The 57,671-nt window shown below is 46.5% G+C and carries 56 protein-coding genes (2 of these 56 running past the window's edge); 12 read left to right on the forward strand and 44 right to left on the reverse strand.

The window, feature by feature from the left end; translation table 11 throughout:
- The 11 genes from fabF to ACG3M1_RS16415 all read right to left on the reverse strand — a co-directional run.
- Nucleotides 1–584: the 5' end (the start) of a beta-ketoacyl-ACP synthase II gene (gene fabF, locus ACG3M1_RS16365; RefSeq protein WP_008817868.1), read on the reverse strand. The gene continues 655 nt to the left of window position 1, outside the view; only the first 584 of its 1,239 coding nucleotides appear in the window; it begins with the start codon at nucleotides 582–584; its stop codon lies beyond the left edge, outside the window.
- A complete protein-coding gene (fabG, locus tag ACG3M1_RS16370; RefSeq protein ID WP_008817869.1) occupies nucleotides 585–1,316 on the reverse strand; it encodes a 3-oxoacyl-[acyl-carrier-protein] reductase in 732 nt (243 codons plus the stop codon).
- Nucleotides 1,317–1,320: 4 nt separating this feature from the next.
- The gene (gene fabD, locus ACG3M1_RS16375; RefSeq protein ID WP_008817870.1) at nucleotides 1,321–2,271 is read right to left on the reverse strand and encodes an ACP S-malonyltransferase; all 951 of its coding nucleotides are present in this window, start codon (nucleotides 2,269–2,271) and stop codon (nucleotides 1,321–1,323) included.
- Between the two features lie 72 nt (nucleotides 2,272–2,343).
- Nucleotides 2,344–3,399: an NAD(P)H-dependent flavin oxidoreductase gene (locus ACG3M1_RS16380; protein WP_008817871.1), complete on the reverse strand. Its 1,056-nt coding sequence runs from the start codon at nucleotides 3,397–3,399 to the stop codon at nucleotides 2,344–2,346.
- Nucleotides 3,392–4,342, reverse strand: coding sequence for a nitronate monooxygenase (locus ACG3M1_RS16385; protein ID WP_008817872.1), 951 nt, complete (start codon nucleotides 4,340–4,342; stop codon nucleotides 3,392–3,394). The genes ACG3M1_RS16380 and ACG3M1_RS16385 overlap by 8 nt, the downstream gene beginning before the upstream one ends.
- A 10-nt stretch (nucleotides 4,343–4,352) precedes the next feature.
- Entirely contained in the window at nucleotides 4,353–5,327 is a 975-nt protein-coding gene (locus ACG3M1_RS16390; protein WP_008817873.1) for a beta-ketoacyl-ACP synthase III, read from the reverse strand.
- Nucleotides 5,314–6,246: an acetyl-CoA carboxylase carboxyltransferase subunit alpha gene (locus tag ACG3M1_RS16395; RefSeq protein WP_395814325.1), complete on the reverse strand. Its 933-nt coding sequence runs from the start codon at nucleotides 6,244–6,246 to the stop codon at nucleotides 5,314–5,316. Before ACG3M1_RS16395 ends, ACG3M1_RS16390 begins: the two co-directional genes overlap by 14 nt.
- On the reverse strand, nucleotides 6,243–7,082 hold the full coding sequence (gene accD, locus ACG3M1_RS16400; RefSeq protein WP_395815458.1) for an acetyl-CoA carboxylase, carboxyltransferase subunit beta: 840 nt from the start codon (nucleotides 7,080–7,082) through the stop codon (nucleotides 6,243–6,245). Before accD ends, ACG3M1_RS16395 begins: the two co-directional genes overlap by 4 nt.
- Before the next feature lie 16 nt (nucleotides 7,083–7,098).
- Nucleotides 7,099–8,466, reverse strand: coding sequence for an acetyl-CoA carboxylase biotin carboxylase subunit (gene accC / locus ACG3M1_RS16405; RefSeq protein ID WP_395814328.1), 1,368 nt, complete (start codon nucleotides 8,464–8,466; stop codon nucleotides 7,099–7,101).
- Nucleotides 8,463–8,927, reverse strand: a complete 465-nt coding sequence (gene accB, locus ACG3M1_RS16410; RefSeq protein ID WP_100933650.1) for an acetyl-CoA carboxylase biotin carboxyl carrier protein — start codon at nucleotides 8,925–8,927, stop codon at nucleotides 8,463–8,465. The genes accC and accB overlap by 4 nt, the downstream gene beginning before the upstream one ends.
- Before the next feature lie 55 nt (nucleotides 8,928–8,982).
- Nucleotides 8,983–9,207 carry an acyl carrier protein gene (locus tag ACG3M1_RS16415; RefSeq protein ID WP_002609679.1) on the reverse strand — a complete coding sequence of 75 codons (225 nt, stop codon included), beginning with the start codon at nucleotides 9,205–9,207 and terminating at the stop codon, nucleotides 8,983–8,985.
- 517 nt (nucleotides 9,208–9,724) lie between these two features.
- On the opposite strand from ACG3M1_RS16415, the gene asrA reads away from it, so the two are divergent.
- The 5 genes from asrA to hflX all read left to right on the forward strand — a co-directional run bounded on the left by asrA (nucleotide 9,725) and on the right by hflX (nucleotide 14,641).
- On the forward strand, nucleotides 9,725–10,762 hold the full coding sequence (gene asrA / locus ACG3M1_RS16420; RefSeq protein ID WP_008817879.1) for an anaerobic sulfite reductase subunit AsrA: 1,038 nt from the start codon (nucleotides 9,725–9,727) through the stop codon (nucleotides 10,760–10,762).
- A 1-nt stretch (nucleotide 10,763) separates the two neighbouring features.
- The gene (gene asrB, locus ACG3M1_RS16425; protein ID WP_009588553.1) at nucleotides 10,764–11,564 is read left to right on the forward strand and encodes an anaerobic sulfite reductase subunit AsrB; all 801 of its coding nucleotides are present in this window, start codon (nucleotides 10,764–10,766) and stop codon (nucleotides 11,562–11,564) included.
- Between the two features lie 12 nt (nucleotides 11,565–11,576).
- The gene (asrC, locus tag ACG3M1_RS16430; protein ID WP_008817881.1) at nucleotides 11,577–12,581 is read left to right on the forward strand and encodes a sulfite reductase subunit C; all 1,005 of its coding nucleotides are present in this window, start codon (nucleotides 11,577–11,579) and stop codon (nucleotides 12,579–12,581) included.
- A gap of 180 nt (nucleotides 12,582–12,761) precedes the next feature.
- Nucleotides 12,762–13,130, forward strand: a complete 369-nt coding sequence (locus ACG3M1_RS16435) for a hypothetical protein (RefSeq protein ID WP_008817882.1) — start codon at nucleotides 12,762–12,764, stop codon at nucleotides 13,128–13,130.
- Between the two features lie 257 nt (nucleotides 13,131–13,387).
- Nucleotides 13,388–14,641, forward strand: coding sequence for a GTPase HflX (gene hflX / locus ACG3M1_RS16440; protein WP_008817883.1), 1,254 nt, complete (start codon nucleotides 13,388–13,390; stop codon nucleotides 14,639–14,641).
- A gap of 212 nt (nucleotides 14,642–14,853) precedes the next feature.
- Here hflX and ACG3M1_RS16445 read toward each other — a convergent pair whose 3' ends face one another.
- Nucleotides 14,854–16,071, reverse strand: a complete 1,218-nt coding sequence (locus ACG3M1_RS16445; RefSeq protein ID WP_008817884.1) for an iron-containing alcohol dehydrogenase — start codon at nucleotides 16,069–16,071, stop codon at nucleotides 14,854–14,856.
- A gap of 343 nt (nucleotides 16,072–16,414) precedes the next feature.
- Nucleotides 16,415–17,944 carry a bifunctional ADP-dependent NAD(P)H-hydrate dehydratase/NAD(P)H-hydrate epimerase gene (locus ACG3M1_RS16450; RefSeq protein ID WP_008817885.1) on the reverse strand — a complete coding sequence of 510 codons (1,530 nt, stop codon included), beginning with the start codon at nucleotides 17,942–17,944 and terminating at the stop codon, nucleotides 16,415–16,417.
- Nucleotides 17,945–18,144: 200 nt separating this feature from the next.
- On the opposite strand from ACG3M1_RS16450, the gene coaBC reads away from it, so the two are divergent.
- The gene (gene coaBC, locus ACG3M1_RS16455; protein ID WP_008817886.1) at nucleotides 18,145–19,347 is read left to right on the forward strand and encodes a bifunctional phosphopantothenoylcysteine decarboxylase/phosphopantothenate--cysteine ligase CoaBC; all 1,203 of its coding nucleotides are present in this window, start codon (nucleotides 18,145–18,147) and stop codon (nucleotides 19,345–19,347) included.
- Entirely contained in the window at nucleotides 19,347–20,126 is a 780-nt protein-coding gene (locus ACG3M1_RS16460) for a type III pantothenate kinase (protein WP_002609663.1), read from the forward strand. Before coaBC ends, ACG3M1_RS16460 begins: the two co-directional genes overlap by 1 nt.
- Before the next feature lie 264 nt (nucleotides 20,127–20,390).
- Here the strand turns inward: ACG3M1_RS16460 and ACG3M1_RS16465 are convergent, their stop codons facing one another.
- Nucleotides 20,391–20,852, reverse strand: coding sequence for a GNAT family N-acetyltransferase (locus ACG3M1_RS16465; protein WP_009270841.1), 462 nt, complete (start codon nucleotides 20,850–20,852; stop codon nucleotides 20,391–20,393).
- A 170-nt stretch (nucleotides 20,853–21,022) separates the two neighbouring features.
- Here ACG3M1_RS16465 and ACG3M1_RS16470 point away from each other — a divergent pair, with 170 nt between their 5' ends.
- Nucleotides 21,023–22,669 carry an AAA family ATPase gene (locus ACG3M1_RS16470; RefSeq protein ID WP_008817888.1) on the forward strand — a complete coding sequence of 549 codons (1,647 nt, stop codon included), beginning with the start codon at nucleotides 21,023–21,025 and terminating at the stop codon, nucleotides 22,667–22,669.
- A gap of 227 nt (nucleotides 22,670–22,896) precedes the next feature.
- Here the strand turns inward: ACG3M1_RS16470 and ACG3M1_RS16475 are convergent, their stop codons facing one another.
- From ACG3M1_RS16475 to ACG3M1_RS16495, 5 genes are all read right to left on the reverse strand, one after another.
- Nucleotides 22,897–24,057: a DNA glycosylase AlkZ-like family protein gene (locus ACG3M1_RS16475; protein ID WP_008817889.1), complete on the reverse strand. Its 1,161-nt coding sequence runs from the start codon at nucleotides 24,055–24,057 to the stop codon at nucleotides 22,897–22,899.
- Between the two features lie 35 nt (nucleotides 24,058–24,092).
- Entirely contained in the window at nucleotides 24,093–24,959 is an 867-nt protein-coding gene (locus ACG3M1_RS16480) for a YitT family protein (protein WP_002609657.1), read from the reverse strand.
- A gap of 74 nt (nucleotides 24,960–25,033) precedes the next feature.
- The gene (locus ACG3M1_RS16485; RefSeq protein ID WP_008817890.1) at nucleotides 25,034–25,669 is read right to left on the reverse strand and encodes a hypothetical protein; all 636 of its coding nucleotides are present in this window, start codon (nucleotides 25,667–25,669) and stop codon (nucleotides 25,034–25,036) included.
- Nucleotides 25,638–25,994 (reverse strand): LiaF transmembrane domain-containing protein, encoded by a 357-nt coding sequence (locus ACG3M1_RS16490; protein WP_002609654.1) that lies wholly within the window; start codon nucleotides 25,992–25,994, stop codon nucleotides 25,638–25,640. The genes ACG3M1_RS16485 and ACG3M1_RS16490 overlap by 32 nt, the downstream gene beginning before the upstream one ends.
- A complete protein-coding gene (locus ACG3M1_RS16495; protein ID WP_008817891.1) occupies nucleotides 25,991–26,644 on the reverse strand; it encodes a DUF4004 family protein in 654 nt (217 codons plus the stop codon). The genes ACG3M1_RS16490 and ACG3M1_RS16495 overlap by 4 nt, the downstream gene beginning before the upstream one ends.
- 218 nt (nucleotides 26,645–26,862) lie before the next feature.
- On the opposite strand from ACG3M1_RS16495, the gene ACG3M1_RS16500 reads away from it, so the two are divergent.
- Genes ACG3M1_RS16500 through ACG3M1_RS16510 form a run of 3 tightly spaced genes read left to right on the forward strand, consistent with a single transcriptional unit; the run spans nucleotide 26,863 to nucleotide 31,679 of the window.
- Nucleotides 26,863–27,444 carry a TetR/AcrR family transcriptional regulator gene (locus ACG3M1_RS16500; RefSeq protein WP_008817892.1) on the forward strand — a complete coding sequence of 194 codons (582 nt, stop codon included), beginning with the start codon at nucleotides 26,863–26,865 and terminating at the stop codon, nucleotides 27,442–27,444.
- Nucleotides 27,445–27,447: 3 nt separating this feature from the next.
- The gene (locus ACG3M1_RS16505; protein ID WP_008817893.1) at nucleotides 27,448–30,378 is read left to right on the forward strand and encodes an acyl-CoA dehydratase activase-related protein; all 2,931 of its coding nucleotides are present in this window, start codon (nucleotides 27,448–27,450) and stop codon (nucleotides 30,376–30,378) included.
- Nucleotides 30,379–30,380: 2 nt separating this feature from the next.
- Nucleotides 30,381–31,679, forward strand: a complete 1,299-nt coding sequence (locus ACG3M1_RS16510) for a 2-hydroxyacyl-CoA dehydratase (protein WP_002609645.1) — start codon at nucleotides 30,381–30,383, stop codon at nucleotides 31,677–31,679.
- Between the two features lie 309 nt (nucleotides 31,680–31,988).
- Here ACG3M1_RS16510 and ACG3M1_RS16515 read toward each other — a convergent pair whose 3' ends face one another.
- From ACG3M1_RS16515 to ACG3M1_RS16580, 14 genes are all read right to left on the reverse strand, one after another.
- Entirely contained in the window at nucleotides 31,989–32,174 is a 186-nt protein-coding gene (locus tag ACG3M1_RS16515; RefSeq protein ID WP_002609643.1) for a hypothetical protein, read from the reverse strand.
- Nucleotides 32,175–32,390: 216 nt separating this feature from the next.
- The gene (locus ACG3M1_RS16520; protein ID WP_008817894.1) at nucleotides 32,391–32,666 is read right to left on the reverse strand and encodes a hypothetical protein; all 276 of its coding nucleotides are present in this window, start codon (nucleotides 32,664–32,666) and stop codon (nucleotides 32,391–32,393) included.
- A complete protein-coding gene (locus ACG3M1_RS16525) occupies nucleotides 32,606–32,776 on the reverse strand; it encodes a helix-turn-helix transcriptional regulator (protein WP_224720912.1) in 171 nt (56 codons plus the stop codon). The genes ACG3M1_RS16520 and ACG3M1_RS16525 overlap by 61 nt, the downstream gene beginning before the upstream one ends.
- Nucleotides 32,777–32,882: 106 nt before the next feature.
- Complete coding sequence (locus tag ACG3M1_RS16530) at nucleotides 32,883–33,551, reverse strand: uracil-DNA glycosylase (protein WP_009270844.1); 669 nt, start codon at nucleotides 33,549–33,551, stop codon at nucleotides 32,883–32,885.
- 184 nt (nucleotides 33,552–33,735) lie between these two features.
- Nucleotides 33,736–34,962 carry a GGDEF domain-containing phosphodiesterase gene (locus ACG3M1_RS16535; RefSeq protein WP_008817896.1) on the reverse strand — a complete coding sequence of 409 codons (1,227 nt, stop codon included), beginning with the start codon at nucleotides 34,960–34,962 and terminating at the stop codon, nucleotides 33,736–33,738.
- A gap of 26 nt (nucleotides 34,963–34,988) precedes the next feature.
- Nucleotides 34,989–35,453, reverse strand: coding sequence for a nuclear transport factor 2 family protein (locus ACG3M1_RS16540; RefSeq protein ID WP_008817897.1), 465 nt, complete (start codon nucleotides 35,451–35,453; stop codon nucleotides 34,989–34,991).
- Nucleotides 35,454–35,918: 465 nt separating this feature from the next.
- Nucleotides 35,919–36,839, reverse strand: coding sequence for an FUSC family protein (locus tag ACG3M1_RS16545; RefSeq protein WP_395815461.1), 921 nt, complete (start codon nucleotides 36,837–36,839; stop codon nucleotides 35,919–35,921).
- Nucleotides 36,731–37,837, reverse strand: a complete 1,107-nt coding sequence (locus ACG3M1_RS16550; RefSeq protein WP_227761361.1) for a hypothetical protein — start codon at nucleotides 37,835–37,837, stop codon at nucleotides 36,731–36,733. Before ACG3M1_RS16550 ends, ACG3M1_RS16545 begins: the two co-directional genes overlap by 109 nt.
- 345 nt (nucleotides 37,838–38,182) lie before the next feature.
- On the reverse strand, nucleotides 38,183–39,934 hold the full coding sequence (locus ACG3M1_RS16555; RefSeq protein WP_009270847.1) for an ABC-F family ATP-binding cassette domain-containing protein: 1,752 nt from the start codon (nucleotides 39,932–39,934) through the stop codon (nucleotides 38,183–38,185).
- 161 nt (nucleotides 39,935–40,095) lie between these two features.
- Complete coding sequence (locus ACG3M1_RS16560) at nucleotides 40,096–41,010, reverse strand: tyrosine-type recombinase/integrase (RefSeq protein WP_009270848.1); 915 nt, start codon at nucleotides 41,008–41,010, stop codon at nucleotides 40,096–40,098.
- Between the two features lie 452 nt (nucleotides 41,011–41,462).
- The gene (locus ACG3M1_RS16565; RefSeq protein ID WP_009270849.1) at nucleotides 41,463–42,791 is read right to left on the reverse strand and encodes an RsmF rRNA methyltransferase first C-terminal domain-containing protein; all 1,329 of its coding nucleotides are present in this window, start codon (nucleotides 42,789–42,791) and stop codon (nucleotides 41,463–41,465) included.
- A 30-nt stretch (nucleotides 42,792–42,821) separates the two neighbouring features.
- Nucleotides 42,822–45,263, reverse strand: coding sequence for a hypothetical protein (locus ACG3M1_RS16570; RefSeq protein ID WP_224721074.1), 2,442 nt, complete (start codon nucleotides 45,261–45,263; stop codon nucleotides 42,822–42,824).
- A 234-nt stretch (nucleotides 45,264–45,497) separates the two neighbouring features.
- Nucleotides 45,498–46,040 (reverse strand): NADH peroxidase, encoded by a 543-nt coding sequence (locus tag ACG3M1_RS16575; protein WP_009270851.1) that lies wholly within the window; start codon nucleotides 46,038–46,040, stop codon nucleotides 45,498–45,500.
- An 89-nt stretch (nucleotides 46,041–46,129) separates the two neighbouring features.
- Nucleotides 46,130–46,891 (reverse strand): YwaF family protein, encoded by a 762-nt coding sequence (locus ACG3M1_RS16580; RefSeq protein WP_242408173.1) that lies wholly within the window; start codon nucleotides 46,889–46,891, stop codon nucleotides 46,130–46,132.
- Nucleotides 46,892–46,996: 105 nt separating this feature from the next.
- On the opposite strand from ACG3M1_RS16580, the gene ACG3M1_RS16585 reads away from it, so the two are divergent.
- Nucleotides 46,997–47,275: a ParB N-terminal domain-containing protein gene (locus ACG3M1_RS16585; RefSeq protein WP_008817910.1), complete on the forward strand. Its 279-nt coding sequence runs from the start codon at nucleotides 46,997–46,999 to the stop codon at nucleotides 47,273–47,275.
- A 156-nt stretch (nucleotides 47,276–47,431) separates the two neighbouring features.
- Here ACG3M1_RS16585 and ACG3M1_RS16590 read toward each other — a convergent pair whose 3' ends face one another.
- From ACG3M1_RS16590 to zwf, 11 genes are all read right to left on the reverse strand, one after another.
- Nucleotides 47,432–47,980, reverse strand: coding sequence for a DUF1836 domain-containing protein (locus ACG3M1_RS16590; protein ID WP_002609619.1), 549 nt, complete (start codon nucleotides 47,978–47,980; stop codon nucleotides 47,432–47,434).
- Nucleotides 47,981–48,091: 111 nt separating this feature from the next.
- Entirely contained in the window at nucleotides 48,092–49,372 is a 1,281-nt protein-coding gene (locus ACG3M1_RS16595; RefSeq protein WP_009270853.1) for a hypothetical protein, read from the reverse strand.
- 1 nt (nucleotide 49,373) lies between these two features.
- Entirely contained in the window at nucleotides 49,374–50,120 is a 747-nt protein-coding gene (locus ACG3M1_RS16600; RefSeq protein ID WP_009270854.1) for a hypothetical protein, read from the reverse strand.
- 9 nt (nucleotides 50,121–50,129) lie between these two features.
- Complete coding sequence (locus ACG3M1_RS16605; RefSeq protein ID WP_009270855.1) at nucleotides 50,130–51,431, reverse strand: hypothetical protein; 1,302 nt, start codon at nucleotides 51,429–51,431, stop codon at nucleotides 50,130–50,132.
- Nucleotides 51,428–52,864, reverse strand: a complete 1,437-nt coding sequence (locus ACG3M1_RS16610; protein ID WP_395814333.1) for a hypothetical protein — start codon at nucleotides 52,862–52,864, stop codon at nucleotides 51,428–51,430. Before ACG3M1_RS16610 ends, ACG3M1_RS16605 begins: the two co-directional genes overlap by 4 nt.
- Nucleotides 52,861–54,288, reverse strand: a complete 1,428-nt coding sequence (locus ACG3M1_RS16615) for a hypothetical protein (RefSeq protein WP_395814336.1) — start codon at nucleotides 54,286–54,288, stop codon at nucleotides 52,861–52,863. The genes ACG3M1_RS16610 and ACG3M1_RS16615 overlap by 4 nt, the downstream gene beginning before the upstream one ends.
- 7 nt (nucleotides 54,289–54,295) lie before the next feature.
- Nucleotides 54,296–55,111, reverse strand: coding sequence for a hypothetical protein (locus tag ACG3M1_RS16620; RefSeq protein WP_008817916.1), 816 nt, complete (start codon nucleotides 55,109–55,111; stop codon nucleotides 54,296–54,298).
- Nucleotides 55,089–55,838, reverse strand: a complete 750-nt coding sequence (locus ACG3M1_RS16625) for an ATP-binding cassette domain-containing protein (RefSeq protein WP_008817917.1) — start codon at nucleotides 55,836–55,838, stop codon at nucleotides 55,089–55,091. The genes ACG3M1_RS16620 and ACG3M1_RS16625 overlap by 23 nt, the downstream gene beginning before the upstream one ends.
- Before the next feature lie 57 nt (nucleotides 55,839–55,895).
- Nucleotides 55,896–56,270 (reverse strand): GntR family transcriptional regulator, encoded by a 375-nt coding sequence (locus ACG3M1_RS16630; RefSeq protein WP_002609605.1) that lies wholly within the window; start codon nucleotides 56,268–56,270, stop codon nucleotides 55,896–55,898.
- 138 nt (nucleotides 56,271–56,408) lie between these two features.
- Complete coding sequence (rpiA, locus tag ACG3M1_RS16635; protein WP_008817918.1) at nucleotides 56,409–57,116, reverse strand: ribose-5-phosphate isomerase RpiA; 708 nt, start codon at nucleotides 57,114–57,116, stop codon at nucleotides 56,409–56,411.
- Nucleotides 57,067–57,671 carry the 3' portion of a glucose-6-phosphate dehydrogenase gene (gene zwf / locus ACG3M1_RS16640; RefSeq protein WP_008817919.1) on the reverse strand. 799 nt of this gene lie beyond the right edge of the window, so only the last 605 of its 1,404 coding nucleotides appear in the window; the start codon falls outside the window, past its right edge; the stop codon is at nucleotides 57,067–57,069. Before zwf ends, rpiA begins: the two co-directional genes overlap by 50 nt.

A 57,671-nucleotide genomic window follows, 5' to 3' on the forward strand; every position in this document is an offset into this window, starting at 1 on the left:
GTTACTGCCGCTTCACTTCCCCCCGCAGCCATCACATCCTCATAGCCGTCACGAATGCGGTGGAAGGCTTCTCCAATGGCGTTGGTTGCCGCCGCACAGGCAGTCACCACACTGGATACATTGCCGTGTGCATCCATATCAATGGCAGCACTTCCCGCTGCCAGATTGATCAGGGACATGGGAATGAAATACGGAGAGATACGGCTTGGTCCACGGCTTTCAATCGTCTGGGACGCGCCCTCAATTGTGGAAATACCACCGATTCCCGAACCGATGATCACTCCGAAGCGATCGCGGTTGAATTCCGTATCCTGCAGACCGCTGTTTTCATATGCCTGCTTTGCGGCTATTCGTGTAAATTGTGTAAAGCGGTCATTGAATTTCAGATCACGCTTTGTGAAATACTGCTCCATATCCAGATTTCTGACTTCACCGGCCAGCTTGGCACGGAAGTCACCCGCATCAAAATGCGTAATCCTATCAATACCGCAGCGGGAGTGCTGAACACTGTCCCAGACCTGCTCCACATCATTTCCAATCGGGGATACAACGCCCATCCCTGTTATGACAACTCTTCTCTTCATTTACATCACCATCCCGCCGTCTACGGCAATAACCTGCCCTGTGATATAGGTACTGTCCTCACTGCACAGAAACTTCACCACGTTGGCAACATCCTGAACTGCTCCGAATTTTTTCATCGGTATGGAGGCAAGCGCACTTTCCTTAACACTGTCTGCCAGCTTGTCCGTCATCGCAGTAGCGATAAAGCCCGGCGCAACGGCATTCACACGGATACCTCTTGACGCAAGCTCCTTAGCACAGCTTTTCGTCAATGCAATCACGCCGCCCTTACTCGCTGCATAATTGGCCTGCCCCATGTTTCCGCATAATCCGACAACACTTGCCATATTGACAATTGCTCCGGATTTCTGTTTCATCATGATCCTTGCGACATGACGGATACAGTTGTAGGTTCCCTTCAGATTGACGCGGATAACATCATCAAAATCCGCATCGCTCATACGCAGCAGCAGATTATCCTTTGTAATACCGGCATTGTTTACCACGACATCCAGATGTCCGTATTCCTTTACGATTTCCTCCAGCATGGCCTTTACCTGCTCTCCATTGGAGATATCGCACTGTATCATTTTGTGATGACCTTCAGGATCACACTGTGCCAGAACCGCACGGGCTCCCTCTTCACTGTGTGCATAATTGATGATCACGTTGTATTCCTTTGACAGGGTAATCGCAATGGCTTCCCCGATTCCGCGGGATGCCCCGCTGATAAATGCAGTTTTTCTTTCCATAGCCTTATCCTTTCATATAATCCAGCGTTTCCGCAAGACTTGCCGCATCTTCCACATGCAGTATGTTCACATCCATGCCCTTTGCACATTTCTTTACAAAGCCGCTGACCGCCTTGCCGGGACCTACCTCGATAAAGGTATCGACACCGTCTGCCAGCATATTCCTTATGGTATCCTCCAGCAGTACGCTGTGTGAAATCTGTTCACTTAACAAATCGATGAGTGGACGGTCCGCAATACGCGCGGTAAGATTATGCAATACCGGGATGCGCGGTGTCTTCAGCTCATAAGCGGACAGCACCTGATGCAGCTGTTTTCCGGCCTCCTGCAATAAGGAGGAATGAAAGGCACCGGAAACCTGTAAGGGGATCACTCTTCGTGCGCCTGCCTCCAGACATTTTTTTCCACATGCCTCAACCGCTGCTTTTTCACCTGTGATGACGATCTGTCCCGGACAGTTGTAATTGGCGATTTCACATACACCGATATCCTGTACCGCTTCACAGGCGTTCAAAATCGCTTCTTTATCCAGCATCAATACCGCAGCCATCGCACTCGTTCCTGATGGAAGTGCATTGGCCATCAGCTTTCCGCGTTCCCGCAAAATTTCTGCGCCTGCCTGTACTGAAAAGCAGTCCGCATAGCACAGAGCACTGTATTCTCCTAGACTCAGTCCGGCAGTCACATCTGCATGTATGCCGTTTTCTTGTAATACAGCCGCTGCCGCCATTGCGTGGGCAAAAATTGCCACCTGTGTATATTGTGTATCGTCCAGCTGCTCCTTTGATCCTTCAAAGCAAAGCGTTTTCACATCAAAATCCGTTGCTATGCTGTCGAAGACCGCCTTTGCACTGTCGTAGTTTTCATATAAATCCTTTCCCATGCCGGGATACTGTGCTCCCTGACCGGAAAACAGAAATGCTGTTTTCATGCCTGACTCCATTTCCCCGCGCATCCTGCGCAGTTCCTACTTATTGTAACTGATACTTTACGTTTTTAAGCTCCTGCATTTACGTAAGCTGATACATTATGCACACAGCTCCGCCATGAGATCATGCACACTCACGATGTCCGTAACACGCCATGCATTGGCTCCTGCGAATACCAGACCGTTTTCCACATCGCCCTCTACCGAATGCACGAGTGCATCACTGATACAATACGGTGTGGAGGCAGGAACACACGGCTTCATGCAGCCGATGCAGTGCTTTGGGGCAATTCTGCCCTTTAACGCATTGCGCATGAACGCTGTCATCACAGCACGGCCCGGAAGTCCTGCCGGACTCGCCACCAGCGTAATATCCTCTTTCCTGGCGTTTACGATTTTCTGCTTGAATGCCAGATCCGCATCGCATTCCGTCGTTGCGATAAAACGGGTTGCCATCTGGACACCGCTTGCACCGATATTCAGCAATGCCGCAATATCCTCACGGGTATACACACCACCCGCCGCAAATACCGGAATGCTTGTCTGGTATAGTTCCTCATATGCCTGTATTTCCTGCAGTACCTCACAGACCAGCTCGGAAAGCTCCTTCACTTTGCCGGACAGCAGCTCTTCCTTCTTAAAGCCCAGATGTCCGCCCGCCAGACTTCCCTCCACAACGATGAAATCCGGACAGCGATGATAATGACGATCCCAGCTTTTCAAAATCAGACGCGCGGCACGACCACTGGATACAATCGGTGCCAGAGCCACCTGATCGCTGCCTTCCACAGACGGCAAATTCATCGGCATACCTGCACCGGAAATGATAACATCCACGCCTGCCCCAATGGCAGCCTTCACATAGTCCTCATAATGATGGGATGCGACCATCACATTGACACCCAAAAGACCTCTGCCCCCGCTGATTGCTCTGGCTTTGGCTGCTTCCTCATATACTGCTTCAATGTTGCAGGCAAGGGGGTCCTTCCAGAAATTTTCTTTGCGATATCCCGGATGTGCCGCAGAAATCACACCCATGCCGCCTTCCTTCATGACAGCACCGGCAAGATTTCCCAGCGAAACACCAACTCCCATGCCGCCCTGAATAATCGGCTTTTCCAGATACTTTGAACCAATGGGAATGCGTTTACTCATAGCACAGTTCCTTTACCGCCTGCTGCAGCGTTACCGCCTCTTCTTCACTTTCGTGAATCAAAGAGTCGAGAATTTCCTGTAACGGACGGATATCCTTACACATACCGGCAACCTGCCCCATCATAACAGAGCCATGACTCATATCACCTTCATGAACGGCTCTTCGCAGACCGCCCAGTGTCAGCTTTTCCATTTCTTCCTTATCAGCTCCGCTTTGTTCCAGCTTCAGATATTGCAGTGCCATCTGATTTTTCAGAATACGAACCGGTGTTCCCGTACTTCTGCCGGTGACAACAGAATCCATATCCTTCGCCTTCATAACAGCCCTTTTATAATTTTCATGGATCGGACATTCCTCTGCAAGCAGCAGACAGGTACCGACCTGCACACCTACAGCGCCCAGACACAGTGCTGCATTCAGCTGCCGGCCGCTTGCGATTCCTCCGGCTGCCAGAACCGGAATGGACACAGCATCCACAACCTGCGGTACCAGTGACATGGTCGTTGTTTCTCCCACATGACCGCCGGATTCTCCACCCTCGGCAATGACGGCATCCACTCCGGACTTTTCCAGGCGGCGTGCCAGTGCCACACTTGCCACAACCGGAATCACCTTACAGCCGCTTTCCTTTAAAGCCGGAATATACGGTCCCGGATTGCCGGCACCTGTGGTAACCACCGCAACCTGCTCCTCGCAGATCACCTGCATGATGGCCTGCGTATGCGGATTCATCAGCATGACATTGACGCCGAACGGCTTATCCGTTAACTGCTTACAGGTACGGATTGCCTCCCGTGTCTGGTGCTCATCCATGGCGCCAGTTGCGATAATGCCAAGTGCGCCGCAGTTGGATACGGCTGCCGCAAATTCCGGCGTCGCGATATTTGCCATCGCTCCCTGGAAAATCGGATATTTGATTCCTAACAATTCATTTATTAACATACAGCTCTCCTTACAGTTCGATATAGCAGCCGGCCCAGGTAAAGCCTGCACCAAATCCGCTCAGAACGATTTTCATACCCGGCTGCAGCAAGCCCTTCTCACTCATTTCTCCCAGAGCGAGCGGAATGCTTGCGGCCGAGGTGTTTCCATATTCCTCTATATTGATATACACATGCTCTTTGTCGATGTGCATGCGTTTGCATACGTTGTTGATGATTCTCACATTTGCCTGATGCGGTACGATCCAGTCGATATCCTCGATGCGTTCCCCTGCCTGTTTCAGTACATCCTCAATGGCCTCCTGCATGGCTTTCACCGCAAAGCGAAAGGTCGCATTTCCTTCCATGCAGACCACGGAGGGCTGATAGGGCTGTTCTGAGAACAAGGGTCTTGGTTTGGGGGCATCACTGTGAATCACACCGGCGGCATCTCCCATACTCCCTGCAAAATGCAGCATACGCTTATTCGTATCCTCCTGCTTCACGATGGCAGCTCCGGCTCCATCCGCAAAAATGATACAGGTGGAGCGATCGTTCCAGTCCAGCTGCTTGGAAATGACCTCGGCACCGATGATAAGGGCACACGTCACCTGTCCTGCCGCAAGCATGGCATGGGCACTCTGCAATGCGTACAGAAAGCCGCTGCATGCCGCATTCAGATCAAACGCCATCATATGCTGTTTGTTCAGACCCAGCTTTTCCTGAATCAGACACGCCGTGGAAGGGGTTGTCTGATCCGGTGTGAAGGTTGCTGTGATGATCAGGTCAATCTCTTTAGGATCAATGCCGGATTTGTCGATTGCCATACGGGCCGCACGTGCACCAAGATCACTCGTATTCTCTTCTTCCGAAATATATCTGGCACGGATTCCCGTTCTGCTGGATATCCATTCGTCATTCGTATCGACAAAGGTGCTCAGATCCTCATTGGTAACGCGGCGTTTTGCCAGCGCATAGCCCAGTCCCTTGATGCTACAGCTCTTCATAATTTGCCCCCATCACTCGATATTTTTCATACCGCTTTGCCAGCAGTACCTTTTCCTTTTTCTTGCACAAATCATCCAGAACATTTTCCAGCTGCTCCCGCAGATGCTCGACTACATAGTCAAAGCAGATATGCGCGCCGCCCTTTGGTTCCGCGATAATCGTATCAATGATACCCTTGCGCTTTAAATCCGCTGCCGTAAGCTCCATCACACCGGCCGCCTCTGCCGCTCTGGATTCATCCTTCCACAGAATGCTCGCAAAGCCCTCCGGGGAGAGAATGGAATAGATGGCATGCTCCAGCATCATGATGTGATCCGCAACCGAAAAGGCAAGTGCACCACCGCTGCCGCCTTCACTTAATACGATGGCAAGCACCGGGGTACGGATTTCTGAGAACACTGCCAGACACTGCGCAATGGCTTCCGCCTGTCCGCGCTCCTCGGCACCCTTTCCCGGGTACGCACCCGCAGTATCGACCAGCGTAATGATGGGACGGTGAAACTTCTCCGCCTGCTTTGCCAGTCGGATTGCCTTGCGATAGCCCTCCGGATGCAGCATTCCGAAGTTGCGCTGCATGTTTTCCTCCAGCGTCTTTCCCTTGCTCTGGGCAAGAACGGTTACACTTCTTCCTTGAAAGGTCGCAATGCCGCCCTGACAGGCCGCATCATCTCCATAGCAGCGATCACCATGCAGCTCCATGAAATCCGGAAACAGTGCCCGGATATAGTCTGCAGCCTTTGGACGCTTGGGATGGCGTGCCAGATAAACGGTATCCCAGGCATCCAGCTGCAGCATTGCTTCCTCTCGTAAATGATCGATCTGTAAACGCAGCTCATCGGCGTGAGGATCCATGGCATCCAGCTTTGCCAGCTCGGCTTCCAGAACTGCAATGCTGCTTTCTGCTTCCTTTATGCTCATGATGCTCTCCTTTCGTGCAGCTTCAGGATACGCCGCAAGGTATCCCTGCTGTCCTTTCGCTCCACAATCGCATCCACAAAGCCTTTTTCCAGCAGAAACTCCGCCTTCTGAAAGTTGGCCGGCAGCTCCTCCTTGACCGTGGAGGCGATAACACGTTTTCCCGCAAAGCCGATCAGGCAGTCCGGTTCACTTAGAATGATATCCCCCAGCATGGCGAAGCTTGCGCTTACCCCGCCGGTTGTCGGATGTGTCAGATAGGATATATACAGCAGCCCTGCATCACTGTGCTTCGCAAGTGCCGCACTTGTTTTTGCCATCTGGACAAGAGAGAGGATTCCCTCCTGCATACGCGCTCCGCCGCTTGTCGTAAAAATCAGCAGCGGCAGCTTTTTCTTCGTCGCATATTCGATGCAGCGGGTAATCTTCTCTCCGACGATCTGTCCCATACTGCCCATAAAGAAATTGCTGTCCATCACGGTGATCGCACACGGAAAGCCGCCAATGCTCGCTGCACCGCAGACAACCGCTTCCTGCAGACCTGTTTTCTTCTGCAGGCGGGAAAGCTTCTCCTCATAGCCCGGAAAAGCAAGCTGCTCCTTTTTCAGAAAGAGCCTTCGATCCAGCTCGGTAAAGCTGTTTTCATCCACGATCTGGCGCAGGCGTTCCCGTGCGGTCAGCTTCATGTGATGTCCGCAATGGGGACATACATACAGATTGTGCATAAGATCCTCAAACAGGATACTCTCCTTGCATTGCGGACAGCTTTTATACAGATTATCCGGAGCCTCCAGCGGTTCTCTTACCGGCAGAGTACGGCGTTTTTTAAACAGGTCCAGACGGTTCTTACGTACCTTAAATAATTGTTCCATCCTCTTTCAGCTCCTTTATAAATGATTCCATAAAGCCGGTATCGTAGCGGCCGCCGACAAATGTCGGATGATGCAGTAACAGATACTGAAATTCGATATTGGTTTCCACACCCTCGATCAACAGCTCCTCCAGTGCGGAGCGCATCCGCTTGATGCATTCCAGACGGGTATCCGCATAGGTGATGATTTTGGCAATCATGGAATCATAGTATGGCGGTATGTTATAATCGTTGTATACCGCACTCTCAATGCGCACACGGCGTCCCAGCGGAAAGTTGATAAAGCTCACCTGTCCCGGACTGGGCGCAAAATTATATTTGATATTCTCCGCATTGATACGGCATTCGATGGCATGACCACGGCAGACGATATCCTCCTGCCTATAGGCAAGCTTATGACCATCCGCAATGCGAATCTGCTGCTTGATCAGGTCGATGCCGCATATTTCCTCGGAAATGGTATGCTCCACCTGGATCCGTGTATTCATTTCCATGAAATAGTATTCTCCACGGGCATCCAGCAGAAACTCGATCGTTCCCACACTGTCATAGCCGACACTTTCTGCGGCACGCACGGCATCACGAAGCAGATGTTCACGTACATCTTCCTTTAATATATGGCAGGGCGCCTCCTCCAGCAGCTTCTGGTTGCGTCGCTGACAGGAGCAGTCACGCTCATACAGATGTACGACATTCCCGTGCTTATCCGCCATCAGCTGCACCTCGACGTGCTTCGGCTCAACGATGAATTTTTCCATATAGACGGCGTCATCCCCAAAATTTGCACGGGCCTCCGCTTTCGCCGTATCAAAGGCATCCGCAAGCTCCTCGGCACAATCCGCACGGCGCATTCCGCGTCCGCCTCCTCCGCTGCTTGCCTTGATCAGCACCGGATATCCGATTTTCTCTGCCATGGCTGCGGCATCCTGTACGGTTTCCAACAGATCCTTACTGCCGGGAATGACCGGTACCCCGGCCTCCATCATGCAGCGGCGGGCATTGTTCTTATCTCCCATCTGCTCAATCACATCCGGATTGGGACCGACGAAAATCAGACCACACTGCAGCACCAGTCGGGCGAACTTCGCATTCTCACTCAGAAAGCCAAAGCCCGGATGAATCGCATCACAGGCTGTCATACAGGCTGCGCTTAGGATATTCTTCATATTCAGATAGCTGTCATTGGCTCTTGGACCGCCGATGCATACGGCATAATCCGCAAGCTGAACATGCAGCGCCTCTTTATCGGCAGTGGAATACACCGCAACTGTTTCAATATTCATTTCCTTGCAGGTACGGATGATTCTAATCGCGATTTCTCCACGGTTCGCAATGAGAAGTCGGCGGATCATGCGGCCTCACCGATGCGGATCAGCTCCTGATCAAATTCCACCATCGCTTCATTGGTTATCAGAATCTCCTGTACGATACCATCCATTGGGGAGGGAATTTCATTCATGACCTTCATGGCTTCGATGATACACAGGACATCCCCCTTTTTCACCTGCTGACCGATTTCCACAAACGGCGTTCCTCCCTGGGAGCGGGCATTGTAATAGGTGCCGACAAGCGGCGCCTTCACCCAGGTCCCCGCTGCCTTCTTCACTTCCACTGCAGGAAGCGGTGCAGTCTGTGGTGCTGCTGTCACAGGGGGAAGCGGCTCCGTTTTCACCGGTTCCATATGCACAGCCCTGCTGTCCGCAGCTGCCCCCTTCTCCATTTTTATTTTCATGTCATCCACTTCCAGCTCCATTTTGTGAAGTCCGCTTTCCTCGAAAACGCGGATGATGTCTTGGATCTTATCTGTATTCATGTACTTACCTCCTACGGATTTTAAAAAAGCCAAGGTATCTTGGCTTTTCTCTTGTTTACGCTTTGCTTTCCAGCAGGCTTACGATATCTGCTACGGTAACCAGCTTTGCCAGCTCTTCATCCTCAATGCGTACATCAAATTCTGTTTCCAGCTCCAGAGAAAGCTCCACGGCTGCCAGGGAATCAATTCCCAGATCATCCTTCAGGTTTGCTTCCATTTTAATCATATCTTCGTCGACGTTGATGGCCTCCATCAGTACTTCTTTTACTTTTTCAAACATACTTGTTCCTCCTGTGCAAATTCACTTTGACTGCTACCAGAATAACACTACTGGTAAAGAATGTCAACTATTTTAGTTTTAGATACTAGATTTAAAAGTAAATAATAACCCTAGTATTGATTACTAGGACGATATAATTCGATAATTTTGACGATATGAATCCCAAATACGCAATATGCTTTGAAATTCAAATGGAATTATAGTACTTTGATTGTCAAAAGTAAATAGTTTGAACTTCAAATGTGTATTTTCACATATTTCCCCATAATTAAGAAGACGGTATCTGCCCTGCGCTGCATTTTCATGCACTTCTCCTGCACATACACGGAGAAAGCAGCACCATCCGTCCGACATTACCTGTATTTATAGAGATATTAGGATTGCTTATACATTTGTGAACATATTCACTTCGCCAGGGAAAGGGATTACAATATCTTTAGTACCGGTATGCATGACATGCTCTGTCCATGCATATGGTGGTTGTAAACATAGAGGAAGCACGTGAGGAGGACGACATATGTCATTTCAACTAACACTCGAGGAAGTGAATCAGGTATTCGACACACTTCGGCAAAGCTATCGGATTTATGCTCCCAAGCGACTGAAAAATGCGGGGCGCTACTGCAATACCGATCTCATCCGCTATCAGGAAATCCGCAGTATGGAGGAAATCGAATGGGAACAGCGCAGTGACTATTCCCCGAAGGAGGTTTTCTACCCGATCAACCAGACGCTCTTTCATTTCACAGAGCATTATTTTCTGGAAAGTCAGGCAGATGAAAAGGACCTGCTGATATTTGCACGAAGCTGTGATATTCACGGCATCAAGCGGCTGGATAAGATATTTCTGGAAAACGGGCCGCAGCCGGATTCCTATTATAAACGAATGCGGGACAAGGTGCATTTCATCCTGATGGAATGTCCGGAAAACGGCTGGGAATCCTGTGCCTGCTGTTCCATGGGAACAAATGTCACAGACGAATATGACCTTGCCATGCGTCCGCTGAAGGATGAGGGACGCGTACTGGTGGAATGTCGCAGCGAACAGCTTGCGCGTCTGTTTTCAGCATTTGAACATGCAGAATTTCAGCCGAAATTTGTCAGGGAAAACAAAACGACCATACAGGTGCCGGATATCCGTGAGGATATGGTAGACTCCATCCGTACACTGGATATGTGGAAGGACTATCAGAGCCGCTGTATCGGCTGCGGTGCCTGCAATTCTGTCTGCATCACCTGTTCCTGCTTCAACACGGTGGATACGCCCTATACGGAAAACGGAAAGAGCGGAGAACGCCGCCGGACATGGACCGGCTGTATGAACGATGATTTCACGACGGTAAACGGCGGTCATGCCTTCCGGGATGAGTATAAGGACCGTATGCGCTTTAAAACCATGCACAAGGTATATGATTTCAAAAAACGCTTTGCCACGGACTATCAGATGTGTGTAGGCTGCGGCCGCTGCGATGATATCTGTCCGTCCTATATATCCTTTACGCACATCATCCAGCGTCTTCATGACGAGGTAGAACACATGAAGGAGGAGAAATGATATGAACAACCCATGGCTGCCGCAGAAGCACCGCATCCTGAATATCATAGAGGAAACCGATCTGGAATCCACCTTTGTTGTCGAATTCAGGGATCCGCAGATTCGGCATGGACAGTTTTTCCAGCTTTCTCTGCCAAAGATCGGAGAAGCTCCGATTTCCGTATCCAGCTTTACCGACTCCACCGTGGAATTTACGATTCGCAGAGTCGGCACACTGACCAATGTCCTGTTTGATCTTCACGCAGGGGATGATATCTATATCCGCGGTCCCTATGGCAACGGCTTTCCGCTGGAGGAATTCAAGGGAAAACACATTGCTGTCATCGCCGGAGGTACCGGCGTGTCCCCGGTGCGCAGTACCCTGCATCATTATCTGAACAATCCGCAGGACTGCAGAGATGTTTATGTGATTGCAGGCTTTCGGGATGCACAGCACGTTCTGTTTGAAAACGACCTGCGCCAATGGCGGCAGGCGAAGCATTTCCATACAACGCTGACACTCGATCACGGAGAACGCGAAGGCTTTCAGGAGGGCTTTGCGATGAATTATGTTAAGGATATCCCGTTTCAGGATTTTGGGGAGGAATATGCCGTTATCATTGTCGGTCCTCCCGTCATGATGAAATTCACCGCACAGGAATGTATGAAATACGGCGTGACAGAGGACCATATCTATGTTTCCTTTGAGCGGAAGATGTCCTGCGCCCTTGGAAAATGCGGACACTGTAAAATCAATGAAACGTATGTTTGTCTAGAAGGCCCTGTCTTTCCATATACCAAAGCCAAAGGGCTTGTGGATTAGGAGGTAAACGATATGTCACAGGATATGAATATCAACGCCCTTCGTACCAACTGCTTCCGTCAGTCCAAGGTCAAGGGTGAATACATGCTGCAGATGCGTGTTCCCGGCGGTCTGATACAGGCAAAGTATCTGAGCTTCGTCGAGCATCTGGCAGAAGCATACGGAGACGGCACCTTTCATTTTGGTTCCCGCCAGTGTTTTGCCATCCCCGGCATCAAATATGAGAATATCGATGCCGTCAATAAAGAGCTGAAGGACTATCTGGAGGATGTTGAAATCGCCCAGTGCGGTGTGAAAATGGAAACCGATGCCGGCTTTCCGACCATCGGTGCCCGCAATGTCATGGCCTGTATCGGCGGTATCCACTGTATCAAGGCGAATATCAATACACAGGATATGGCAAAAAAGATCGAACAGGAGGTATTCCCGAGTCATTATCATATCAAGGCTGCGGTTGCCGGCTGTCCGAATGACTGCGCCAAGGGACACTTCAATGATTTTGGAATCATCGGTCTGACAAAGCCGACATATCACAGCGATCTGTGTATAGGCTGCGGCTCCTGCGTAAAGGCCTGCGAATTCCATGCGACAAGAGTGCTCAGTCTGAAAAACGGTAAAATTGAAAAGGATACCTGCTGCTGTGTCGGCTGCGGAGAATGTACGCTGGTATGTCCGACCAATGCCATGCAGCGAAGCCCGAAGCCGTTTTATCGAATTCTGATTGGCGGCCGTACCGGAAAGCAGTACCCGCGAATGGGAAAGACCTTTGCGGATTTCCTGAGTGAGGATGCCGTTCTGGCAATCCTGCGCAACTGGCAGGATTTCTCCGCCGAGGTGCTGAAGGGACAGCCGCGCTATCTGCATGGCGGTCATCTGATTGACATGGCGGGCTATGAAACGTTCAGGGAGCTGATGCTGAAGGAAGTCAAGCTGAATCCCGAGGCAAGAATTGCGGAAAATCTCTATTTCGCAGAAACAGAATATCGGGGAAGAATTCACGTCAAGCCTGTGAAATAATTTTGAGCCTTCCATGATATTCCCTACCTGAAGCATGTTCCCTGTATAGCGATACATCCGGGTATTACTGCCCGGATTTCTTCATTCTGCACACTTTTCTTATTTTTCTTATAATCCATATACTTTTTATACAACATATGATATACTAAAGATAGAAAAGGCAGGAAGGAGGAGCATTTCATGAAACGATCTGATTTCTTCACAATGGAAAACGGAATTCTGCATATCACATCCAACGCTCATATGTATCCCCTATCTACACTGATCAGAACAGAGCTGCTGCTCAGACCACTCAGTCACAATAATCTCAATACAATACTAAACGGCACGCTATTCAGCGGAAACGGCTATGAGCCCTTAAACATCTATCTTCGTCTGCAGTTTCAGGATGGGACAAACGAGGACATGCTGTTAACACCAAAGCCTGTCATTCGCCATAATCTGGATTATTATGAGATTGTACGGCGCGGACGCAAGCTGCAGGAAATACTGAATTACTGGCTTCGGGAGATAGAAGCCACAGGAAAACCTGCGGCACAGCCGCTTTAGGCTTTCTTATTCCGGAATACAATCGCTTATATAAGCAGATTGTAAAAGAGCGGATGCCTGCAGGCATCCGTTTTTTACCGTATACACCTTCCTGCAGTCAGCGTGCAGACAGCACATCATAGCATTTTTTTCCTTTCCTGATAACGCCTGCGTATAAACGAAATCCGCATACTTTTACAGGATTGATTCGCAAATCCGAATTCTTTTCATAAACTGCAGGAAAACATGCTACAATAAGATACTAGAGGAGTGATGTCATGCAGCAGGTTATCATCGTTCTGGCGGATACCACAGAACAAGCAGAGAAAAACGAGGAATTTATTGAGCTGGTACAGGCAGCCGATATGGAAATAAAGGAAACCTTTACACAGAATCTGAAAAGCATTACGCTGAGAACCTATATCGGTACCGGTAAATGTGAGGAAATTCATGCATACCTGCAGGAGCAGGAAATACAACGCGTTGTGTTTAACCACGATCTGAGTCCCTTGCAAATCCGCAATCTGGAGGAAATCCTACAGACGCCGGTCATGGACCGTACAGAGCTCATTCTCGCCATTTTTGAAAGCCGGGCAGTCACACGTACCGCAAGACTGCAAATTGAGTGCGCACAGCTGAAGAAGCTGCTTCCCCGTCTGATCGGTGCCAATACACAGCTGGGAAGACAAAGCGGCAGCGGAAAAAACAAGGGTGCCGGAGAAAAGCAGCTGGAGCTGGATCGAAGAAGAATCAATGCACGGATTCAGGAGCTGCAAAGAGAGCTGAAGAAAATAGAGGCACAGCGCTTCAATCAGCGGCGGGCAAGACAGAAATCCATGCTGCCGCTCGTATCGCTGGTCGGCTATACAAATGCCGGAAAAAGTACCATCATGAATATGCTGCTGGAGCACAGCAGTCCCTATGAGGAGGATAAAAAGGTGCTGGAAAAGGATATGCTGTTTGCCACTCTGGACACCAGTATCCGCCATATCGATCTGCCGGATGGAAAATCCTTTCTGTTGTCCGACACCGTCGGCTTTGTTTCCAATCTCCCTCATGATCTGGTGGAGGCCTTCCATTCCACACTGGAGGAGGTGCAGTATGCTTCCCTTCTGGTTCAGGTCGTAGATGTATCCAGTGAGGAATATGCAAGACAGATGGAGATCACACAGGAAACGCTGCAGCAGATCAAGGCTGCTGACATCCCGATGATTACCGTCTATAATAAGTGCGATCAAAGCGGATATCAATATCCGCAGGTGCATGCGCATGATCTATATATGAGTGCCAGAGAAAAAGCCGGGCTGCAGGAATTACTGGACTTGATCCACAGTCACCTGTATCCGGATGAAAAGCATGTGGAGCTGCATATTCCCTACCAGCAGACCGGTATCTATTCCCTGCTGATGAAGCATGCACATGTCATCAGCCGCAGAGATGAGGAAGATGGTATTCATCTGGATGCAGTGCTATCGGATACGCTGTATCAAAAATACCGCAACTACATCATCAGCCTGAAAGAAGAAGGATGACAACGCTGTATCCAGCATGAATTGCTTTTATGCCCATCGGTTTACAGGATGAGAAAACTGGAGAATCAAAAAAACCACGCAGCCTTGCTGATGCGCAATCTTACAGTATGAAGGCTGACAGCTGATCCAGGACAAAAGCGGATAATCGGTTTACACCGGCTATCCGCTCTTTTTATATGCTATAAATTCATTATCTCTTTTCAATTCCTGTACTAGAAGTCCACCTCTGTATCATAATAGCAGCACTTCAGAAGCTTGACCATTTCCTCCTGACTTGGCTGCCGCGGGTTGCTGCCCGTGCAGGCATCCAGAATGGCATTTGCCGCAATATCCTCAACGCGTGCCAGGAATACGTCTTCACTGACAAAGCCCTCTTCAGCAGGTAATCCATCTTTTCCATAATGTGCGATACAGTGCGGGATATGCAGCGCATCACTCATTTCACGCAGGTAGGCAATCAACAGATCCACCTTTTCCTCATCACTGGAGCCGCCCAGATGCATATAGTCCGCAATCACACCATAGCGCTTTCTGGCTGTTTCATCCTTTGCATTGAATTTGATGACCTTTGGCAGATACATTGCATTTGCCGCACCGTGAATGATGTGTGCGCCCTGATCTGCGAACACTGCCCCTGTTTTATGTGCCATGGAATGAACGATTCCCAGAAGTGCGTTGGAGAAAGCCTGTCCAGCCAGACACTGTGCATCATGCATCGCCGCACGGGAATCCATATCCCCGTTATAGGATTTTACCAGATGCTCCTTGATCATTTCAATCGCATGAATTGCCAGCGGATCGGTAAAGTTGCTGTTGGCTGTGGAAACATAGGCCTCCACGGCATGTGTCATGGCATCCATACCCGTATGTGCGACCAGCTTGATCGGCATCGTCGTTACCAGATCCGGATCGACGATTGCTACATCCGGTGTAATCTCAAAATCCGCAATCGGATATTTAATACCCTTTTGATAATCTGTGATGATGGAGAATGCGGTAACCTCTGTTGCCGTACCGGATGTAGATGAAATTGCACAGAACTGTGCTTTTCTGCGAAGCTTCGGTATACCGAACACCTTGCACATATCCTCAAATGTAATTTCCGGATACTCGTATTTGATCCACATCGCTTTTGCCGCATCGATCGGTGATCCTCCACCCATCGCAACGATCCAGTCCGGTTCAAATGCAAGCATTTCATCCGCTCCGCGCATAACGGTTTCCACTGACGGATCGGATTCGATGCCTTCAAATAAGCGAACCTCCATACCGGCTTCCTTCAAATACGCAACGGCACGATCAAGAAAACCTCCGCGGCGCATGGAACCTCCGCCGACACAAACGATTGCCTTCTTACCTTCCAGTGTCTTCAAAGCCTCCAAAGCACCTTTTCCATGATACATATCTCTTGGCAATGTAAATCTCTGCATGTCTGTTTTCCTCCTTATAGGGCTTACAAAACCCTTTCTATAGTTACATTCTACGCCTAAACCTATCGAAAAACAACCACTTTGTGTATATTTTCACAAGAAATTCATTCTTTCATAAACAGGAGCCGGATCAGAGCGAATATAAAAAAGAGACACCCGCATCGATGCAATGATCGGGTAGCTCTTTCTGACCTTCCAAATAGATTAGGTTATACATAATCCCATCCTTATTCGTGGTATCCTTTGACACATCAACATTATCCCTGCGGCTGACATATGCTGTCTGTTGGATAGGAAAAAAACAGTCACTGTAATGTAAATCGTCTTTCAAAGAAAAGCAGTATCACCTTTTCAGCTTCCCGTAGGTATCGGAAAGCACCGCAATCAGATCACCCGGCTGTATGCTGTAGGCATCCATTCTCTGTATGAGCTCATCTGCCGCGCAGGCATGGACATATACAGCGGCTGCCGCTGCCTGCAGCGCCTCTTTTCCCTGTGCATACAGTCCTGTAAGAATACCGCACAGCACATCCCCGCTGCCCCCCTTGGCAAGTGCATGATTGCCGGCCGTATTCATATACATATCGTCTTTCCTGCAGATGATCGTATGCTGATCCTTTAATACGAGCACGGTATTCTCATACCGCTTCACAAATTCCATGGCACACTTCAGAGGGTCCTTCAGCACTTCCTTCACACTGCAGCCACACAGATAGCTCATTTCCTTCGGGTGCGGTGTCAGGATCGTAACCGCTGGACGATGCAGCAGCTCGATCAGCTTCCCTGCCTCATACAGGGCATCCCCATCCAGCAGACAGGGACGATCACTTTCCAGCACAGCACGAACCATCGCCTGTGTCACCTCACCCCGTCCCATACCGTTTCCAATGGTGATCATATCATATGCATCCAGATTGCGCTTCAACAAATCAACGGAAATCATAGAAAAGCTTCCATTCATTGACGGAGCCGGCAGCAGCATGCTCTCCTCCAGCTTCATGGAAATAATCTCAGAGATGCAATCCGGCAGAAACAGCGTCAGCGTCCCTGTCCCACTCTGCAGCGCAGCCTTCGCCGCAAGCGTTATTGCCCCGTGCATATAGGAGCTGCCTCCAACCATCATCACCCTGCCAAAGCTTCCCTTGTGGGAATGTGCATCCCGCTTTGGAAGAAATGCCCGCACAGTATCCTCATCCAGCAAATGAATGCTGTGTTCGATATTGGCTTTCACAGCTTTGGGAAGCGTTATATTTTTAACGATGATATCCTTGCAATAGCTGCTGCCCGGATACAGCAGCTGTCCCCTTTTCAGACATTCAAAGGTGATGGTTACATCACTTTGTACGGCACAGTTCATAATGCTGCCGGTATCCCCGTTAACTCCACTGGCAATATCGATACTGATGACATGCTTATTCAACAGATTCAGATACAGAATCAAAACATCATAGAAGCCTTCAATATTGCGTGACAGTCCCGTTCCAAACAACGCATCGACAACTACCTGTGCCTCATCCAGTGCCGGCTTGATCATCTCCATGTCCTGCGTCCTCATGATTTCTATACCATAGCTTTCCGCAATTCTGGCATACACAGCCTCATCATGACTCATACGGTCATAAGGAACACTGCAGTGGATACGGACATGTGAATAGCCCTCCTCCACCATGAGACGTGCAAGGGCAAAGCCATCCCCGCCATTATTTCCCGGACCGCACAGGATCATGATTCGGCTGTCCTTTGCGACATGCTCGCGGATATAGTCCATAACCGCCATCGCTGCATGCTCCATCAATATGATACCGGGAATGCCGTATTCATGAATCGCCTCCGCATCCATTTTCCGCATATCCTCTGTATTTACGATTTCCATAAGCTCCCTCCTCACGCTTTCGTTACCTATATTATAATAGCAATCAAAAAAAATTGCATGGAAATTATAAAAGGAAGTGTAAATATAAAGGAATGTTTCATTTGTGAATTTTTTATCTTTTTTCGCTTTGAAACAGTTGTGATGCGGAGAATGTTGCGTTATAATAGTAAACGACTTATAAAGAACCTGTGAGGGATACTATGAAAAAAACAGTTGTATTGGGAGTCAGCGGAGGTATTGCGGCCTTCAAGGCGGCACAGCTGACCAGCAATCTGATCAAGAAAGGGTATGATGTGGAAGTCATTATGACACAGAATGCCACGGAATTCATCACCCCCTTGACCTTTGAATCACTAACAAAGCACAATGTGATGGTTTCCACCTTTGAAAAGGTGGCGGATCGCAGTGTTAAACATATTTCCATTGCACATCGTGCGGATATCTTTGTCCTTGTACCGGCAACCGCAAATGTTATTGCCAAAATTGTTCACGGCCTTGCGGACGACATGCTCACAACGACCTTTCTGGCAGCTGACTGCCCTAAGGTGATCTGCCCTGCAATGAATACCGGCATGTATGAAAATCCAGTCACACAAAAAAATCTGGAAGCCGCAAAAGCACTCGGCTATGAGCTGGTGGAACCGGAGGTTGGATATCTTGCCTGCGGAGATACCGGAAAAGGAAAGCTTGCGGATATCACACATATCGAGGAATGCATTTGCCGTATTTTGGAAACCACCGGACTTCTCAGGGGAAAGCGTGTGCTGGTCACAGCGGGACCAACCCGTGAGGCCCTGGATCCGGTACGCTTTATTTCCAACCATTCCTCCGGGAAGATGGGCTATGAGATTGCCAGAGCAGCCCGTGACATGGGAGCGGATGTAACATTGATCAGCGGTCCTGTCCAGCTGAACGTCCCGCATGGGGTTCGCGTCGTGCAGGTTGTCAGTGCACAGGATATGTTTGAAGCCGTACAGCAGGAATATGCAGACTGCGATATCATTATCAAGGCTGCCGCTGTCGGTGATTACCGCGCACAGAAAACAGAAGAAAACAAAATAAAAAAACAGGGAGAATTTCTGGAAATCACCTTTGTGAAAAACCCGGACATTCTGGCATGGCTGGGTGAGCACAGAGTATCAAATCAGATTATTTGCGGCTTTGCAATGGAAACCGAGCATTTGCTGGAGCATGCTGCTGAAAAGCTGAATAGAAAAAACTGCGATATGATCGTAGCCAATAACCTGCATGAACAGGGAGCCGGTTTTCAGGGGGATACCAATGTGGTTACTCTGCTTCAGAAAAATCATACAGAAACACTGGATCTGATGAGCAAATATGAGGTAGGCGTTGAGATACTTACACGTCTGGCTGCTCTCAGCAAGGAAAGAGGAGAAGCCTGATGTTAGTAGTCATTGATATAGGAAACACGAATATTACAATCGGAATCTATCACGGGGATAAGCTGATCGGCAATTATCGCCTGACAACCAAAATGAAACGCACAAGCGATGAATACGGGTTTATGGTCATGAACTTTCTAAATGCCTCCAAGGTACAGCCTGCGGATATAAAAGATGTCATCGTATCCAGTGTCGTACCGAAAATCATGCATTCCTTCCTGAATGGAATCCGCAAATATATGCATAAGGAGCCGATTTTGGTAGGTCCCGGAATCAAAACCGGTATCTCTGTAAAGGCTGAAAATCCAAAGGCCGTCGGTGCCGACCGTATCGTGGATGCAGCCGGAGCCTATTATGAATATGGAGGTCCGTGTCTGGTTGTCGATTATGGCACAGCCACCACCTTCGATTATGTGGATGCGAATGGAAATTTCGAATACGGTGTCATCACTCTGGGAATTGAAACCGGAGCACAGGCAATGTGGACACAGGCGGCCAAGCTTCCGGAAATTGAAATCAAAAAACCCGCAAGCATTCTGGCGAAGACAACAACAACAAGCATGCAGGCCGGACTGGTTTACGGCTATATCGGACAAAGTGAATACATTATCAAGGAATTCAAAAAGGCACTGGGCGTTGACATGAAGGTCATCGCTACCGGCGGCCTTGGGAAAATTATATATAAGAATACGGATGAAATTGATATCTATGATCGTAATCTGACCTTCAAGGGTCTGAAATACATTTACGAAAAGTATACTACAGAGAAAAAGAAATAGGTTAATGCAGTAAAAAAGTTTATTCCCTGATTGCGGGTAATTCAAAACATCGAGAATGTGAAATGATTGTTTTAATCCATAGAATTTGAATTCTCCCTTTTGTAAACAACCTAAAACAGGATAGAACCATAAAAAATACGTCTGCTCTTCAAGAAGAGGCTATGACTATCGTGCAGCTTACAACGCCACAAAGTCATACGACGTATTTTTTTATTTGGAAAACCTCCGTATTTACATCCATGTGATGTGTGTTACAGCCTTCCTTTATTTCAAAAGCTTCTTCATATAAATCACATCCTCCATCGGATTGTCATAGTACGGCTCCGTTTCCTGAAAGCCGAGGCCTTTATACAGCCGGATGGCACTTTGTAAGGGCTCGATCGTATCCAGTACCATGCACGAATAGCCATCATCCTTCGCAAGCAAAAGAAGCGTTTCCACCAGCTTCTGTCCGATTCCCTGGCCCTGATAGGACGGTTTTACATACAGCCGTTTCATTTCACAGCATTCCTTTCTCAGGCGATGATACGCTACACAGCCGGAAACACAACCGTCATCCGCAACAGCAGCCAGCAGTCTTCCTTCTGTTCCACTGTATTTGCGTAATAAATCACGCAGTTCTTCCTCCAGCTTTTGAAAGCTTAGATCCCTTCCCAGCATCTGCGTGTATTCCCGAATCAGCTGTTCGACTTCCATCAGACAGGTTGTTCCATCAATCATATTCATAAATTCATCTCCCTGCTAATAACCATATTCTATATTCTGAAAGCATTGTTTCATAACAGTATTGTACTATCTGCATTCCGCATTTTCTACCCTTTCTCAATCTTTTTAGGTTTGTATGCTGTGTCTGCATCTGTGTGGTATAATACAAATAAAGACGAGGAGTTGATTACATGAAACGATTGCCGATAGGCGTGGAAGATTTTAAAAAAATGATCGATAAAAACTTTTATTACATAGATAAAACAGATTTTATTAATGATGTCTTACATGAAGAAGTCGTTTTATATACAAGACCACGCCGGTTTGGTAAGACACTGAATATGAGCACGCTGTACTACTTCTTTTCCATTAAGCAAAAAGAAAACGCTTATCTCTTTAACGGCTTAAATATTATGAAACGGCGTGATGCTGTTGAGCATCTAAACAAATATCCTGTCATCATGATTTCTTTAAAGGAAATGAAGCAAACCACCTTTGAAAAGCAATTGGAAATGTATAGTGTTTTCATACGTGATATCATCCGCAGAAATCAGGAGTTACTGGAAAGTGAACAGATCAATGCGATTGACAAGGAACTGCTGACTGCATATTACATGGGAACAAAGAATGAAGTCAGCCTGCAGACAGCGCTGAAATTCCTTTGCGAGTGTCTTCAGCAGCATTATCATCAAAACGTTATCCTGTTGATTGACGAATACGATGTACCCTTGCAAAGTGCCTATCTGCATGGCTATTATGATCAAATGGTGGAATTTTTAAGAAATGTTTTCAGTGCTGCATTAAAAACAAACGATGCCTTGGAAAAAGGGGTATTAACAGGCTGTCTGAGGATTGCAAAAGAATCAATTTTTACAGGTCTAAACAACTTCAAGGTTAATTCTATTTTCGATGGCGATGAAAACCAGCAATTTGGATTCATGCAGAATGAAATTGATATATTACTTGAGAAATATGATGCTCTGGAGTACAGGTATAACATAAAGGAATGGTACGATGGTTATCAGTTTGGTGGCTGTGATGTGTATAATCCATGGAGTGTCCTGATGTATATGGACCGTTTGACGAACTCCAATAACAAATCACCTGAATCCTTCTGGGCAAATACGAGTGGTAATGATGTGATATATCGTTTCATACAGCAGGGGAATGCGGAAATGAAACAGGATTTTGACATCTTGTCCAGCGGCGGCATGATTGAAAAAACAATCAAACCGGAGCTGACGTATCGGGAACTGGATGATACAGACAATTTATACAGCTTTCTGTTGTTTACCGGCTATCTGAAGGCTATAAGCAAAACGGACACAAACACCTATCAGCTTATGATTCCCAATAAAGAAATACAGTACATCTACACAACCATTTTTGAAGAATGGTTTAAGCAGCAGATCAAGAGCTATCAGGCATCGTTTCTGGAAGCACTTTTGCAGGAGCATGTGGAAGAAGCAAATGAAATTCTGAATACCGTATTATTTCAATCCATGAGCTATTTTGACTATGACGAGAAGTATTATCATGGATTTCTAAACGGCATGCTGCAGGGGAAGGGCAGCTATCGCATTGTTTCCAACCAGGAATCCGGTTTTGGAAGATGCGACCTTGCAGTTCTACCGGCGTATAACAAGAACAGAGGACTGCTGCTTGAATTAAAGGTGGCAAAGCGTGAAGAGGATGTGGAAAAGAGTGCAGAGGTGGCAATACAACAGATCAAAGAAAAGCAGTATATCGAGGGTCTGCACAGAAAGGGCTATACCGACATTCTCGGATACGGCATCGCCTTCTATAAGAAAACCTGTACGATCAAAAGGGTTAAATAAAAACTACTATCTGCTTATTGCAGGAAAACTACACAAACATGTTTAAATTCTCACATTATAAAAAGCTTCTGGTAGAATCCCCATATACCAGAAGCTTTTTTTACCTATACTGAATGTCTGAAAAGGACTGCTGTGTACTGGCGGCACAAAGCGCAGCATAACAGGCTGAATAATCGCATGTATCTCTTCAGCTTCCAGTAACAGCCACTGAAATGCGATACCGGATATCAAAGCCTGCTGATTTCAACCAGAATCCTCTGCCCGAGAAACTGTTCATATGCCTGTATCCAGATATGCAGACTCTTGGTGTCTATGTCTGTGAACAGTGTGATATGCAGCTCATTCACCGTTTTACGCTTCTTTGACCTCCAGATACCGCAAATCCTTCCACACTGAATCACAACACCGGGATTTTGCACTGTTTTCCATACCATGTGCTGTAATTTACAATCCTCCAGAAGCAAAGAGCGGTCCCAAAGGTCGAGAAAAGGATCATGTGGAGAAAGCAGTCGTACAGCTTCATCTGTCTGTTGCTTTTCATAGGTATCCTTGTTCCAGATCGAATACTCTCTTTCCTGATACCTCACAGAAACACGTTCATGCTCAGAAAGTGCCCATAGACGCCTTGCCTGCGGCAGCTCCATCCCTGTCCATTTCGCAAAGCCCTTTACATCGCCGGGGCCGTATGCATGGAGAAACCGGCAAACCAGTGCGCAGCACGCAGCATCACTGATACCGCCCGTTTTCGAAGCTGCGTTAGGAAAGGCTGCAAATGTAGGTGAGCCCTTCTGTCTGGGTCCAAAGGCGATTCCCCTTTGAAAGGAAGCCGGCCGCAGCAAAAAGGAAACAATCGCCTCTCCATACAGCTGCCCTTTCGCAAATGGAGAAGCAGACAGCCACAGAGAGTGCAGGGAGGCGGGAATGCGTTGAAGCATGGCAGCAGCCAGCACCTGATCCAGTCGCTGCTTGGACACAACCGGCTCCTTCTCCAGTACCTGCAGGCATTGCATCAGCTCCTGCAACAGCACCGAAAAAGGAACACCGATTTCTTTCTGACAACAGCGCAGCCCGTTTGTATAGATCCAGGACTCCCCTTCCTCTGCACAAAGTGCATCCAGATACACCGCTGCATCATGAAGCGGAAAAATCCACGGTGCACCACGCAGACTCCATGCCTGCATAATCCCCCTGCCCTCATCCAGTTCCTGCTGCAGCTGCCATGCACTGCATGAGCGCAGCCGGTTAAACGCCGCACACAGCCACGTACCGGGGGGACTGTTCTGAAACCCGCATACCCCCGCCGCTTCTGGTAAAGAATCTGCCGGAGTAACCAGATGATGTGCCTGAAAAAGATGGCTTCGTACCTCTTCCCTTGTGATGGTTCGCATAAGCAGCCTCCCTTCTAAAGAGAAAAAGCGATTATTTACAACCGCTTCTCAAAATTCCCACTGATGCTCATACCCTCGTTGAAGATGACAAAAGCCCTGGGATCAATCTTATAAATGATTTTCTTCAGCTGTGTTACCTCATATTTGGAGATGACCGTGACAAGAATATGCGTATCTGTCTTCGTATACGCTCCTGCCCCCTTCCAGTAGGTGACCCCCCTGCCCATTTCCTTCATAATACTTTCCTGTACTTCCTCCTCTTTGGTGAAAATCATCGCTGTCATATTGATATTCTGATAGTGCGTCTTATCGACAACAAGATACATACAGGCTGTATAGATAATGGAATAGATCGCCGTGGTTACATTAAACAGAATCGCACAGACACCGAATACCAGAACATTGATGATATTGGAAAGACGTCCAACGCTGAAATCTGAAAACTTCTTTGTGAAGTATACCCCCAGAATATCCAGTCCGCCACCGCTTCCGCCACTTCGAAGAGCCAAACCAATACCGAAGCCGCAAATCAAACCGCCAATCAGACAGGCCGCAAGCACATCGTCAAGAATCGGTGTGGAGGGTATCATAACGATCGTAAAGGCAACCGTCTGTGTCAGGACACAAAGCAGCGTCTTCACAAAAAACTTTCTGGAAATGCTGCGATATGCCAAGATAAATAAAGGCACATTCATTAAAAAGTTGATAATACCGGCGATATCCAGCTGACCGAAGTCCATATGGGCATACTGCGCCAGCACTGTACGGATAATCTGTGCCATACCAATCACCCCGCCACTGTACAAATCCAGCGGTACAATGAACAGGTTCAGGCCAACGGCAAACAGAAAACCGCCGATCACAACATACACATAGTCATACATAATTTTTTGCAATTTCATACTATCACCATCCCCTGCAATCGTAAGAATTATATCATAAAAGCCGGTAAGCGCAATCCCTACCGGCCGTTTTTCTATTTAACAATTTTTTCACAATCACCGTCAATACTGCCGATGCGGCAGGTACTGTCATATACCAGCTTGCCATCGCAGGTAATGTGATCAACACGGCAATGGCTGGACAGATGAATTTCGGTCGCACTGATGGAATGACAGGACATATTGCAGGCAGTCAGCTGACTGCACTCAATATTGCGCGCCGTATTTCTCTTTTCCGGCCGAAAGCCGAACAGACCATGGAAAATATGCTGACCATGACCATAGTTGATCCGGATATCATCACCGAACAGATCATTCAGGGAAGCACAGCCTTCAATACGGACCTTGTCAGCATTCACCTCTCCCTTATTGTTCAGGACACCCTCTACATAAATCTCATCGGCATACACCCGGATACCATCGCTCTTCACAACACCCTCGATATCCAGACGTCTTACACGAATATCCTTTTTACAGGTCATAACCCCCTGCACATCCATGGTGCCACCCTTTAAATCCCCGCTACACTTGCAGGTACCCTCGATGCTTAAAACCTCAAACTCCAAATCGCCGTTAATCGAGCCGACACCTTCAATATCAATACGGCCGTATTTACCGCCGGAAATCGATCCGATTCCCTCAATCGTTGTATTCATGTGATCTGTATTCATACCAGCGAACCCTCCTTGTACATAATAAACGCAGTCCGATTGCAATGCAGATAATCGCCATCCAGACAGGATATGTCAGCTTTACATCAATCCACGCATTGGCATCTGCCAGAAAGTAGCAGCCTGCCAGCACTGTAAATATATTATAGAAATGCAGGCCGTGATCCAGCATGCTGTAGAGTGCAGGCAGAATCAGCAGCATGGTCCACCAGCCGGGAAAGAATATGGTGAAGTCCCACCAGTCCAGCTGCGTTCCCAGATAGCCGATCCCGATGGCGACAAACACCAGTCCCCAGAGAATCCGTTTTACGCGATATGTCATCATGATCTCATCTCCTCTTCATCAAATGTAAACTGAAAGGTTTCCTTGTATTTCAGCTTAATCGCATTGCTTAATTCATTCAAGTGGATGGAACGTATTGCAACAAGGCCGTCATCCAGATAAACCTCACTGCCTTCCTTTTTCAACAGAACATACAGGTGTCCCTGCGCCTGCAATAGCTCCAAGACATAATCCGCACTGTGCAGTTCACTCATCCTTTTACTTAAAAATGAAACGGCATGCGTACGTTCCTCCTCTGTAATTGCACTATCAACCATCGCCTGGGACAGGGCAATCATAACAAGCACCTCCAGAAATACGAAGCTGTCCTTGCTCATGGCATCCATGAAATCCGCTGCCACATCAATATCCAGCTCATCGAAATGCTCCAGATCCTCCTCACAGAACAGACGGTTACTGACCTCCGGTGTCAGAATCCGGGCAAGCTCCTCTAAAGAATAGCTGTCCTTCAGCTGCTGTATGGCATGAATGCGCTTGAGTATCTTCTCCTGGGGGAAATAGGTTTCCTGCCCTGTCGGACTGGAGCGCTTGACAAACCATTCCTCGGGAATCAGACCCTCCCGTTTCCACCGATACAGCTGGCCATACGAGATTCCGGTCGTCTTCAGTAGATCCTTCTTGGATATTTCCATTGTATCACCTCTAACGTAACATTGTTTTATTACACCTATATATTAACAAAACATTGTTACATTGTAAAGAAGAAATTTTAATTTCTATAGAAAACGGTTACACATTCAATAAGAACAATACTTTTATGAATTCTGTCTGAAAAAAGATGCAAATCTATTGACCGGCGGTCATTATAGGTATAAACTATAAAAATGTATAACTAAAGGAAGTGTTTTTTGTGGAAGAATCCGTAAGTAAACGATCACGCATTCAGGATGCTGCTGTCGCACTGTTTCATGAGCAGGGTGTGGAGGCAACCTCTGTCAATGAGATTGTCAGGCGTGCAAATGTCGCAAAAGGGACGTTCTATGTATATTATAAGGATAAGAAGGAATTGATTTCTCAAATTCTTACCAAGCAGCACGGCTGTCTGATGAACGATATCCTCAATCACTCCTATGAGGCTGCACTTGCTAACAGCACCTGCTGGAAGCGCACCTTTATCGACGAGCTGATCACCTATTATATTCAGCATCCGAAGCTGCTTCGTACGATTCAGAAAAACATTGCTTCTATATTGGATACAAAGGAACATCGGGATATGGTGTTTACCCATATCGAACGCATGCCGGATTTTCTGAAGCTGCTGAGACGGGAACAGGAAACAGAAAAGAAAGCACTCAATCGTTTTCTGATGATGATGGAAATCATCGGATTTGTCTGTTACAACGCTATTTTCTTCGAGCAGCCGGATTCCATAGAGGAGATTCTGCCTGAACTGCGGGAAACGATGTTCAAAATGCTTGAGAGAAAGGAGTAGCCTATGACATATAAACTGGGAATAGATGTAGGTTCCACAACCCTGAAGGCAGTGGTTCTCAACGATCAGGATGAGATTGTGTACAAGAGCTATGAGCGCCACAAATCCAAGGTACGGGAAATGAGTGTTTCCAAGCTGAAGGAATTGCATGAGCTGTTACAGGGACAGAGAATCGCACTTGCCATTACCGGCAGTGCGGGCCTGGGAATCGCAGATGATGCAGGTTTTCCTTTCGTACAGGAGGTATTCGCAACAGCCCAGGCTGTGCGTAAATATTATCCGGCAAGTGATGTTGTTATTGAGCTTGGCGGAGAGGATGCCAAAATCATCTTTTTACAGGGAACGCTGGAGGAGCGTATGAACTCCACCTGTGCCGGTGGTACCGGAGCGTTTATCGATCAGATGGCAACCCTGCTGGATGTCGATCTGGAAACGATGGATCAGCTGTCCCTGCAGCATACCACGCTGTATCCGATTGCATCACGCTGCGGTGTATTCGCAAAAAGCGATGTGCAGCCGCTGATCAATCAGGGCTGTGAAAAATCAAACCTTGCGGCAAGTATCTTTCAGGCGGTCGTCGATCAGAGTATCGCCGGACTGGCACAGGGAAGAAATATCGAAGGAAACGTATTGTTTCTGGGAGGTCCCCTGCATTTTCTAAAGGGGTTGCAGGAGCGCTTTAAGGAAACACTGAAGCTCCGTGATCAGGAAGCGAATTTCCCGGAGCTCGCCCCTTATTTTGTAGCACTGGGAAGTGCCGTCTATGCGGCAAATGAGGCTGTGGATTTCTCCTATGAGGAGCTGCTTGAAAAAATGGAGGCTATGGCTGCCAAAAAGATACAGACGCAAGGTCTTCCCCCACTCTTTGAAAGTGATGAGGATTATGAGGAATTCAAAAAGCGCCATACCAGTGCCAGTGTGGAGCGCAGTGATATCCACACCTACAGGGGCAATGCCTATCTGGGCATCGATGCCGGCAGTACCACAACCAAGCTGGTGCTGATCGATGAACAATGCCGCATTTTATATGAAAGCTATGCCGGGAATATGGGAAATCCCGTGGATGTTGTACAGAAGGAGCTCGCAAAGCTCTATGCCCTGATGGAGGACCGCATTCACATCATACACAGTGCGGTAACGGGCTATGGGGAGGAGCTGATGAAGCATGCCTTCCATCTGGATATCGGTGTTGTGGAGACGATTGCCCATTACCATGCGGCCCACTACTTCAACCCGCAGGTAGACTTCATCATCGATATCGGCGGTCAGGATATGAAATGCTTCCGGATTCGTGATCATACGATTGATGATATCCTATTGAACGAAGCCTGCTCCAGCGGCTGCGGAAGCTTCATTGAAACCTTCGCAAAAAGCATGGGCTATGATATTGAGGAATTCGCCCGCATGGGGTTATCCGGAAAGCATCCGGTGGACCTTGGAACACGCTGTACGGTCTTTATGAATTCCAGTGTCAAGCAGGCACAGAAAAACGGAGCCAGCATGGAGGATATCTCTGCCGGCTTATGTATGAGTGTCGTAAAAAATGCATTGTATAAGGTCATACGTGCCAAAAGTCCGGATGATATCGGAAAGCAGATCGTCGTACAGGGAGGAACCTTCCTGAATGATACGGTGCTGCGAAGCTTTGAGCTGGAGCTTGGAAGAAACGTCATTCGTCCAAGTATTTCCCATCTGATGGGGGCATATGGAGCCGCATTGATTGCGAAGGAGAAAAAAGCCACTGCATCCTCTCTACTGAAAAAGGAAGATATTGACAGCTTTACGCACAGCTCAAAGGCCTTTCATTGTGCTCTTTGCACCAATCACTGCAATCTGACCGTAAACACCTTTGCGGACGGGGCAAAGCATATCGCCGGCAACAAGTGTGAGCGTCCGGTGACCGGAAAGGTCAATAAGGAAAAGCTGCCGAATCTGTATGATTATAAATATGATGAGCTGCTGAAGCTGAAGGGGGTACCCGGCATCCGGGGAAAAATCGGGATTCCGCTTGTTTTGAATCTGTATGACAACCTTCCCTTCTGGCATTCCTTCTTTACCAATCTTGGCTATGAGGTCATCTTGAGCGATCGTTCCAGCAAGGCACTGTATTCCCTTGGACAGCATACGATTCCAAGCGATACGATCTGTTATCCTGCCAAGCTGGTGCACGGTCATATTCAGTCGCTCATCGATAAGGGCCTGCAGACGATTTTCTATCCATGCATGACCTACAACGTCAATGAGGACATGGGAGACAATCATTTCAACTGCCCGGTCGTTGCCTATTATCCGGAGGTTGTGGAAGGAAATATGAATCTGGAACATGTAAAGTTTCTGTATCCCTACGTATATCTTGAGGATAAGCGTATCTTCGATCAAAAAATGTTTGAATATTTCAAAGCCCGGCAGATGGATATTCCGTTCAAGGATGTTCAGGCTGCCAGCAATCACGCCTATTTCGCCTATCAGCAGTTTAAGGACCGCGTGCAGGAGGAAGGACGCAATGCCATAGCGTTCGCTCGACGCAATCACCGTGATGTCATAGTGCTTGCCGGACGTCCATACCATGTCGATCCGCAGATCAATCATGGAATTCACAGACTGCTGAACAATTTGGGATTCGTCGTAATCAGTGAGGACAGTATCGCTAAACAGGCCGTGCTGCCAAGTGTTCACGTTTTAAATCAGTGGACCTTTCACTCCCGTATGTACAATGCCGCACAGTATGTGGCACAGCAGGAGCATATGGAGCTGATTCAGCTGGTAAGCTTCGGATGCGGAATCGATGCGATTACCGCAGATGAGGTTAAGGATATTCTTCGAAGCAATGGAAAGCTGTATACACAGATTAAAATCGATGAAGTTGACAACCTCGGTGCGGTGAAGATTCGCTGCCGCTCACTGCAGGCTGCCATGGAAGAAAGGGAGGGATGAGTATGTCACATGTAGAATTCACGAAGGAAATGAAAAAAACACATACGATCCTTGTACCGATGATGCTGCCGATTCATTTTCAGTTCCTGCGCAATATTTTGTGCAAGGAAGGTTATCGTGTGGAAATCCTGAAAACAGAGGGACAGCAGATCATTGATGAAGGCTTAAAGAATGTGCACAATGATACCTGCTACCCCGCCCTGCTTGTAATCGGTCAGATGATCGATGCATTGAAAAGCGGAAAATACGATACCGCACACATTGCGCTGGCAATCACCCAGACAGGAGGCGGATGCCGGGCTTCCAACTACATCCATCTTCTGCGCAAGGCACTGGTTCAGGCCGGATTTGAGCATGTTCCGGTTATTTCTGTCAATTTTTCCCAGCTGGAAAAGAACAGCGGCTTCAAGCTGACTCCTAAGATGCTGCTGAGATTATTATATGCATTTTTATACGGAGATATGCTGATGTGGATCAAAAATCAGTGCAAGCCGTATGAATTGGAAAAGGGCAGTACAGATGCACTGGTAACCACATGGATCGATACGATCACCGCGCAGTTTGATTCCCTGTCCTATATGCGAATGAAGCATAATTATCAGGAAATGCTGCATGATTTTGCGGCTCTGCCGAGAAGCCAGAAGCCGAAAATTCAGGTGGGAATCGTCGGTGAGATTTATATGAAGTATGCCCCTTTGGGCAATAACGAGCTGGAGGACTTCCTGATTCGTGAGGGCTGTGAGCCCGTTGTCAGCGGTGTTCTTGACTTTGGTCTTTACTGCCTTGAAAACTCGCTGATCGATCACGCGTACTACGGGCGTAATAAAAAGAGCTACCGCTTCATTCAGATGGCGGATAAGCTGATTCAGAATATGCAGAAAAAAGCCATTACGGCAATACAGAAGCAGGGAACCTTCCGTGCACCGGATACCTTTCAGGAGGTTATCGAAAACAGCGAAGGAATCATCAACCGCGGGACCAAGATGGGAGAGGGATGGCTGCTCACCAGTGAAATGGTCACTCTGATCAAAAACGGTGTGCATAATATCGTCTGCTGTCAGCCGTTTGGCTGTCTTCCCAACCATATCGTTGCCAAGGGTATGACCAGAAAAATCAAGGATAAATATCCGATGGCAAATATTGTTGCAGTGGATTATGATCCAAGCGCAACAAAGGTCAATCAGGAAAACCGATTGAAGCTGATGCTGAGCAATGCACGGTTAAGCGAACGCTTTGCGAAGGAGGATGAGGAGGCCCTTGCAAGTGAGCGACAGCGCAAGCTTGCCAGCTCCCGTTCATAAGCAAAAACAGTCCTGTATCTGAATTACTCAAATACAGGATTTTTTTTACATCGAATGCTCTGCAGTTTTGTAAAGGTGCTCCTTTCGTTTTTGAAGCTAATACAGCATGTAAGCCACTGTTCACCGGTTGTATACTTATCTATATGCCATAGATGATGGGTATTCTCGACCTTGTGAATATCGATACAGCTCCTACATTTATAATCGAAAGTAAAAATAACATGCTCTTTTTACCGGGAATGCTCCTCTTTTGATAATATAATCGACACGATTCCACATAGGATTCCTCCGATTGGAAATACAATCAAGCTAACATTCCAAATATTCCAGATAAAGCTGATAAGCAGCTGCACAAACCATCATGATACAGCCGCACCACTTACCAATCAGCTCATCGTCTTTTTCTGCCATCTGCGCATAAGCAGTTGTTCGCTCATAGGTTTCTTTTCGCATACCGTAATATACAAGAAGCAGTATGGCAATTGTCACAAGCATGATATTCAGGTAGCTTCATTTCCAACAGCTGTTCAATGACGATACTGAATCATATAATCCCAATGGAAGCCACAACAATACTATTAAATTTCCTATGAAAGCCATCCAGCTCATATGCAGTATAGATATCCTGAGGAATTTGCGGATATCTACGCTTGAATGCGGTATCCTTCATACCGAAGAAGACACGAATAAGGATTCCAATAATTGCGAAAATCAGAAATACAATAGCATGTCTTCATTATCCATAGAAGGCTTCAAAAAGCAATAGGCACAAATCCCCGCAAGAATACAACCGATTCCAACGGTGATTCCTTTCGTTTTTGTCAGCTCATGGGTCTCATAAGTATCACGACTCACACCGGAATTCTCTTTCATATCCCCTTTCAGTAAATCATCCAGCGTACAGTGGAACAGCTCACAAATCAGCATCAGCTTATCCAGCTCAGGATAGGCACTTCCATTTTCCTGCTCTGCGCGCCTTTGGTGCACTTACTAACCACCTGTCTTGATACATTCAGCTTATCCGCGAGCTCTTCCTGTAAATAGCCATACTGCTTCCTTGCCTCTCTCAAATTTTCTTCAAATTTCAATTTAATCACCTCGTCATCATTGTATAAAAACAGGCTGGCTTACACCACCAACCCGTATTAGCGCTTTGTATTATTTTGTCAACCAATGGTAGCATTCCCCTGTTTTAAGAGATTTTCAGTCAATCTGCCAGTCAATCGGCTGCTGTCCATGCTCTTGTAAAAAGGCATTCGTCTTTGAGAAATGACGACATCCGAAAAAGCCATAATCTGCACTGAACGGACTTGGATGTGGACAGCTTAGGATCAGATGAGCAGGATTTGTTATCAGTGTGCTCTTTTCCTTTGCATTCCTTCCCCATAACAGAAATACGATAGGCTTTTCACGCTCATTCAGCTTGCGAATGATCTCATCCGTTAAAATCTCCCATCCTTTGCCACGATGGGAATTTGCCTGCCCTCTACGTACTGTTAGAACAGTATTGAGCAGAAGCACGCCTTCCTTCGTCCATTTTGTAAGCTCTCCATGAGGCGGAATACTGCATCCCAGATCATCATGCAGCTCCTGATAGATATTTACAAGAGACGGCGGAGGATTTACTCCTTTTTTTACAGAGAAGCACAGACCATGTGCCTGTCCCGGACCATGATATGGGTCTTGCCCTAAAATAACAACCTTTACATCCTGATATGCTGTATAACGCAATGCATTGAAGATATCATACATACCCGGATAAATTGTCTGCGTTTTATATTCTCTTGCCAGAAAAACGCGCAGTTTCTGATAATACTCCTTCTGAAATTCATCCTTTAACAGCTCGTCCCAGTCATTTCCAATTTGTACCACGTTATCACCTAGTTGTATTCTACCGCATTCCCATGTAAAAGAAAACCGTTTCTGCAGGAAAACATTACAGAAAGCGGTTTTTGTATCACTATTTACAGCTATTGTAAGTAACTGTAAACATGAAACAGAAGTGTCTTGATAACTCCGAGTATCTGTCACTCACACATTTAATATTATATTCTTTTTATCTAAGATATTTCTCAGCAAATTCAGTTGCTGCTATCGCACGACTGACCAGAAACCCCTGCCCGATATCACAGCGCAGCATCCTCAGGTCAGCGTATTGCTCCCTGGTTTCAATCCCCTCACAAATTACCTGCATACCGATGCTGTGAGCCATTTCAATGATTTTCCAGAATATTGTCATCTGGCGGCGGTCCGTATTGATTCCATTCAGCATCCCTTTATCCAGCTTCAGTATATCCGCATCCACCTGACTCAGCATACCGATACCGGCATATCCTGTTCCAAAATCATCGATAGCAATCTGAAAACCGGCATCATGTATATCCTTCATAAATACCTGAAGGTCATTTGCATTATCTGTAAATGCAGATTCTGTCAGTTCAAAAACAAGCTTTTCATGAGGTATTGCATAGGAATCCACAATTTCACAAAACCTTCGTAGATATTGGCGCTCTTTTATATGCAAACGGGACTGATTTATGGAAATCGGCAGCAGCTCTTTCCCTTCATCGAGGCATGTCCGCATAAATTTACATAGCTTATGTAATACATAGAAATCAAAGCCAGATATCACGCCGTGCTTTTCAAATAGCGGGATGAATTCATCCGGAGATACACAGCTGCCATCCTTTAAAAACCAGCGTGACAGAGCTTCACCGGATACAACGCTCCCGTCACTTAACAGAAACTGCGGCTGTATGAACAACTGGAAGGTATCCTCCTGTATAGCTTTTATTGCTTCCTCAAGCAGCTCACTTCTGCGGTTTTTCTGTTCCAGCATCCAATCCTCAAAATAAACAAAATCACTGACCCGGCTATTTCGTTCCACATACTGCATTGCCAGTACTGCTTTATCCAGCATAGACTTTATACTTTCCCCACAGGCATCCTGAATCAGATAAACACCACCGATATATTGCAACGTATGCTTTAGACAGGACACGATAGGTTCGTCCAGCAGATGTTTGCGGATACAGTGCAGACGGTTATAAAAATCATCTATGCTTGTAAACCGTAAAAGTGCCGCAAAGGTATCCTTTTCGATACGCGCACACAGCTCGTCCTTCTGACAGAAGGATTGCAGGTTGCGGGCAATGCTTTTCAGTACATCATCACCAAATGCATAGCCGTGAATCTGATTGATAAAACGAAAGTCACTAATACCAAATTTGAAAAGCGCATATTGCTGGTTTGTATGCTGTAGCAGCTCTCTTGCCGCTTCCACGAATCCCTCCAGATTAAAAATCTGCGTCAGTGTATCACAGTGCTGATTATATACAGGCAGCTTCGCTGCATTATGATGAATTCCGAATTTTCACGCTCTGTAGCGTCATCAGAAAGGGATTGATGTATGTGGCGGATTTTCCATCCCCCTGCTTCCATCTCCCATACCAGAGAGACCTTCAATCTACACAGCAGTCCTGATCCGTGTGCATGCTGTATACAGGTAAAAGCTACGACTGCAATATCCTGTTTTTGATATATGATTTCACAATAGACATCCTGAAGATGAACCATCTCCCCATAGATAATGGAAACCTCCTGTAAAGCACGCTCCACTTCCTGCATACCATGACATAAAGCTGACCGGTGTTCTCCCATCATGGATATTTCATTAGAAAGATATTCTTTTAAAAGCTCGAAATCATGCTCCTCAAAATAAAGACGGATCAGCTCAATGCTCAGCTTCTCCAGCTTCGCCTGTTTTCGTGACATACATATCATCCCTTCATTCCCCATTGAATTCTATTAATATTATCTTTTTAGTACAACCCCGTAAACAAAAACCAGACATATACCGTTAGACGGCATATGTCCGATAATTCTTTTGCTTATTTAAAATTTTATGTAACCCTTTTTACAATCCTATTGTAATCTATTTTTGTACTTATTTCAATATCTTGTAAGATTTATTATCACGCGGATATCACAGATTTCTACAGGATGCATATTGAGAATTTCACAATATACGAAAAGTGAGAACATATAAGCTTAGCAGCCTGAAGCACCTCTGACGAAAACAATCATAGAAATCAATAATCTGTATGCGAAAGCAGGAGTCTAGAATTCAATAATGATTAGGAAAATCAGATTGTTTTTTTGGACACGCTTTGTATACACAAGCTGTCCATCTCTGCTTCACTGCCCAAATGCAAAGCATAAGAAGCTTGTATTCTTCTCTTAAAGCTGTCTGGATAAGCAAATACTGCTGATATCCGATGCATGCCGATAATATCGCTGCATGAGCTGAAAGAGTTCATTGTCAGATACGTCCTCAGTAAGAAATTCCCTTTTCTCCTTTTGAACAGTCTTTCCCACCTCACAGCTTTGAATCATTGTATCGCACATATGAATAAATTGCTCTACTGACTGCTCCTGGTCCTCTGTTAAGGTATCATGCTGCACGGTAAAAATCATCTGCTCCATCTCCACACTCATATGCCAGAATGCAGACAGCAAATGGCGATAAAGCTCGATATTCTCACTGCTGCCTTGCAGGTACTCCAGTATCTGGTCATACACCATATGAAAGCTGGTTAATGCATCCATAATGATACCGTAATCCAGCGGTGCATGCAGACTACCCTGCAGAATACGCAGATAGGAATGCTGCATATGAAACATCCGCTTCATGTTTGCTTGAAATAATCCGCTGCGACTGGTAGGAAAAAAGAACCGGTTGACGATCAATACAAGTAGAATTGCCACAGCTACATAGGTAAGGCGCATCTCAATCGCGATTGTTTCCCGCATGGCAAGCGAAGTCAGTGTGATGGCAAAGCAGGTAGAGAACATTGCCTGAATCCAGGTGCCTGGTGTTGCACAATACATCAGCGATACGACAATGCTGGCAAATAGAAAGTGTCCTGCAACGCCGGGCAAATGCGGAAGTACGAGATAAATAACCGTACAGCCGAAGACTGTTCCGATGAATCTGGTTTTCAGACGATAGGCGCTTTCCTCATACATGGGCTGCAGCAGCAGAAATGCATTCAGCACCAGCCAGTAGGAATGATCCAGCTTCGACAAACGGGCGAATAGAAATCCGCAGAGCAGAACCAGAGAAAGACGGCTTGCAAAACGAAATTCAAAGCTGTCCATACGCAGCCGATTACGCAGCTTTCGTTCCTCCGGCAGCTTCCATTCCCGATGGACTGCTTCTTTTTTGTTATCCTGCAAATCCTTGAGAATCTGTAAAAAGAGCTGCAAAAAGTTATGCAGAAACAGGGAAACGGCATCCTGCTTTTTTCGGCAGGCAGTAAACAGCTTCTGCCCTTCCTCCAGCAGCATTGAATTATCCGTACAGTTAAATTCTCGACATGCTTCAGGAACTGCATACATCTTTGTAAAAGCACCTGCTGCTGTTCACTGCATACAGGGATATTATCCATATTTTCCAGGAAATAACTGCTTCGCTGCAGAAGTAATGCAAACAGGTAACGCAGCCTTCCCTCCTTCGTCGCGATATAGGTGAAGCCGCGGCTCTGGTATGCCTGCTTATAAAGCAATCTCTGAATATTCACCAGCTCTTCCTTTCGCTGCTGATCTGTTTTCTGTTTGAGATAGGCATCCATCTGTTCCTGTAAAAGCGCTATCCCTTTTCTGGCCAGTGCATAATCATCCTCTCTGCGATGTCCATAGGAGGACAGCAGCAGACAGCATACTGCAAAACCAAGAGAACAAGCCATTACCAGCAGATAGGTCATGAAATCTGTATAGGGTATCGGCCGCAGCTGCAAAAAGACAAACCCCATGGCACTTGCCATATATCCCTTTTGATTAAACTGCGAGGATTGCAGAAAGACAAGAAGAAAGGGTACTGCGATATTCAGCAGCACACAGGCAAGCAAGGAATGCGACGCCAGAAATGCCAGTATGCTCAATGCCATCTGTACAAAAAACATGATACATAATCTGCGCGGTGTCTGCTTCCTCTTTCTGCGTATTTTATAGAGCAGGGTCACAAAGGATACAACGATCACATACTGTACACCGAATAAAACAAGAATTGCATAAAATAAAAACAAAAAGAAAAGAATGTCCGGCAGGGCATCCAGGATTTTTCTCTTAGCTGTCTGGTATAACACATCCGGTTTCAAAGATAAACCACTTCCTTTTAAGAGCCTTATTATACCATAATATGAAGGATACGTAAAATGTATACGGACTCGTAATTGTCGTCCCGTATGCAGTTTTCCAAAGTCCTATACCAATCATGCTAAGCAATAAGCAGCAATGCTTCCTATTGCAAACTCCCTTTTATTTTGAAATGTGCTGTTGTAATGGCTGATAGCACATAAAGCAATGTAACCTTCCTGATTTGAAAACCGGCGGATAGCATAAATGACATATGATACTTACGTAATTTTCCATTTGAAGCCGAATTTTCTGTTTCAACAAAAAAAGCCGACAATACTGTCAGCTTTTCTGTATCCGTGGTTTTATTATTTTCCCTTCGCGTTTTCAATTTCCTGCTTTTTATCCTCCAGAAACATCCAGCGCTCCATTTTCTCTTCTATGCTTTGTTCCAGAATATCGCGTTGATCTGCCAGCTCCTGTATTTTCTTGAAGTCATCTCCGGCAGCATTCATTTCCATGTCCAAATGCTCCAGCTGTTCCTGCAAAGCTGCTATATCCTCTTCCATATGCTCCAGCTCCTGCTTTTCCTTACTGCTCATACGAAGCTGCTGCTGTGAAACCCGCTCGACTTTTTTCTTTTCCTTCTTCTCTTTTGCTGTTCCCAGCTCCATATAGGCACTGTATCCGCCGATAAATTGCTGTACATTTCCGTTTTGAAATACAAACAGCTTATCGCATATACGATCCAGAAAATAGCGGTCATGGGATACCACAATGACTGCACCGTTAAAATTATCCAGGTAGTCCTCAAGTATCTGCAGGGTCTGGATATCCAAATCGTTGGTAGGCTCATCCAGGAAAAGAATATTCGGTGCCTGCATCAGTATTTTCAATAAATACAGACGGCGGCGTTCCCCTCCGGATAATCTGCCGATAGGAGTATGCTGCATTCTGGAATCAAACAGAAACCGTTCCAGCATCTGTGATGCACTGTAGGTTCCCTCCAGTGTACGGATCTCATTACCGCTGTCCCGGATATAGTCAATCACCTTTTGTGACATATCCATTTCCTCGCAGCCCTGACGAAAGTACGCAAGCTTAACTGTTTCACCAAGCACGACGCTTCCCTGATCCGGTTCTATATCCTTTGCCAGTACATGAAGCAGTGTACTTTTGCCGCAGCCGTTTGGTCCCAGAATACCGATACGATCATTTCTAGTAAGCGTATAGCTCAGATTCTGAAACAATACATGACTCCCATATGCCTTGGAAATCGCATCAATCTCTATCGTTTTCCTGCCAAGACGCGAAGTTATCGTATCCAGCACAACCTGTCCCTGTTCTTTTACAGATTCCATATCATTCAGCTTATGAAATCGTTCGATACGCTCTCTGCTCTTCGTTCCCCTCGCCTGTACGCCCGCACGCATCCATGCCAGCTCCTTGCGAAGAATGCTTTGACGTTTCTTCTCCTGTGCCGCCTGTATGCTTTCTCTCTCTGCCTTTTCCTGCAGATAGGTGGAATAGTTTGCATGATAGGTATACATACTGCCGCGGTCAATTTCCATCATGGTATTGCATACACGCTCAAGAAAATAACGGTCATGCGTCACCATGATCAATGCATGTGCATAGCGGATCAGATAGGCTTCCAGCCATTCGATCATCTCATTATCCAGATGGTTGGTAGGCTCATCCAGAATCAGCAGATCACAGGGCTTCAGCAGCGCTCTTGCAAGGGCAACCCGCTTTCTCTGTCCTCCGCTCAAATGGGATATATTCAAAGAGCTGTCTGAAATCCCCAGCTTTCCCAAGATTGATTTTGCTTCGAATTCCTGTATTTCCTTATCCATAGACAGTATCTGATGAAGAATGGTATCGTCTTCATCAAAGACAGGGTCCTGTGGCAGATAGGATACACGCAATCCGCTTTTTTTCGTGATAGATCCTTCCTCATAGGTTTCCAGACCTGCCAACATACGCAGCAGTGTTGTTTTCCCTGTTCCGTTTACCCCGATCAATGCAATTTTATCCCGGTCCTCGATGGCAAAGCTTACATCGTTGACAATTTCTTTTATGTTCTGGCGTTTGCTCAGATGCTCTACTGATATCAGCATATTCTCACCACTTTCCTGCCTTATTTTATCACATCCGTCAAAAATAAAAAAGGTGAAGTCCCTATCGTATGTAATTTGTTTTATAGTCGTCAAACTAGGCCCACTGACATATAAAAACAGGAAGCAAACAGTACCTGCTCATTTCCTGTCGTGTGCATCTATCAATCCGCATCCTGCAGCACCTTCACATATTTATAAAAGGTGGCCTTTTTCAGTGAGGTCCTTCTGCGATAGGTCTCCAGCGGGATATGGTTCTTCTGACAGTATTCCACCTGTTCCCGGAAATCCTCCGGCAGGCTTGCACGCGGTCTTCCATAGCTCCCCGCTCCCTCTTTCTTCTTTTCCAGCGCCTTCACGATTCCCTCGTACAGCTCCTCATTCATCGGTACCTTGCGCACTCTGCTGGATTTTGTGGTCTGATAGACAAGTGGACAGCTGACCGTTCCATCTTCGTTATAGGTCATCACGCGATTCAGCGATTCATCCACCTCGATCAATCGCCTGGACAGACAGATATCCTCGATCCGCAGTGCACTCACCTCTCCGATGCGAAGACCCGCATGGATAGCGATCAGCACCGTCAGCAGGGAATTTTCCTTATATACAGGCGTGATGGCAGCTGTCAGACGCTTCTGTTCCTGCACGCTCAATACGCGGACCTCCTTCTTCGCTTCCTTTGGATATTCCACACAGCGGCAGGGATCATAGGAAACGATACCCAGCTGGATCACCCGCTTGAAGGAGAGCTTCAGGACCATGATGTGCTCCTTCAGTGTTTTGACACCCAGACCGCCCTTTCCATCCAGTCTGCCGTTCTCATGCTTGATATTCACATAGGCCTGGAGGATGGGTTCTGTAATCTCATTCAGCGGATAATCATCGAGCAGAGGGCAGATATGACTGTAGATATAGCTGCGGAAGCTGGCATAGGTGTTCGGCTTTGCGTTCAGCTTCACAAAATGCTCGAGGAAATAGAGCAGCCACTCCTCAAGAGAGGGCATATGATCAAAGGGATCCTCACTGCGGCCATAGCGCAGGATATCCTCTGAAGCGAGAACACGTTTCTTGTTCAACATAGATAAGACTCCTTTCACAAAAAAATTCCAGTACCGGATGCGCACACAAAAGGACAGAGGAAAACAAGGTCCGCTGAAAAAGAGTGTGAAGCAGAAAGTATTGGAATCAACGTTGAAAACCATAAAAAGGGAAATCCTACAAAAAATTGCGGAATTCTCCACAAATTCCTACAAAAGCATTTACAAACTGTGACGCAGGTGTTATAAATATGAGTGTAGAAATCATTACATGGACTTACAGTAAGGTACTGTAGGACAACACGTCAGCGACTGAAGAAGGTCGTTTTTTTGTACCTGTTTTGACACTGTCGTTCCCTTTGCTTCTACATATTATCACATTTAAAGAATAGTGGAGATACGAAAAATACCCCTAAAAAAGGGGTTTGAATAACTTTTAGACAAAAAAAGACGCTGTTTGCGCCTAAACTCATGGTATCTGATGCAATTCTGCTTCAGTGAATCCGCAGTCCCTTGGGATACTTGTTTTTTAAAACCATGCCATCCCCCTTGGCAAAGCCGAGCGCATATCCTTTCCACAGCATCTGCGTGTAACCCTTATACCCTGCTATTGGCAGCTGCTGCCCCTGCAAAAAGCTGAGACATTGCGCATCATCCATCTCATAACACTGTTTCATGCCCGCTCCGTAAGCATTGGAAACATAGAAATGCTGATGCGGCTCCAGACGATTTTTCACGACTTCACCAATCTGACAGCCCTGTCGAAGAATACGAATGTCCTTCAGCTTTAAAAATGGCTGTTGCATGGCATATATACGACCGCTATTTTCATATAGAAAGGCAGGCTGCTCCTGCAATGACTGCCTTATAAACTGTGTAGCAAACACCGGAATCACAGCCGGTTTTTCTTCCCGTTTTCGACTCTCTGCCTGCACGCCATGCTTTCTGAATTTTGCCACAAAATGCCCTTCTCCCTGATCCATAGGAAAAATTCTTCGCAGCTTTTCCGTATCCAAATCCAGATAGGGCAGACCACGCCGTCCAAACGTAACCCCGCAGTCCACAAGTTCCATATCCGGATGCTGCTTCATGAATGCATATACCACCTGTTCATTTTCCTCCATGGAATACGTACAGGTTGAATACACGAGCGTGCCATCCTCCTTTAATGCGGCATAGGCACTATCCAGAATGTGCAGCTGCCGCTGTGCACAGGCAAGCACATGCTCCTCACTCCAGTCATCCATTGCCTTGGAATGCTTTTTAAACATGCCTTCCCCGCTGCATGGGGCATCCACCAGCACCCGGTCAAACCAGCCACTCATTTCCTTTGCGATTTGCTGCGGACGGGTGTTCGTAATCATGCATCGCGAAAAGCCGAGGCGTTCCATATTCGATAACAGAATCTGTGCCCGCCTGCTTTCAATTTCATTACTGACAAGAAAACCACGATCCTGCAGCTTAGCAGCGATCTGCGTGCTTTTTCCACCGGGTGCCGCACACATATCCAGCACCCAGTCATTCCGCTGTACATCCAGAACCTCAACAGCACTGGCGGCACTTGGCTCCTGCATATAGAACAGACCTGCCAGATGCGCAGGATGATTGCCAAGCCCCTTTATATCCTTTGGTATATAAAAGGACTCCGGACAGATGGAGGATGGTTGGCTGGCACATACCTTCAAGTCGTGAAACTGATCGACAGACAGCTTTGCCGTATTCACGCGAAGCCCGCGATAAGCGTCCTCATCCAGCGTTTTCAGATATTCCTCATATTCCTCCTGCAGATATCCCTGCATACGTTTTAAAAATTGTTCGTTCATAATCTTCCTCACTTATTCCAGCATATTTTATCATATATTTCCGTTTTTCTCATCACAAAACAGCTCTTCAACTATGCATGTTCTTTTCACAAGCTGGTGTGTGATCAGAGTAAGCAGGAGCAGATAGCCTGCGGACACAAGCAGCGGAAGAAACAGTGACAGCAAAATCGTGACCGCTGCCGACAGCTTCATATAGATCATCAGGACGAACACGGATACTACCAGCGTTGCCATCAGGCAGCCTGCGACTGTATGCCTGCGAACCAGGGCAAGGATATGCTGCACATAACATCCCTTCAGTGTGTACATGTTCTCTCCAAACATATAGTAAATGCTCATTTCCTTTCTGCCATCCTCCATAATCGATTGCAGCAGATGCACCAGCAGGGCGATGGAAAGCAGCATGGCAGCACCACCACTGATAAATAGCAGAAAGCTCATTTTTTTGAGATCGACAACGAAAAACTGCAGCAGGCGGGAACGGCTGAAAAACGCGGAATAGGTTGGATGCTGCCGCAGATACTGCAATGCTTTCCGCATGTCCGTTTCCTTTTCTGAATGGAAATAAACACTTTGTATCATGGTATTGGGCTGCATGCAGTCTGCCACTGCCTCCTTGTTCATCAAAATACTTCCCTCATTCTTGAGATAATCCTCCATATAATCCCAGGTAATCGGAAACAGAAAGCCCTTGATTTTCACTGTTTTCTTCATCAGCGTGCTGTCATCCGGTGCTGTATCGATAGCATAGGCCTGCACCTCAATTGTTTTACCGATCCAGTTTTTTATAAAGCTGGTATAATCGGCCTCCCGCATATCCCAGGAAGGGAGTGCATCATCGCGATATCCTTCCAGATAGCGGGAGCGATATCCCAGACGCAGCGCCATGGAAAAGTCCAGCAGGACCTCATCCTCCTTAACCATGGACTGATTCTTCCCATCATTATCCAGATGCAGCTGTTCTCCGTCATAGAAATAATAGGCATTGGCATAGGGAATCGGATACAGATTCCCTACCTCATAGGAGCGCAGTGTCAGCTTGTCAATGAAGCGCTTTGAGGATGGAACAAAGGTCTGTTGCTGCTGATTGCTGTGTTCCTTATGGAAGCCGGGATATACGTATAGCGAACCGCTGTTCAAACTGGAGGAGCCGGTTGTGCTTCCGGCATATCCGCCCATATTTAATGAAAGATTGCTGTTGGGCTGATCCTCTGCTATGATTCCGGTTACGGTGAGTGGAAATCCATACCAGCTTACAGCCTGATACAGATAAAATTCCGGCGGCTGTACACCGTATTGAGAAGAAAACAAATTCAGGGCTGTCTGATATGTAATTGCGGTTTCATAAATATTGCCGGGGTAATGACCATAGATTTTTTTCAAGCCTGCCCTTTCCACAGTATCCATTTCAATGATTGTATAGCTGTCCGCAGAGGTCAGATAGGAGGACTTTATGGCGATATTGCTGTCTACAGGAACATAACCGGCAAACACATCGCCCTTTAATTCCTTTTTCAGGGTTTGTACATCCGCATCCTGCATCGGTACATATTTTTTTTCATAAATTTCTCCACTGCTTCCGGTGGCATGCTTTTCTATAGCGATGCTGGTCAGATCGTTCTGCTTCAGATACAGCATCTCAATCTCTGTAACATCCAGTGTTGTTGAAAACACAGCTGTGGATACAAGAATCAGAGATGTCAGAATCAAAAGCATCAGCAGCAGATATTTCAGACGGAAGCGGTGATGCAGTCGGGTCTGCATCCGCTTTACGATCCGTGGCTGCAGCTGAAACTGTGTTTTCGAGACTGGCTGCTGCGGATATGCACTTCCCTGTCCGCAGGAATCTGATATGACATACCCGGCTTCGAATTCAATGATGCGATCACTCCATGGATAGCTGTTTTCATCCTGTACTACCATTACCAGAAGACCAGCGCTCAGCTTTTTCAGCAGCGGAAACATCCTTCCCCATTCCCTTGTGGAAAACGGAGAGCTCGGCGGATAAACAACAAGCACACGGGGGTGGCGCAGCAGGATGCGTAAAAGCACCATTCGGATATGATCGTCAAAGTCCAGATCCTCTATCCAGGTCTCTTTTTTGCCATACAGCCCCCACTGCCTCAGCAGATTATCCAGCTCCTGTTCATCTTCATCATAACTCATGCGGATATTATCCAGCACAGAGCGCTGCTCCAGCAGCTGAAAATCGCAGAATAAAGACGCAGTGCATATGCTGCGATAACGGCACTGCTCCTGCGGTGTAAAGTATTCCATGACTTCTTCCCCATAAACCATGGAACCGCTGCAAGGCTTATGCAGACCAGCAAGCAGTCTTGCGAGCTGCAGCATCAGCGATTCGTCATCTCCGTGGATGCTGATAAAGCCGGTATCGGGAAAGTGAAAAGACACATCCTCCATGCGATGTGTTTTCTCAGTGTTTTCCAGTGTGATACGGTTCAGTTTCAGCATGACATCCATCCTTTTCCTTAGGTATACCGTATCTGCAGGGAAATGTCAATTTTCGTTCCTGCATTGTAAGAAAATGTTTATGAAATCAGAGACAGCCTCTTATATTCGTATATGTGTTTCAGGATATCCCTTTCTGAAGAAAGCGCTGTGCTCCTGCACGTAAAGCTAACCGCTTGCTTTTTCCTCCTGCAAAAAAAGACAGCCGTCACAGCTGTCCAGTTTCTATGATATATGTTATTTGAAATAGCGATCCAGCAGACCCTTGAACGCCTTACCATGTCTTGCCTCATCACGAGCCATTTCGTGTACTGTGTCGTGAATTGCATCCAGATTCAATGCCTTTGCACGTTTTGCAAGATCGAATTTACCTGCAGTTGCACCGTTTTCTGCATCTACACGCATTTCCAGATTTTTCTTTGTGGAATCGGTGATCACTTCACCCAGCAGCTCTGCAAACTTCGCTGCATGCTCAGCTTCCTCATATGCTGCTTTTTCATAATACATTCCGATTTCCGGATAACCTTCACGGTGAGCTACACGTGCCATTGCCAGGTACATACCAACCTCGCTGCATTCACCTTCAAAGTTCATGCGCAGATCGTTCATGATATCTTCCGGCGCACCCTGTGCAACACCGACAACATGCTCTGCTGCCCAGCTCATTTCACCTTCCTGCTTTGTGAATTTTTCAGCAGGAGCCTTACAGATCGGACAAAAGTCCGGAGCTGCATCCCCTTCGTGAACATAACCGCAAACACTGCATACAAATTTAGCCATAATCGAATATCCTCCTTTTAACTTTACAATCCTATTGTATTACAATCTGGTAAAATTTGGAACTTATTTGACCGAATTTCACAGAATTGTCACACAGACCCCTGCATATCCTGTTTCACACGGTACACTCTGCGCAATAGAAATACCACTGCACACTGAATGAGAAACAGTGCCAGCAGGATAGTCGGCAGAAACATCATGATTCCCGTAATGTGATACAGACTTGCGATAAAGCTGATCTTCGGTGGAATTCCGACAAACATATACTGCGTATGCAGATTCAGATTGATAATAAACGCTGTTGTAAACATGCCGCAGATAATCAGAAAATTCTTTTTCATATAATGGTACTGCAGCAATGTACGGTCCTGCAGCTGTATGAGTGCAAACAAAACAAAGGAGGCATGGAGTATGTAAAAGTTAATGGTCCGATAAGACAGCACCGGATACAGCTCACTGATGTTGGCAGGATACACCATGGCAATCAGACCGGCACAAAGCCCGACGACACCGCTGAAAAACCGCAGGGTGTCCTTCTTCAGATAGACTGTCAGTGCATTCATATAGACGCACAGAGAGCAAAGCTCCAGCGGCAGGATCTGATGCCACACCTGTTCATGGCAAAACAGAAACAGCCAGGTTGTATACAGCAGCTCCTCCCCTAGAAAGTAAATCGCCATTATGACCTGCATTCGCCGCTGTTTTCCGGCATCCAGACGCCGATAATAAGAAAACAGCGTCGTAATCAGAAGTATCGCCAGAGCGAGAAACAGCATATGGTAGAGGCTGAATGCCGTAAACGGCACAGCCATATTTCTAATATCCGTATAAAATGTAAAAAAATCCTTCATCCCTATCACCTTTGCTTATTGTAACATATTTCACAGGTTTTGCGTATACGATTAAGATTTCTTCAGATTCTTTCAAAAGTATGATAAAATGTCTCTGGTGATGAAATGAAAATAGAAGCAGCAGCGCTATCGGAAATACAATTTAAGGAATGCGCCTATCCCAAGACGTTAAAGGACAGTCTGAAACGCATCGGCCTTAACTTTCCTATCCATGTTCGAAAGCTAAGGGACGGCTATCAGTGTGTGGACGGAGCCAAGCGCCTGAGTGCCATACAGCAGATTTTAAAAGAGGATCCAGCTTTTCGCAAGTTTCAAAGCATTCGCATACTCGTCGTGGAAACCGCAAGAACAGCTCCTCCGTATCATCTTCACAACCATCATTGATGAGGAGGTTCTTTGCGTATAAGGCTTTAAAAAAGGGAATTCAACTTTGATTGCTCTGCAATCGGTGTGAATTCTCTTTTTTGTATGTCCAAAGGAAGCATTCCCTGATGGTAACCAGCTTTTTTGGTGATATAGAAACAAACAGGCAGAGGATTTTTATAATCGTGCAGTATAGGAATTTTGCAGATGCAGAATCTTTTCTGCGACCAGCTTGCCCGCAAAGGACATCGTTGCCATTTTGATTGCCGTATTCTGCACGGTGATACCCTCCAGAAGAAAGGTGCTGTCCTGATTTTTTAAATGATCTGCGACTGCCTTAATCGCTGCTTCCTGCTCCTCACAAAACAGATTAAAGGCTTCCTTCAGACCATTGATGCCCGCCTGATATTCAATTCCCTGCTTCACCTCGCTGATCGTCAGCACCTGCTTCAAAATGGTGATTGCAATCAGATAGGCAATATGCATGCGGTTATAGCGTTTCTTTTCCGCCTTGGGAATCAGCTTCAGCTTAACATAGTTATTGATCATGGCGGCGGTCAGAATCGTATCATTTTCTTCATCAAACAGATTTTGCAAATATCCTTCAATCAGCGTTATCACCTGATCCAGATATAAATCAAAGTTCGGCAGCTCCTCCCAGCGGGGAAGATGAAAATCCTGAAGTGTATCGCTCCACAGAATCAAATCTCTGCGCAGATTGCTCATGTGTGTTCCTTCTTTCTATTATGCGTTATAGTATTAGTATACGGTATTCCGGCATTTTTTTCTACCACCAGATTTTTTGAATAAAAAAAAGACCGTGACAATGATCACGATCTAATCCTTGAAGCCATACGCATACACATCCCGCACGTTCACATACGGCATAGCGGGAATTGTCTGGTTTGTTTTATCCCTCAGCTTTTTGTAAAAGGCCGAGGCTTTCTCATCCTCCTCAAAATCTCCCTTCACATAGCCGTCAAATACCATCTTTGACTGATCGAATACACTGATTTCCAGAAAATGCTGTGCTTTATTTTCCGGCTGTCTCAGATTCAAGGCAAACAAACGGCCGTCTCGCAGCTTGAACTTGGAATCTGACAGCGAAATCGGTGAGGTGATATCCATCACCAGTTTATCCTGCTCATACACCTTCAGGTAGCTCTTATCCCGCTGTGAGGTTAGAATTAAAAGCCTTCCATCCTGTATATCAAATCGGTGAAACACTGTATTCTTTGGCAGCTTTTCTTCCTTAACAAGCTTGCCCGAAGCATCATAGACCTCCAGCCAGCCCTGATTATCACGCAACACTGCTGCGTACAGCTGATCGTGATAGCTGATTACATCCGAAATGCCATTCACCTTTGCATCAAAGCTTATAAACTGTTTAACCTTACTCGCTTTTTTCGCCTCCTGAACATTTGGCATAGATTCACTCTGCAATGCTTTTTCCACCTCATAAATGCGATATTGCCCACTGCTGCCGTTTCCGGCAACATACAGCGGAACGAGTGTTTTCCCCTGTACCGTCACATACGGGTGGCGCAGTCCCCCTCCCTTCTGTAATCCCGCTTTTTCCGGATTGCTTTGGAAATACAATTGTTGATCCTTTTGATGATATACGATATTGCTGCGGGGAGTCTGGAAGCGCTGCTGCAATCCGCTTGGAAAGCAGGCATAGCCCTTATCTGTTTTCACCAGCAGATCAACAGCTACCTGCTTTATATTGTAAAAATCCGCTTTTACCGGTTCTTCATACCGGTCATCCGTTATCGTTCTGCTGATTTCCAGTTCATAATCCGTTACTTGTTTTCCATCTAAAAGAGTGGGGATATACAGATAGAAGCCCTCATTCAGAGAATCATATTCCATGGCGAGCTCTTCCTGCTCCTTCAGAAACGAGGTCGTATAGCTAATATCTTTTCCTTTTCCACTCAGCTCCCAGCGCATGGAAGCATCCGCAACTGTCATTGTATATTCCAGCCCTTCCACCTGCTGCATATCTCCGCTTGCTTTTTCCAGTGTGAAGGTGAAGGTCGGCTTGTGCAAATACAGAGCGGCGCTGGCAATCAGAAGAACTGCAAGCAGCACAGGAAGAAGAATCATATGACGTTTCATATCATCGACCTCCGTACTGGTTGCGATTCATGGAATTGCGAAAGCTCAGCACCATCAGACCAGCCAGCACCAGCATCAGAGCCAGCTGCATACCGCGCTGTACATCAAACTGTATCCCGCTCGGCATGCCCCATACAAACAAAACGCCTGCAATATTGGCAATGCACAGGATATAGCTTTGCAGCCTCTGGTAATATACCCCCAGATACACTGTCATAGCGGATACCGTCACAATACTGCTTACGATGATCAGAAGCTGGGTTATTGTCAATGGGAACAAGTATTTCAGCATGCCGCTTCTGACAATGGATAAATAGAAACCGTTTTTCAGGTTATAGAAGGGGGCAAGCGTCATATAGTACCGGTATCCGATATAATACACCGCATACTGCAATAACAGCAGTATGACGATGGCACTGATATTCATAAGCAGCTCCGACAGCATAAACGGCACACGGGATTGGGGAAGTATCAGATAGCGATGCAGTGCATTGGAGCGCAGCTGCATGTAGAGAAGTGTTGCCACCTGATAAACAATCACCACACTGAGGGCAGCAAGAAACAGAAGCAGACATGGCCGCGAGCCGAAATATACCTCATAGCGGACCCAGCCGAGCTGTTCTCCCTTCATCAACAGGGCAAATAAACAGAATGCCAGATACAGCGCAAATACGATACCGTAAAATTTATAGCTTCGCTTCCACCGGTAAAACAGAAGCAGATTCAGATTTTCAAATTCCTTTGTCATATTCTCCACCTACCTTGTACTCAAAAGCTTGAGATTTACGATTGATCGTCTGTCATCAAACAAATAGCGCTGTATGATTTTCTCATAGCTCAGGCCCTCGTTTAAATCCAGATAGCCCAAAAGATCATCCTCCTGATAATCGCCATACACCTCACTGCTGTACAACATCCCTTTATGATTTGCGGCCATGATACGTATTGTCTGGTTTCCCTCCTGCATACAATACAGGACACCCTGATCATATTGCAGCTGTAAAGGTCCACTGCTGCCCGCGTTAACGGAAATGTTCACCCTGTCTATTTGCTTCAGGCTTGCGTTTTTCTGCTCATACACCTGGAATACATATTCAAATCCATTTCCATATCCAAAGAGAATATGGTTGTTTTGATCCAGCAGCAGTACAGGCTCCATGATATCCGCAAGGGCAACAGACAGGGCTGAGCGATCCAGCTGCTTTCCGTTGCTGTCATAGGTATACAGAGACAATTCATTCTTTTCCATAACCAGAGCGATTACGTTTTTTTCGGTACTCACCATTCCCAGAATATCCTGTTTTCCCAGTGGCAGTGATACAATGCGCCTGCTTTTGCCATTCTCCAGCCGATAGATACCGCCGGGATTTTGATCAAAGGTAACCTGTGAAAAATCATACATAAACTGCAGGGGGGATACGATGAAATATCCATGCGCATCCACAGACATGTCCGACAGGCCTGCCGATGCTCTTGCATTCTGATAGAGGTCATCACCTGTCAGGGAGCAGGAAAGAGAGCCTTTGGGGTCGTTATCAAAATAATCGCATCGGATCAAAGAGCCCAGCTTGTCTTGTTTCCATCGAACTTCAAAAGCTATATCCTCCTGCTTATTCTTTCCATAGGCTTGCGGGTCAAGCAGGGACAGGCGATAGGATACGGCTTCTACGCCGCTGATCATATGGGTGATCTCCATGTCGTCTGGTTGATCAAATCCGGGATTCTCGATGGAGTTCTGCTTGATATGCTCATCGAATACCGGTGAAATCTGAATATCCACTGTATTGGTTCGGTCTGTCAGCACATCGCTTTTGACATAAGCAGCCTGCAGCTTATCCCCCTTTCCCGTAACCTGCCAGACATTCAGATAATCTGTCACCATAAACTGATAGGAGAGATTTTTGATGGCGGATGGATCCCCGGTCACATCAAATTCACCGTCAGCCGTTTTCCGCAGACCAATCTGCATATTGTTCTTTTGCGACCAGACACCGAGCGCTCCCAGTATGGGCAGCAGCAGAAATACCGGCAGTATATAGCATATATATTTTTTCATCATACATCACCATCCTGTACAAGGCGGAGATTTTGCAGGGTTCGTTTCTGTGTATTCAATACGTAGGACATTATATTCTCATACGCATTGCCTGTGGTAATCTGCGTGGCATCCGGAAGAGCAAGCTTACTGTCATCCGTATAATCTCCCAGCAAAGTGCTCCTGTACAACAGCTTTTTGTTTGTCTGTGCCGCGACATATAAAGCCTTTCCATCGTCATTTACAACAATGTGGAGAATCCCCGTATCTTTCTTATAATGCAGCAGCGTGTTCGCATAATTTCCGCTGATATCCGTGATATTCAAACCATTTAACGGCATGTGATCGATTTGCTTAAATTGTTCCTGTTCCATACCATATATCAACAGATCCCGATTGTTTCCATCATATACAGGCTCCTGTACGAACAGTACATGCTCCTTTTCCGGCAGCAGCATCATCCGATTGGTATTCTGTAAATCAAATGAAAACTGAAATTCATCAAGCAGAACACCCTTTGAAGAATATGCTCTGCCATACAGATAGCCGTTCTTTTCCAAGACGGCGATCAGCTTTCCCTGAAATGCCTCCATATATAAAACTGTTTCCCTGTTCACATCCATGGGAACAAGCGGTGTCAGCTTTCCGCTTTCCTCAATACGATAGATTCCGGTAGGATCCTTTTCAAATTCCACCTCATTAAAATTCACCTCGAACTGCAGTGCTCCAATCGCAGTAAAGCTTTCTTTTCCCAGCTTCACAATCGGGGCGTTTAAAAAGCCGTAGTTTTTTAAATTCCCGTACTTGTCATCTGCATTTCCAACGCTGGCTTGCGGATATACATAGACTCGTTCCTGATTTCCTGCAGATTCTTCGTGATATGTGACGGTCAGATCACGCTTTCCGTTTTTGGTTTTTACCGTAAAAAGCTGTATGTTATCCTCACCGTCACTGATCAGCGCACCACCCTCAACATGATGTCGTCCGATCACAAGCTCATAGGACAGTCTCTCAATCTTATTTTCATAGGAATGAATCGATGCATCGTTATAGAAATCCGCATCACTCTGCTTATTTTCTTCACTCATCGGCATCGTTTTTTCATCATATTTCGGTGAGACACTCACAGAGAAGAATACCTCTGCATCATCCCCAACCATCATCTGGTGTTGCTTATATCCCTTTGGGTCATAGCTTATTTTAAAGGATTCTCCCTGCGCATCGATTCGCCAGGCATTGCTTCCTTCACCGCTGTACCCTCCCAGATTGGTATCCGCGATATAAAAGGAATATGCTAAATCTTTAATGGCATCCGGGTCGCCTATACGTTCCCCCTCATGTGCAATCGTACTCAGCTCAACATGGAAATCGTTGCGCCTTGTGTAAAGCAGCTGGGAAAATAGGACAATGAGACAGAGCAAGCCTATCGGCAGATACCCCATATATTTTTTCATCATACATCACCATCCAATGGAGAAATAAGATCACTCAGCCTACGCCTCTGTGTATTCAGAAAAGAGAAAACGATATTTTCATATGAATTACTCGATGCCGCATCCGACAGCGCCAGATATGTATCATCATTATAATCACCATACAGAAAGCTGTTATACAGAACCTTTTTGTTCGTCTGTGCACTCACATACAGACCGTTGTCATCATTCATCTGAATACTATACAAAATCTGCTTGCTGCGATCATAATGCAAACTGATATACAAGCCATAGGACCCGTACATGGACGTATTCGTTTGTGTTTCCATCACCATGCGATCCAGCTTCTGAAAGGCATCGTCCTTTACATCATACATTACAACCGTATATTTCATGATATCGTAGATCGATTGAAGCTGAAATAACAGTGTACCCTGATCCTCACTTACCATGACCTTGCCGATTTGATCAAGGTCCATTTCCAATCGGATTTCATCCAGCAGCCTTCCTTCTGTGGAATACAGACGACCGTACAGCTTACCGTCCTCTTCCTCGACGACTGCCAGATGATTATCCATTGCACACATAGAGATCAGGGTGCCCTTTTTTATATCCTTTTGAACAATTTGCGTAACCTTCCCCTGTGAATCAACCTTGTAAATTCCGGTTGGATCGTTATCAAATTTCAAATTGCCGAGATTCACATCAAAATCAAGCGCACTCACACTTACAAAGAAATCATCTTCGATTTTAACATCATAGATCGTCTGCAGGGCGCTTCCCTTCAGATTCCCATATATATCATCTGCATTTCCTCCGCCATATGTAGAATAGATGTAGATATCATCCTCTGACTGTCCTTCCTGCAGGGTATAATTGACTTCAATCTCCTTTTTCCCACTTTTTGAACGCAAAACCGCACTTTTCTTAGTCTTGGGAAAATTTACTGTATTACCATATCCGTAATCGCTGTTATCGATGATAATATCATAGGTAAGATGATCAACCTTTCCGGAATATGTGCAGAACGGAATCCCGTTGTCATAGGTGGAGCATTCCTTTGTCATAGCCTCGGGATTCATCGTTTCCGCATCATAGCGTGCCTGAATAGACATATACAGCATTTGCTTTTCTGCATTTTTTTTCATATGTGCCATATAGCCAGCAGGGTCATAGGTGGTTGTAAATGTATCCCCAACCGCATCCACGCGCCATATGTTTTCCAGTGCATGTATGTTCCTGCTTGACGGATAATCGTCCATGATATAAAAGGAGTATTTCAAATCCCTGATAGCATTTGGATCGCCAACGCTTTTATGTTCCTGAGCTGCCACCGTGCTTAGTCCGATAGCAAAATCATTACGCTTGCTGTAGACCAGAAGAGAAAAGACAATGATAATACTCAGCATACAGAGTGGCAGATACCCCATATATTTTTTCACATCCATCACCTGCCTACCATGCACTTTTTCGTGTTTTCCGATACAGACCTGCCATCATGACTGCCCCCAGTATACACAGATACAGACGGTACCAGCCCTTATAAACGAACACTTCATAAAACTTCAATAGCTGCAGCGTGAATCCGGTCGGCTTCTCACCAATCGCCAGTGACATGTTCATACCGAGAAAATAAATCACAATTGGAAACAGCACATACAGCACAATCATGAACAGAGCAATTTTATTTTTACGGAAGCCGAACCTTCCAATACATACGACAAACAGGGACATCAGAACACTGTACAGCAGCTGCGTCAGATACCCGCTGATGCTCAAAGGAAGAAACATACCGGTATAATACTGCGTACGCGTCATGGATAGGAAAAATCCGTTATGTAACAGCTGCTGCGGCGATTTCATTTCATATAGCTGATAGCCTGCATAATAGACAATGCTCTGCAATACGTACAGTGCATACAGACTCAGCAGGGTGAACAACACATTTGAAATAATCAAATCCAGTCGTGAAACCGGAAGAATCAGCTCTCTGTCCTGTACATTGTATTTCCAGTGCAGCCGCTTCAAATCAAATACAGAATACAGCAGCCACAGGAACACAAGGAGTGGAAAGGTAAGTGCACATGTCGGATTTAAAAGAAATTCATTATAATAGCCTCTCTGAAAATAGCTTATATCCTTCAGCATGATCGTAATCAGCGGCAGTGCAATCAAGGCTACAGCAAACAAGGCGTAGATTTTGCCTGTGCGGTGAAGCTGATAGTACATCAGCTTGGAAATATGCTCTCTATGCGTCCGGAAGCTCAACATGTGACTCACTTCCTTCCTCAAACAGCAGATTCACGCGGTTTGGATCATATTTTTCGATATCGTTTAAGCATTCCTTCAAGGAGATTCCCCGCTCATGAAGTTCCTCCATGACCACATCCTGTACAATTCTGCCCCGACGCAATACCACCGCACGGTCGATGACCTGATCGATATCATCGATATCATGGGAGGATATCAGCACGGTTTCCTCGTCATTCAACAGACTCAGCAGCATCTTGACGGAATCCTGCTTTGAGAAAACATCCAGATTGGAAAACGGCTCATCCAGCAACAGCAGATGTGCCCCCTGTGAGAATCCGGCGGCGATTTCCACCTTCAGCTTCTGACCGGCAGACATTTTCTTCAGCTTCTTGCGGCTGTCAATTTCAAAATGCTGGAGAATGCGGTCATAGCGGTTGCTGTTGAAACGCGGATAGAAATCCTTCAGAAAGGCGCCATAGGCCTTCGGACTCATATCCGGTAAAAAGCTTAATGTATCCGTGATATAGGCGATATCCTCAAAAATATCCTTGATTGCCTGTTCCTTCCACTGTATCGTTCCCTCCTGATAGGGCAGAAGCTGCAAAATCGTTTTTATCAGCGTTGTTTTACCGCTTCCGTTGCTTCCCACCAAACCGATGATCTGTCCCTTTTCACAATCCAGACAGATATCGAATACCCCCTGACCGTTTCCGTAATCCTTTGTAAGATGTTCCATATGCAGCATACTTCGTTCCCTCGCTTTCTGTATTACTTAAGTAGTACACTTTTTATAAACGAAAAATCAGATGTCCCAGCGTGTGCTCAGAATAGCTACCACCTTTTGAAACGGCAGCCCGCATTCGCGGCAGTTGGCGATAAAATCATCCACAGTTTCCTGTATCATTTCCTGCTGCAGGCGTTCCATGATTTGCTCATCAACGTATACAACGCTTTTCACATTGCTGATTGTCCGCAGGATTCCTTCCTCCTCCATCAGCTTATACGACTTCTGCACCGTGTTCGGATTGATGGACAGTAAGGACGCCAGCTCTCTTCGTGACGGCAGCGGCGTATAAGCAATAATACTTTTATTCAGAATTTTACGCTTGACATGCTGGATGATTTGAAGATAAACGCTGGTTTTACTATTGAGCTTCAGATCGCTGAATACGTTCATCGTATCACCTCTTCAAGTGTATTATATAAATAGTACACCGCTTTTGTCAACACCTCCATTGCGTTTCATAACAAAAAGGACTGTTTTATTTCGTCCCACGTTACACGAAATAAAACAGTCCTTCACCTGTTAAGCAGCTTACCAGATGGTAACACCTGTTGTTTCTGCTGTTATACACATAGCCTCTATATGAAAATATCCGGTTTCCACAACACCTGCGATATGCACAAGCTCATCATGAGCCTCCTGAATCGAGCGGGATGCCGGTATGCGCACATCCAGAATAAGGTTTCCGTTATCTGTGATAAAAGCGCTGTCCTGCTGCATCCGCAGTGTTGCATCATATCCCCAATTCATCAGTGCCCGCCGCACAAAGGGATGGGAAAACGGTACAAGCTCAATCGGAAGCGTATAATCCTCAATTGTTTCCACACGCTTACCTGCATCCATGATCCAGATTACCTGCTCTGCCGCCTCGGCGAGTATCTTTTCACGGACAAGCGCACCGCCGCCGCCCTTGATTGCCTGCTTCCGTGAATCGATCTGATCGACACCGTCAATCACGAGATCGATGTGATCGATGACATCCGGTTCCACCACGCAAAGACCTGCCTGCTGAGCCAGCAGCTTGGAGGCAAGAGAGGAGGAAACGACCTGAAGATGCTGTCTGTCTGTACGTCTGCCCAGCTCCTCAATCAGCCAGCGAACCGTACTTCCTGTCCCCAGACCAAGCACCATATGATCCTGCACATAGGCTGCAGCCCTTTGTGCACTGCGCCGTTTTAACTCCTCCAGCTCAGACATCGGCATGTGACCAGGTGTGGTGATGGCGCTGCAGCAGCTCATCCGCTTCCTTCGGACCGGCACTGCCCGCCATATAGGTGGCAAGCGGCAGGCGCTCCCTGCGATAGCGCTGACGCAGCTGTTCCACATAATTCCAGCTGCTTTCAATCTGATCCCATTGTGAGAACCAGGAAGCATCCCCCTGTACAGCCGCTGCCAGCAGACGCTCATAGGCCTCCGGTGTGTTGATGCGGTTCGCATCGGAGCAGCTCTGACAGAAATCCATACTGGTTGCTTCGATTTCATCACTGTCTCCCGGCTTTTTGATATTGAACTGAAAATACACACCCTCTGTAGGCTGAATGCGAATCAAAAGAACATTGGCTGCCACATCCGGATTCGTCTTTTTAAAGGTGATGACAACCTCCATCTCACGCTCCTTCAGCTTCTTACCCGTACGGATGTAAAACGGCACATCCCTCCAGCGCTCATTATCCACAAACAGGCGCAGAGCCGCATAGGTTTCCGTCATGGAATCATCCGCCACGCGATCCTCCTTCTGGTAATGAAAATACTGTCCGAGCACAACACTGTCCTTCATATCCAGCTGTTCCACCG

This window comes from Clostridium sp. 10cd* (assembly GCF_044336395.1).
Classification (GTDB): Bacteria; Bacillota_I; Bacilli_A; order Erysipelotrichales; family Erysipelotrichaceae; genus Clostridium_AQ; species Clostridium_AQ innocuum.

Bases quoted from the DNA above. Each gene is read 5' to 3' on its own strand.
- ACG3M1_RS16435 (WP_008817882.1), top strand. From the start codon at position 12,762: ATGAAACGATCTGATTTCTTCACAATGGAAAACGGAATTCTGCATATC.
- accB (WP_100933650.1), bottom strand. From the start codon at position 8,927: ATGAATACAGATAAGATCCAAGACATCATCCGCGTTTTCGAGGAAAGC.
- fabG (WP_008817869.1), bottom strand. From the start codon at position 1,316: ATGGAAAGAAAAACTGCATTTATCAGCGGGGCATCCCGCGGAATCGGG.
- ACG3M1_RS16485 (WP_008817890.1), bottom strand. From the start codon at position 25,669: ATGAATACAGATCACATGAATACAACGATTGAGGGAATCGGATCGATT.
- ACG3M1_RS16610 (WP_395814333.1), bottom strand. From the start codon at position 52,864: ATGATGAAAAAATATATGGGGTATCTGCCGATAGGCTTGCTCTGTCTC.
- ACG3M1_RS16480 (WP_002609657.1), bottom strand. From the start codon at position 24,959: ATGAAATTGCAAAAAATTATGTATGACTATGTGTATGTTGTGATCGGC.
- ACG3M1_RS16495 (WP_008817891.1), bottom strand. From the start codon at position 26,644: ATGGAAATATCCAAGAAGGATCTACTGAAGACGACCGGAATCTCGTAT.
- ACG3M1_RS16625 (WP_008817917.1), bottom strand. From the start codon at position 55,838: ATGCTGCATATGGAACATCTTACAAAGGATTACGGAAACGGTCAGGGG.
- ACG3M1_RS16445 (WP_008817884.1), bottom strand. From the start codon at position 16,071: ATGCAGAGATTTACATTGCCAAGAGATATGTATCATGGAAAAGGTGCT.
- ACG3M1_RS16615 (WP_395814336.1), bottom strand. From the start codon at position 54,288: ATGGATGTGAAAAAATATATGGGGTATCTGCCACTCTGTATGCTGAGT.
- ACG3M1_RS16575 (WP_009270851.1), bottom strand. From the start codon at position 46,040: ATGGCTAAATTTGTATGCAGTGTTTGCGGTTATGTTCACGAAGGGGAT.
- accC (WP_395814328.1), bottom strand. From the start codon at position 8,466: ATGATCCGCCGACTTCTCATTGCGAACCGTGGAGAAATCGCGATTAGA.
- rpiA (WP_008817918.1), bottom strand. From the start codon at position 57,116: ATGAGCTGCTGCAGCGCCATCACCACACCTGGTCACATGCCGATGTCT.
- ACG3M1_RS16475 (WP_008817889.1), bottom strand. From the start codon at position 24,057: ATGCGAACCATCACAAGGGAAGAGGTACGAAGCCATCTTTTTCAGGCA.
- asrA (WP_008817879.1), top strand. From the start codon at position 9,725: ATGTCATTTCAACTAACACTCGAGGAAGTGAATCAGGTATTCGACACA.
- ACG3M1_RS16595 (WP_009270853.1), bottom strand. From the start codon at position 49,372: ATGAAACGTCATATGATTCTTCTTCCTGTGCTGCTTGCAGTTCTTCTG.
- ACG3M1_RS16590 (WP_002609619.1), bottom strand. From the start codon at position 47,980: ATGAGCAATCTGCGCAGAGATTTGATTCTGTGGAGCGATACACTTCAG.
- ACG3M1_RS16465 (WP_009270841.1), bottom strand. From the start codon at position 20,852: ATGAATATGATTGATGGAACAACCTGTCTGATGGAAGTCGAACAGCTG.
- ACG3M1_RS16470 (WP_008817888.1), top strand. From the start codon at position 21,023: ATGAAACGATTGCCGATAGGCGTGGAAGATTTTAAAAAAATGATCGAT.
- asrB (WP_009588553.1), top strand. From the start codon at position 10,764: ATGAACAACCCATGGCTGCCGCAGAAGCACCGCATCCTGAATATCATA.
- ACG3M1_RS16380 (WP_008817871.1), bottom strand. From the start codon at position 3,399: ATGAGTAAACGCATTCCCATTGGTTCAAAGTATCTGGAAAAGCCGATT.
- ACG3M1_RS16565 (WP_009270849.1), bottom strand. From the start codon at position 42,791: ATGAACGAACAATTTTTAAAACGTATGCAGGGATATCTGCAGGAGGAA.
- ACG3M1_RS16560 (WP_009270848.1), bottom strand. From the start codon at position 41,010: ATGTTGAACAAGAAACGTGTTCTCGCTTCAGAGGATATCCTGCGCTAT.
- ACG3M1_RS16490 (WP_002609654.1), bottom strand. From the start codon at position 25,994: ATGATGACATATCGCGTAAAACGGATTCTCTGGGGACTGGTGTTTGTC.
- ACG3M1_RS16620 (WP_008817916.1), bottom strand. From the start codon at position 55,111: ATGTTGAGCTTCCGGACGCATAGAGAGCATATTTCCAAGCTGATGTAC.
- ACG3M1_RS16540 (WP_008817897.1), bottom strand. From the start codon at position 35,453: ATGTCACGAAAACAGGCGAAGCTGGAGAAGCTGAGCATTGAGCTGATC.
- ACG3M1_RS16580 (WP_242408173.1), bottom strand. From the start codon at position 46,891: ATGAAGGATTTTTTTACATTTTATACGGATATTAGAAATATGGCTGTG.
- coaBC (WP_008817886.1), top strand. From the start codon at position 18,145: ATGAAAAAAACAGTTGTATTGGGAGTCAGCGGAGGTATTGCGGCCTTC.
- fabD (WP_008817870.1), bottom strand. From the start codon at position 2,271: ATGCGCGGGGAAATGGAGTCAGGCATGAAAACAGCATTTCTGTTTTCC.
- ACG3M1_RS16450 (WP_008817885.1), bottom strand. From the start codon at position 17,944: ATGGAAATCGTAAATACAGAGGATATGCGGAAAATGGATGCGGAGGCG.
- ACG3M1_RS16630 (WP_002609605.1), bottom strand. From the start codon at position 56,270: ATGAACGTATTCAGCGATCTGAAGCTCAATAGTAAAACCAGCGTTTAT.
- hflX (WP_008817883.1), top strand. From the start codon at position 13,388: ATGCAGCAGGTTATCATCGTTCTGGCGGATACCACAGAACAAGCAGAG.
- ACG3M1_RS16605 (WP_009270855.1), bottom strand. From the start codon at position 51,431: ATGATGAAAAAATATATATGCTATATACTGCCGGTATTTCTGCTGCTG.
- ACG3M1_RS16395 (WP_395814325.1), bottom strand. From the start codon at position 6,246: ATGAGCATAAAGGAAGCAGAAAGCAGCATTGCAGTTCTGGAAGCCGAG.
- ACG3M1_RS16515 (WP_002609643.1), bottom strand. From the start codon at position 32,174: ATGCTTGTGACAATTGCCATACTGCTTCTTGTATATTACGGTATGCGA.
- asrC (WP_008817881.1), top strand. From the start codon at position 11,577: ATGTCACAGGATATGAATATCAACGCCCTTCGTACCAACTGCTTCCGT.
- ACG3M1_RS16415 (WP_002609679.1), bottom strand. From the start codon at position 9,207: ATGTTTGAAAAAGTAAAAGAAGTACTGATGGAGGCCATCAACGTCGAC.
- ACG3M1_RS16600 (WP_009270854.1), bottom strand. From the start codon at position 50,120: ATGACAAAGGAATTTGAAAATCTGAATCTGCTTCTGTTTTACCGGTGG.
- ACG3M1_RS16505 (WP_008817893.1), top strand. From the start codon at position 27,448: ATGACATATAAACTGGGAATAGATGTAGGTTCCACAACCCTGAAGGCA.
- ACG3M1_RS16510 (WP_002609645.1), top strand. From the start codon at position 30,381: ATGTCACATGTAGAATTCACGAAGGAAATGAAAAAAACACATACGATC.
- ACG3M1_RS16545 (WP_395815461.1), bottom strand. From the start codon at position 36,839: ATGGACAGCTTTGAATTTCGTTTTGCAAGCCGTCTTTCTCTGGTTCTG.
- ACG3M1_RS16385 (WP_008817872.1), bottom strand. From the start codon at position 4,342: ATGTTAATAAATGAATTGTTAGGAATCAAATATCCGATTTTCCAGGGA.
- ACG3M1_RS16570 (WP_224721074.1), bottom strand. From the start codon at position 45,263: ATGCTGAAACTGAACCGTATCACACTGGAAAACACTGAGAAAACACAT.
- ACG3M1_RS16555 (WP_009270847.1), bottom strand. From the start codon at position 39,934: ATGCTGATATCAGTAGAGCATCTGAGCAAACGCCAGAACATAAAAGAA.
- ACG3M1_RS16390 (WP_008817873.1), bottom strand. From the start codon at position 5,327: ATGAAGAGCTGTAGCATCAAGGGACTGGGCTATGCGCTGGCAAAACGC.
- ACG3M1_RS16585 (WP_008817910.1), top strand. From the start codon at position 46,997: ATGAAAATAGAAGCAGCAGCGCTATCGGAAATACAATTTAAGGAATGC.
- ACG3M1_RS16460 (WP_002609663.1), top strand. From the start codon at position 19,347: ATGTTAGTAGTCATTGATATAGGAAACACGAATATTACAATCGGAATC.